Below are 55,104 nucleotides of genomic sequence, written 5' to 3'. Positions count from 1 at the left end.
GGCCGGTTCCTCGATGAGTGGCAGAAGCCGTCGTCCCAGCGCTCGGCGTTCGTCGGCCGCCCGGGCGAAAGATACGCCGGCGGTGTAGCCGGGGCACCGCATGCCGTCGTCCTCGAAGCGTAACTGCCGGTAGCGCGACGAAGAACTGGCCTGACACTCCTGTCCCGGCGGAGGTTCGGGATCAAGGTTCGCTCGGCCTTTCCTTCAGGCGAGGACCTTGACACCCAAGGATCGCCAATCCGGTCCTTCAAGAATAGGATAAGTAATCCTTAGGTCTTGGATTGCGGCTCCATCGCTTTCAGGCCGCCATCACCGTTCTATCGGATAGGCACGACTGCTCAGCGACGTATGTCGCTTGACGAACGATCATGAAAACTCGATGATGGTCTTTCGTGGCCGCGTCGGTTGGACGATGCGTGTCGCGCCGAAGGGGACGCGCGGCCCTGCAAGACCGCGCGCCCGTTTCGGAACGTCCCGCCGCCGGCGCAAAAGGTTCTTCGACAGACTGCGCTGGCGGCACCCTAACGAGCCTGGAGAGCCACGCCCGAATCCGGTCCGAATCACCCTTATGCCATGCTACCGCAGGCATAGCAAGTCCTTCTGTCGGATTTTCGCGTGGCTCCCTGTGAGGAGCCACCATGAACCAGCAATCCAGCGCCACCGGCACTCCTAACTTGGGCGAGGGCCCCGACCTCCGCCTTGTCGTCGGTATGGTGCACAAGACAGCGATCGCCGAGGAAGGGGTCGCCCTGCCCCTATGGATGGCGGTGGCGCTCGACGCCGACGACTGCCCGGCCGCACTCGGCCTGTACCGGGAAACGCCGACCGTGGGCGATCTCATGATGCTCCTCGGCGACGGCCCCGCCGACGCCGACGGGCTCGGGCCGCAGTGGACCTGCCGGGCGGCCGCCGCCGTCATCGTGGACCACGCCGTCCTCTGGCAGGCCCACGCGATGCGCGGGTGGCTCGCCGAGCGGGGAACCGCCGTCTATGCCCAGTCGCCTGCCGGGCCCGACAGGCAGCGGGTGCAGCAGAGCTTCTCGGCCATCGCGCGGTCGATCGGCGCCGCCATCAAGCGCGGTGCCGCCGGTCGCGACGCCAACGGCGCCGCGCTCGTCACCCCGGAGGACGCGGTCGCGGCCACGCGGGAGTGGCGTGCCGCAATCGATGCGGAAGTGGAAGCCTCGAAGCTCGGGCAGATGTCGCGGTAGCGAGCCTCCCTTGATCGCCCGGCCGCGCGGAAACGTGGGCCGGGCGGGTCGGCACGACGACCTCCGCGATGACCCAAGTTTTCGACATCCGCAGCCTTCCGACCGATGCGGTCTCCTGCCCGAAAATAGGCCACCAGCGATGAAGACCCGACCCCCCATCCGCGCCATGGAGAATTGCTTGCCGGGCGAGCGGCAACGCCTATTCCCGCCCCATGAGGTCAGCGCCCCCCCGCGCGGTGCCGAGCGGCTGATCGGCGAACCCGGCCCGACCTTAAAGGACGGGAACGCCGAGCCTTCCATGCTCGGACGGGACATCGCGGTAAGCGCACACACGGATGAGGCAGCGCTGCGCGCCTACTTCCAAATACTTGCGCACGCCGCACCGCCGCCGCCGCTGGCTCGGCGTCGCCCGGTGCCCAACGAAAGGTCTTGGCCATTGCCCGCGGTTCGGCCGCATGCCCCTGACGCCCGCGTGCTCTCGTGCCATCCGGCCTTCACGGCGCGGTTTCCGGATGTGCCGGTCCGGCGCATCGGTCGCTCGTCGCGCTCGGCCTCGCGCGGTCGCCAGACCCGTTTCCCGAGCCTCAAGGCGTGCCGGCACATGCGGCTTCGGTCGACGCTGGAGTACCGGCATGCCCTGCTGTGTGAGTTGGACGGCGACGTCACGTGGTTCTGCGAGGAGCCGGTCGTGATCCGCTACAGGCTGGGCGACCGGCTCGCCACGCATCGCGTCGACGCCTACGTCCAGGCAACGCAGTCAGGCGAGTTCGTCGAGCTCAAATACGAGGACGACGCGGCCAGCGCCGAGAACGAAGCCCGTTGGCCGTGGATCGCCCATGCGGTCAACTCGATGGGCCTCGGCTACAGGGTGCTCACGGAGCGCCACGTCATCGACTCGCTCCGGGCCGAGACCGCGCTCGCGGTGTTCGAGCAGCGGATGACGCGCCTCCCGGAGCCGACGGACATCCGGGCCATCGTGGACGCCGTCACCGAGCGGGGAATCGTGTCCGCCGGCGACCTAATCGCCGCCTTCGCGGATTGCCTCGACCTCAATACCGTCTTCGCGCTCGCGCGGCACGGCCACCTTGCCGTCGACCTAGGCGTCGCGGCCGGGCCGGAGATGGGGGTGCGGCGAGGGACGGGTCCGTTCCGAAGGATCGGGTTGGCAGCGGGAGGGGACCGGTCATGAGGAAGGTGGAACTCGGACCGGGAGCGGTCGTCCGGTTCGAGGACGGCACGTACGAGCTCGTCGTCGAGCACGATGTCGACGGCGTGTCGCACTGGCAGGCGAAGTCGCTCGCGACCGGCATCGTGATGCCGCGCCGCTCGGACGAGGTGCGCCGGGCCTACGACCAGGGCGAAGCGACCCTCGACAGCCGATTGGAGCCGGAGACCGAGGAGGAGAGGCGTCGGCGGCGACGCAACCATGGCGTGCCCCTGTCCGACATGCCGAAGCCGGCGCAGATGCGCATCCGCTACCGAAAGGGTGTCATCCGGGAGGTCCAAAGACGCATCGCACCGGGCTCCGCGCACGCGGTGGTCGCTTGGGTCGAGCGCAAGGGCAAGATGCGTCCGATCACCGCCCTCGACCGCATCTGCGCAGAGGTCGGTTCCGAGCAGGGGATCGAGGTGTATGGCACGCCAAAGCCATGCAGCGCGGCGTCGTATTACCGCTGGCTGTCTATCCTTGGGGAGCACGAAGACCAGCGCGATTTGCGTGGGGACTTCGATAAGCGGGGCAGGACGCCACAGGTCGATCCCCTGGTGACGGCGGCCATCAAGCGCGTTATGGCCCGCCTGCTCGAAGCCTCGAAATACCGGCGTCAGGTCGGCGGCAAGGCCGTCCTCACCATGCGCGAGATCATGGATGCCTCGCTGAAGGAGGTGAAGGTCGAGCGCCTGAGGCATCCGGAACGGCCGCTGAAGCTGCCTGATCGGTCGACGTTCTACGTCTATTACAACCAGTTCCCGGCACAGCTGCGCAACATCGCCAAATACGGTGCGACGCGAGCGCGCTCGATGCATCGCGGGCCAGGCGAGGGGGGCGCTCCCGAGGCGGCGCTTTCCCACCTGCAGTTCGACGAGACGAGACTGCCGCTCTTCGTCGTGCACGACACTCTCGGCATCCCGCTCGGACGTCCGTGGCTGGCGATCTTGGTGGACGTCTACTCGAACTGCATCGTCGGCTTCTACATCGGGTTCGAGCCGCCCGGGGACCTCGTCCTGTCCGCCACCATGCGGCACGGCTGCCTGATGAAGTCGTACGTCGCGGAAAAGTACCCCGACATCCGAAACCCGTATCTGGCGGGCGGCGTCGGTCGCTTCTACACGTTCGACAACAGCTTGCAGGCGCACGGCGACTCGATCCTGCAGATCACGTCCGACCTCGACGTGCCGTACGATTTCACGCCCCCGCGCTGCCCATGGGTCAAGGGCGAGGTCGAGGGCGCATTCGCCGTCGCCAACCAGACCTTCCTCCAGGAGATGCCGGGCTACGTGCTGTCGCGGGAACTCAAACTCGACAAGCACGACTACGACCCGACGGCCAACGCAGTGATCGGACTGAGGCACCTGCTCTGGCTATGGCACCATTGGCTGCTGGACGTCTATCACGCGAACGCGCCCCGCAACGGCATGAGGATGAGCCCCAATGAGCGGTGGCTCGAAGGGACGCGCCGGGTCAAGCCGGCCTTCATCGAACGCGGCATGGACTTGGACTTCCTCTTCGGCATCGTCCGCGAAGGGCGCCGGCTCGATAACCGCGGGGTCGTCTACGAGGGCCTGTACTACTACTCGGACGGCGTCGACATCCTGCGCCGCCGGCGGGGCGCGAAGCTTCTCGTCAAGGTCAAGGTCAATCCGCTGAACCTGTCCAAGGTCCACGTCTGGGATCCGGACGAGGAGATCTGGATTCCCGCCTACGCCCGGGACCTGGCCTATACGGAGGATCTCGACCTTCATCGCCACACACTGCAGCGCCGCCACTCCGACCGCCTTTCCGGACGCGACGACCTTGAGGGCTGGATCGAGAGTCAAGCGCACTTGCAGAGCCTGATCGCCTCTTCGGCCGGGGACGCGCTCGGCACCGGGATCCAGTCGAAGATCGCGCGCGCGATGGGCCTCGGGACGCCGCGCGTCTTCGCCACGCTCGACCACGATGGCCGGCTGCCTGTCCTCGTCGATCCGACAGGCCGCCCCGCGCTACCGCCCCCGGCGGCAGAACCGGGACGGCCGGCGTCACCCCCGGCCATTGGTGCCGGTCCGACCCGACGGCGTGAGATCCCCGTCTTCAGGTCGAATAAGTCGCTCGGCCAATCCTAGCGGGTCACGGGCGCCCCTTGGTCCGGGGCCCGGCAGCCAGCCTGTAGCGGCTCGCAGCCCGAAGTCGCATTCCCTCTGAAGGAGACCAGATGACCGCCAGCACGCCGCGCCGCCGCAACATCCACCGGGAGATGCACGCCGCTTTCGTGGAGCATCCCAATTACCAGGCTGTCGTCCAGGAGATCGAGGACGCCCTCGACCTCTACGAGGAGGATGGCGAGGTCGCGACGCTGCCCTGCATCCCCGTGGTCGGTCCTTCGGGAGTCGGCAAGACGACCGTGTTCAAGCAGATCAAGGCGGCCTATCCCCGCGTCAAGGACGACCGGCGCGTGCAGATGCCCGACGGCACGGTGATCATCGCGGACCGCGTCCCCTTGCTCTGCGTGACGCTTCCCGCGGCGAGGATCTCGGTCGAGCGATTGGGGCGGGAGATGCTCAAGGAGCTCGGCGACCCCCATGCTTCCCTCGGGAAGCCGGAGGGTCTGGACGAGCGCTTGGACCGATTGACACGAGGTTGCGGCGTCAAGGGCGTGCTGATCGACGAGGGGCAGCGCGTGGTCGACCGCGCGGGCGTGCTGACCGCCGAGAAGCTGATCGATTGGATCAAGGACCGGCATGCGAACAACAATGCATGCTTCTTCCTGTTCGGCCTCAACCGGATGAAACCCCTGTTTGAGCAGGACGGGCAGTTCGACCGGCGTTGGGACGTGGAATTGGAGATGACGCCGTACGTTTGGGGCGACGACGCGGACGAGGACCTTTCGAGCCGTGACGCCTTCATCGGGTTGCTGGCGGGCCTCCGGGCCGAGTCGCCCGTTCCGTTCGCGGAGGAGGTCGACGTGATGGACGACGAGACCGCGAAACGCTTCTTCTACGCGTCCAGGGGCCTGACAGGGGGCCTCAAGAAGCTCTTGACGCGGGCGATGCGCATCATCCTCGCGCGGAGCCGCGAGGCCGGGCGAGCCAAGCCGCCGCCGGAGCCGGTCATCGATCTCGCGCTCCTGCGGGAGGCGTTCGACAAGGCCTTCCGGACGCAGAAGGCGAACGAGAGGCTGATCAACCCGTTCGGTCCGCAATGGGACGGCCGGCTTCCGCCCGCCATCGCCGAGGAGAACTACGTAACGGCCACGGCGAAGGACAAGCGGCGCAAGGATAAGCTTCGCAGGGCGCGGAACACCCGCGACAAATCGACGAAAGCCGAGCGCAAGAACGCATTGGCGGAGGCGCTCACCAAATGAAGGCGATCCGCGACAGGCTGGCGGCCCGCGCTCTTCCGGCGCACGGCCAGACGCTGCATGCATTCGTGCTCCGTCTCGTCGAGGCGAACGCGCATCCCGGCTCGGCCTGGATCCGGCGGCTTGCCGGCCTGCCGCATACCTTCGCCACCCGACCTTGCGACCTGGCCGGGCTGGAGGCGGCTCTCGGCGGCGCGGTGCCGGCGCCGGAGCTTGCCGCCCTCGCCAGCTGGCCCGGGCCGGACGGCCGGATAGGGGTCGAGGGGACACGCATGTCGCCGAGTTTGTTGGACCTCGTCCGGGCCCGGGTCTGCCCGTCCTGCCTGGCGGAGGGCCATCGCCTTCGGCCGGCCTGGGACTGCCGCCTGCTCACGGCGTGCACGCGGCACGGGCTCCGTCTCGTCGACCGATGCCCGGACTGCGTCGGGCCGCTGAGCTGGGACCGGCGCTCGGCAAGCCGGTGCCGCTGCCGTGCGGATCTTGCGGTTGCGCCGGCCGCGACCGCAGCCGCGGGAGCGCTGCCCTTGCTCGTCACGTTGGAGGGGCTGCTCCGCGGCGATCGGCAGGGAAGTCGGCCGCAGGGATTCGCTCCTGTCCCGACGTTCGATGCCGCGGCCCGGCTGGCCTGGTTCACCGGCACCGCGTCGGACGCCGGTCAGGATTGGCGCAGCCGTTTCATTTCGAGACCCGAGACCGCGGAGACGGAGGCCGTCATGGGGAAGGCCGCGGCTGCGCTCCTCAACTGGCCTGCCGGCGTCGGGCCGTGGCTCGATGGCATCCAGGCCCACCACGGCGATGAGGGCCTTCGTCGCACCATGCTGCGCATGCGCGCCGCCCTGGACGACGCGGTGTTTCGCGGCTTCGTGGACGAGGTGCGCCAACAGCTCTCTAAATTTCCGGGACGGCCGGCGAAGGGCTGGGCCGCCGTTCGCGGCGAGGAGCTGGAACCGACTTGGCTCGACGCCACGGCGACGGCCACGCGCCTCGGCACCACCGCTGCCAAGGTGGCAACGATGTTGGAGGCAGGCCAGCTCGTCGGCCGCTTTCGCCGCGTGGGCGGGCGCCGGGAATTCCGGATCTGTGCGGCATCCGTGGCGCGAACCGGCGAACGCCTCACCGCATCCTTGACGCCTGAGGCGGCGGCGGCTCGGCTTGGTATCTCCCGGCATGCGCTGGAGGACCTGCGCCATGCGGGCCTGTTGGCTTTCGTGCGGCCATCGTGCGGGAACGGTATCGGCAGCGCCTATAGTCCGGAAGATACGGATGGATTGGTCGCCGGGATCGCGGCGTTCGCGACGCCGGGCGGTCCCTTGGGCGTCACCTCGCTCTGTCGGGTGAACCGCTCGAAGCATCGCAAGCTGTCCGAGGTGATTCAGGGTATCCTGCAAGGAGTCTACCCCGTCCATCGATTGCCTGGCTTCGATGGCCCATTCTCGCTCGCGGGATTTGGTGTGGCGCTCGACGCCGTATGGGGCACGCGTCTGCACGAGGACGGCAGCCGGTCCCTCGACGTCCGGCGCGCGGCCAAGGCTTTGGGGCTGGCGACGCGGATGGTGCCGATTTTGGTACGCGCCGGATGCCTCCGGGCGGCGGGCGGCGGGCATCACGGGCGCCTCGCCAGGAACGGCGTGGATGAGCGTTCGGTCCGGAATTTTCGAAGGGATTACGTGATGGCGAGCGCGTTGGCACGACGGCACGCCACCAGCACGCAAGCGGTCGTCCGCATGCTAGACGACGCCGGCGTCGCCCCGGTCGTACGCTCGGATGCGGCGCGCGGCGTTTCCGCAGTCTGGCGCGCGATCGACGTGGCTGGTGGCCTGCTTCCCGACGCGGCGCAACGAGGCACAGGCGCTGCTGCGCCTGGAAGGCGTCGACGACCCAGGGATGTGTATCCTACCTCGAAGCCGGCATCAGCGCGGATGCCTCGCCGCCGAACAGGCTGAGTCGGAGCGCTAAGTGCGATCAACGCGGCGTGCGTCAGCGAGCCGCTATCGACCGTCAGGCGCGACCACATGCGGGTTGTTCGAGGCCAACGCCCTGGTCGTCGCGCTGACGGAATGGTCGACCAGCACGTCCCCGGTCGCCGAAAGCTCGCGGCAGGGCGCGACCACGTCGTCGGCATAGCCGTCCGAGCATGGCTTACCTCTCGACGTCGTAGGCGGACAGGTCCGATCCGCCGGCGCCGATGTGGTCGAACGGCACCGTGCGGTATCGGTCCTCGAAGGCAGGGGCCACGAAGCGCCACAGGTTATGGTCGATGCCGGAATCTTGGGCGAAGACAATTGCGGTCCCATCGGTGCCGGCCTGCCTCACGTTGTGTCGTCGAATGACCGACGAGCCTGCCCACGCGGAACTGCGCCGCACGCTTGACGAGCTGGACTAGCTCGTCGACTGCGGGAGAATGGCCCGAACGGCACCGCATGGGCCGAGGGGGCTGCCTGCATGGGCGATGAGGCGGCCTGCTGGGCCTCCTCCTCATCGAGGATGGCGTGGTACTGCTCCACCGCCTTGGCGGAGCGTCTCTTCAGGCCTTGGATCATCGCGGCCTCCGAGCGCGAGGCAGCCGGGCGCGTCCATCGGCGCCGGGTCAGCCCTCGCGGGGGTCGAGGTCGGGGCGGCGCTCGACGCGCCGGTGAAGACGTGCGGCCGGGGTGAGCCCCGCCGCGGGCACGGCAGCGTGTTTTCGGAGGGAATGGGGTCTGGTCATCGGGAGGCTTCCGTCAAACGGGCTCCCGGTACGCGCGACGATGCGCGCGGCTAGCCGCGGGAGGAATCGGCGCCGGTCGGCACGGGGATCCCCGTCCGGTTCGCCGGATGCTTATCGTACGCGAACATGTTTGCCTAAATGCAGGTGAACGGCGTGGTTCGCAAGTAGTCCCGAAAAGGATTGCGGGGACAAACGCCGCGCATGCTTAATTCGGCCCGCCGCGAACGGGTGCCGCATACTTCGGGGACGCGGGAAGGAAGCGGGAAGCGCTTCCCGCTTCCTTCCCTTCGTTGGTGCCTCTTTAACGGCGGACCCCACATCATTCCGCAAGAGCAGGGATGCGAGCATGCCGACAAGGGAGCAGGTCTGGGCCTCCGCGGACCACGTCCAAACGACGGGCGAGCGCGTCACGCAGAAACGCGTGCTCGATCACCTGCGAGCGGCGGAGATCGGCTGCACCGAAAGAACCATCGACGCCCACCTGATCGCATGGAAGGCTACGCGGAGTTACAACCCGCGGCTGGCGGTGCTGGACCTTCCAGGGCCGCTCTCGACGCGCCTGGCCGGTTTCATGGAAGGCCTGTGGGACGCCGCCATGGCCGAGGCGAACGCCCGCCTGGAGGAGCGCCGGGCCTACCTGGAGCGGGAGCGAGAAGCCGCCGGCCAACTCCTCAACGAGACGCAGATCAGGGCCGAGGAGACGGCACGGGAAAACGAGGCCCTCCGGGCACGCCAGGTCGTCAAGGACACGACGACCGCCGCCCTCCGCGCGGAGGTCGTCGCGCTCCGCAAGGAGGTCGCCCACCTCCGCAGGTCGGAATTCTGGGACCACGTCATCCGCGAGATCGCGGAGATCCTGCCGGAGAAGGATTGGATGTCCATTGAGGAGATCGTGCGCCGGCTGCCGCCCAGTCTGGCCAAGGAGGCGCTCGTCCTGGACAAGGCGCTGACGCCCGGCCGCGTCAACCGCCAGATGTTCTTGCGAGATCACCACTCCCGCTTTTTCGAGAAGAAAAAGAAGGAAGCGCTCTACAGGAAGCGTCCGGGCTGGACGAGCATCACGTCGCCGACGGGAAAGAGACGCAATGCGTCCGCGTCGGCCGAGGCGACCGCGGGCGTCGACAATGCGTAGGGCCGGACCGGCGAGGCGGGCGGGACACGTCGGTATGGCGAGACGGAAAGCACACGCTATATTAGGATCAGCTAAATAAGCTGGGATCATCGATTCAGGAACGACACCGATGGACGCCGTCACACCGAGCGAACCGATGCGGCTCCAGGACAAGGCCGGCGACGCGGCGCGCCTGCTCCGTCTTCTCGCCAACGAGAAGCGCCTGCTCATCCTGTGTCTGCTCATGGCCCGTGGCGAGATGGACGTGACGAGCCTCGCCGAGGCGGTCGAGCTCAGCCAGTCGGCCCTGTCGCAGCATCTCGCCAAGCTCCGCGAGGACGGGCTGGTCGCGTACCGCCGCGAGAGCCAGACGCTCCACTACAGGCTTGAGGATCCCCGCGCCGCCCGGGTGCTGGCGACGCTCAAGGATATCTTCTGCCCGGAACTCTGCTGACCGCATCAGGCGCGGAGGATCTCCGCCTCAAGCCCCGGGCGATCCGGCCGGTTGCGCAGCCGCAGGGACAGGCCGCTCCGGCGGGACGCCATCTCGGCGATGGCGAGGCCGAGCCCGCTCCCCGTCGCGCTCTTGTGGCGCCCGCGGAAGAAGCGCGTCGTCACGTGGGGCAGTTCCTCGGCGGGAATCCCGGGGCCCTCGTCGCGCACGAGGACGCCCTCCCCGCCGGGTCGCGCCAGCCATTCCACCGTGCCGGCTTTCATGTGCTGTACGGCGTTCTCGTGCAGGTTGCGGACCGCCAGGCGCAGGCTCTCGGGATCGGCCCGTAGGGAATAGCCGCGCAGGCTCGGGTCGATGAGGGTGCGGACCCCCGGCGGCAACCGCATGCCGTCGACGGTCTCGGCCACCAGCGCACCCACGTCGACCTCGGCCAGGGCCGTCGTCTCCCCGGCAGCGTCGAGCCGGGCCGCGTCGAGCAATTGCCGGACGAGGCGGGTTGTGCGGTCCACGGCCGCCAGGATCTGGCGCAGCGCCGCCTTGGCCACGTCCGGGTCGGTGGTGGCCATGGCGACCTGGGCCTGGGTCTTCAGCCCGGCCAGCGGCGTGCGCAACTCGTGCGCGGCGAAGGCCGTCACCTCCCGCTCGTGCCGGCGCGCCGCTTCGACCTTGAGGAACAGGCCGTTCAAGGCATCGGCCAACGGCCGCACCTCGGCGGGGGCCCGGCCGGCATCGATGGCGCTCATGTCGTCGGCGTCGCGGCCTGCGAGGTCGCGGGCCATCCGGCGCAAGGGGCGAAGGCCCCGCCCGAGGCTCGCCCAGATCAGCATCCCGAGGAACGGCACGACCAGAAGCGCGGGGGTGACGAGGCCCATGATGAGATCGGTGACGAGGCGCTCACGCAGGCCCAGGCGGTCGCCGACCATGACGCGCACGCCCTTCTCGGCGTCCTCCACCGTGAACACCCGCCAGGTCTCGCCGTCGACCTCGCGCTCGGAAAAGCCGGCCGGCGCGTCTGACAGGCGCCGCTCCGGGGCCCCGCTCGACCGCGCGACCATGCGCCCGTCGAGGGACCAGATCTGGCAGGAGAGCTGCCGCTCGTAGGCGGTCGGCGCCGGGAATGTAGGCAGCGTCCCGTCGGGGGCCGTACCGCCGACGGCGCCCACCAAGGAGCCGACCATGCGCGCGGCTTCCTGCAGGCGGGTGTCGAGGACCTGTTCCACCTCGCGCTTCGAGCCAAGGTAGATCCAGGCGACCGCGCTGAGCCAGATCAGGCCGGTCGCGAGGAGCAGGGTGGCGAACAGCCTGACGCGCAGGGATGTCATGCCGGCGCCCTCATCCGGTAGCCGAGGCCGCGCACCGTCTCGATGGCGTGCTTGCCGATCTTGGCCCGCAGGTTGTGCACGTGGACCTCCACGGCGTTGCTCTCGACCTCCTCCTGCCAGCCGTAGAGGCGCTCCTCCAACTCGGCCTTGGAACGGAGGACCTCCGGGCGTTCCATGAGGGCTGCCAGCACCATGACCTCGCGCCGGGACAGGCCGACCGGCACGCCGTCCACCGTGACGGCGAGGCTCCCGGGGTCGAGCCGGATGCCGCCGTGCTCCAGGAGCGCGGCGGCCCGCCCCGAGGCCCGCCGGACCACTGCGCGGATGCGGGCCGAGAGCTCGTCGAGGTCGAAGGGCTTGCCGAGGTAGTCGTCGGCGCCGCCGTCGAGCCCGGCGATCCGGTCAGCCACCGCGTCGCGCGCCGTGAGCAGGACGACGGGCGTCCGGTCCTTCCGGCGGCGCAGGCCACGCAGCACGTCGAGACCGGAGCCGTCGGGGAGCATCAGGTCGAGGACGATGGCCGAGAACGCGCTCGTGGCGATGGCCGCCTCGGCGTCGGCGCAGGTCGCGACGCAGTCAACGGTCGCCCCGCCGAGGCCGAGCCCCGCCCTGAGAGTCTGTCCGGCATCATGATGTTTTCTGACAGAGCTTTCGGGTCATGAGGCGGATGGAGGCCAAGAGGACGAACGCTCGTGCTTTCCGGCTTTTGCATTCCCAATCCTTTGCGAGACGGCGGCAGCGGTTGAGCCAGCCGATCGTTCGCTCGACGATCCAACGCTTGGGCAGCACAGCGAAGCCTTTGGCCTGATCGGAGCGCCTGACGATCTCGACCGTGAGGGTGCGGCAGACCTTGCGAAGGCCATCTTGGAAGGCCGGTCCCTGGTAGCCGCCGTCGGCGAAGAGCTTGAGCAGGAACGGGTAGAGGCCAAACAGCGTGGCCATCACCAGCACGCCGCCATCCCGATCCTGAATGTCGGCGGGATGGACGAGCGCGTGCATCAGCAGGCCCTGCGTGTCGACCAGGATGTGGCGCTTCTTGCCCCTGATCTTCTTGCCCGCATCGTAGCCGGGCGGGTCGATCGAGCGCCCCCCTTTTCCGCGCCCTTCACGCTCTGGCTGTCGATGATGGCCACCGTCGGGCTGGCCTCCCGATCCATCCGTTCCCGGCAGGCGACGTAGAGCGTGTGATGGATCCGCTCCAGCGTGCCGTCATAGTCCCAGAGGTCAAAGTAATCGTGAACCGTCGAGCGCGCCGCCAGATCCTTTGGGATCGCCCGCCATTGGCAGCCGGTGCTCAGCACGTACATCAGGCCGTTCACCACCGCCCGCATGTCGACACTGCGCTTGCCGCCGCCACGCTTGGCTGGAGGGATCAGGGGCTCAATCAGCGCCCACTCGTCATCCGTCAGATCGCTCGGATACCGAAGCTCGCTTCGATCGTAGCGGGCCCGGTTCTCGGTCGTCCACATCAGCAGCCTCCACACAGGCCGCCTTGAATCACAAACCCCTTACATCACTCAATATGTCGCCGGACAGACACTGAGCCCGTCCGAGAGGATGGGATCGTCCTCGACGACGAGGATGCGCATGCGTGTCTCCCCTGACCGTCCCTCATCCTCCGGGCCTGGCTTAAGCCTGGCTTAAGCTGCGTTTCTGACCTGCGGCGGGCCGATCCGGACCCCGCCCATGCCGAACGTGTTCGCCCACCTCATCCTGGCCGCCCTGGTCTGGGCCGGCGCCGCGCCGTGGTCGCCGGGATGGTCCCAGGACGCCACCGTGCGGCAGACGCCCTTCACCCTCGTCGCGACCCGCGACGCAAACCTCGCCTTGCACCTGCGCTGGACCATCGCGCCCGGCACCTACCTCTACCGGGACAGGATCCGCGCCGAGGCCGGCACCGGCACGGAGCTTCCCATCAGCACGCCGCCCGCGCAGACCAAGGACGACCCGAACTTCGGGCCGACCGAGGTCTATCACGACTCCGTGGAGGCCATCGTTCCCGGCGCGGCGCTGGCCAGCCTGCGGGAGGTCCGGGTCACCTATCAGGGCTGCGCCGAGAGGGGCATCTGCTACCCGCCGGTCACGAAGCGGCTGGACCTCGCCTCCCTGGCAAGCGCTGGCGCGTCCCCAGCCGACGAGGCCACCACCGCCGCTGGGCCCGCGGGCGGGACGGTCGCCGCGCCCACCCGCCAGGATGTCTTCCCCGCCGGACCGGCTCTCTTTCTTGTCGGCGACCTCGCCGGTGTCCTGGCGGGCATGTTCGGGCTCGGCCTCCTGCTGGCGTTCACCCCCTGCATCCTGCCGATGGTGCCGATCCTGTCGGGCATGATCGCCCGCTCGGGCCAGGAGCTCACGCCCGGACGAGGCCTCGCGCTGTCCGGAAGCTACGTCCTCGCCATGGCTGCGGCCTATGCCAGCCTCGGCGTCGCGGCGGCTTGGCTCGGCCGCAACCTGCAGGTCGCGCTCCAGACCCCGCTCGCCCTCGGCCTGATGGCCACCGCGTTCGTCGCGCTCGCCCTGTCGATGTTCGGCCTGTTCGACCTGCAGGCGCCGCGCTGGTGGCGGGACCGCTTCGGCGCCCCGGCGGCCCACGGTGGATCGGTCGCGGGAGCCGCGTTCCTCGGGTTCAGCTCGGCCCTCGTCGTCGGGCCCTGCGTGACGCCACCCCTTGCCGCCGCCCTTCTCTACGTCGCCCAGACGGGGAACGTCCTGCGCGGGGCGCTGGCCCTCTTCGCCCTCGGCCTCGGGATGGGCGCGCCGCTGGTGCTCGTCGGCGCGTTCGGCGCCGGCATCCTGCCGCGGTCCGGCCCGTGGCTGGAGCGGGCGAAGCAGGCTTTCGGCTTCGTGTTCCTCGCTCTCGCGGCCTCGCTCGTGACACGCCTGCTGCCGGACGGGTTGTCCCTCCTGCTTTGGGCGGCGCTCGCCATCGGCACCGGGCTGGCGCTCGCGGCGGTGACCACGAACGGCCGCCCGTCACGCGCCGGTCGCGCGGCGGGCTTGCTGGCCTTCGCCCATGGGGGGCTCCTCCTCCTCGGGGCTGCCACGGGCGCGGACGACCCGCTACGGCCCCTTGCCGGCCTCGGCCCGTCTCGACCGGACCACATCGCCGGGGCCCGTACGGTCTCCTCCGTCCCGGATTTCGAGGCCGCCCTCCTTGCAGCCCGAGCCGAGGGTAAGCCGGTGCTCGTCGAGTTCGCCGCCGACTGGTGCACCGTCTGCAGGACGAACGAGCGGACGGTCCTGGCGAACGCCGACATCCGGAAGCGGCTCAAGGCCGTCTCGGTCATCCGGGCCGACGTCACCCGCGACGACGACGCCACCCGCGCCCTGATGCGCCGCTTCGAGGTGGTCGGCCCGCCGACCCTCGTCCTGATGCGACCCGACGGCGGCGAGGTCTGGGAGGCCCGCACCGAGGGCGAGCTCACGGTCGAGGACCTTAAGCGCCGCCTCGCCCTTGTCGGAGCCTGAGCTCCCCCCTCTCGAACTACCCATACCCACGGAGACCGTCATGGACCGCAGGACCCTGCTCGCCCTACTGCCCGCCGTCGCGCTTGCGCCCGCCCTGGTGTCGCTGGTGTCCCACGCCGGGGAGGCCTTCGCCCAGGGCATCGACCCGAACGCAATCCTCAATGATCCGGAGGCGCCGATCTCGGGCAACCCGAAGGGCGACCTGACCATCGTCGCCTTCCTCGATTACAACTGCCCCTTCTGCAAGAAGGCCGAGCCCGACCTGCTCCGGCTGGTGAAGTCGGACAATCGCATCCGCCTTGTTCACAAGGACTGGCCGATCCTCGGCGAGGCTTCCGTCTACGGCGCCCAGCTCGCCCTCGCGGCGAAGTACCAGGGCCGCTACGACGACGTGCATCGCGCGCTGATGGGCATCCCCGGCCGCAAGATCCCGAAGGAGCGGATGCTGGAGGCGGTCTCCGCCTCCGGCGTCGACATGGCCCGCCTGGAGGCGGACCGCACGTCCCACCAGGGCGAGATCTCGGCCCTACTCCAGCGTAACCTCGACCAGGCGGACGCCCTCGGCCTGCAGGGCACGCCGGTCTTCCTCATCGGCCCGCTGAAGGTCGCGGCCGCCCTTGACTACGACGGCTTCAAGCAGGCGGTCGCACAGGCGCGCGCCAAGGGTCGCTCGTGATGCGGCCGGTTGTGCGCCTCCCGGCGCTTCTCGCACTCGCCGCGGCGCTCGGGGCCTGTTCGGCATCGATGGGCGCCCCTGGCCCGGTCACGGAGGCGGGGCCGCACCTTCCTGCCGATGCCGTCCGTCGCTACGCGGCCATCACCGACGAGCCGTTCCCGGTCGATGCGGTCGAGCCGCGCGACCTGAAGGCCCGCAACGTCCGCCAGGTCGTCGACTATCCGATTAGGCAGCCACCAGGCACGCTGGTGGTCGATCCCTACGGACGCTTCCTCTACCTCGTCATGGAGGGCGGCAAGGCGATGCGCTACGGGGTCGGGGTGGGCAAGGCCGGCTTCGAGTTCACCGGGGAGGCGACGGTCGCCCGCAAGGCGTCCTGGCCGCGTTGGACGCCGACACCCGACATGCTCCGCCGGGACCCGGAACGGAACGGGCGCTGGGCCGGCGGCATGCCCGGTGGGGCGCGCAATCCTCTCGGGGCCCGGGCGCTCTACCTGTTCAAGGACGGCAAGGACACGCTCTACCGCATCCACGGCACCACAGAGCCGTGGAGCATTGGCGAGGCGGTATCCTCAGGGTGCATCCGCATGCTGAATCAGGACGTCATCGACCTGCATCGACGCGTGCCGACCGGCACGAAGGTCGTCGTGCTCGGGTCTCACGGCACCGCCCAGGCCGCGCGGCCGGCGGCGCCGGAGACGATCGGCAGCCTCGACCGTGTGCGCCTCGACGACGTTTCCCGCGGCGCCTCGGAGGCGCCCGAACCCCTGACGGACGACGGAGTGGCGGATGACGACGGTCTTTAGGAACCTGATGCTCGCGCTCGCCCTCGCGATCATGGGCATCGGTACGGTTCACGCCGGCTCGGAGGCGCCAGCCGGGCACTACGCCGACCAAAAGGTGGTCTACCACAACGGCGGAGGCGGCCCGGACGGAGCGGCCTACTTCAAGCGCCTGCTGGCCAACCTGCGCAATCACGTCGATGCCGTGGGCAGGACGCGTGTTGAGATCCGCGTGGTGAGCCTCGGCGACGGGGTCGGCCTCTTCCAGGCGGCCGCGAACGACAAGGAACTCGCCGGCCGCATCGACGCCCTCAAGGGAATGGGCGTCCGGTTCCTGGTCTGCGCCAACACCCTGCGCGAGCGGAAAATCGACCGCACCACCCTGTACGGCGTCGGCGAGGACGACCTCGTGCCGAGCGGCGTCGCCGAACTGACGCGCCTGCAGGGCATGGGCTTCGCCTACATCCATCCCTAGTGGTCATGATCTGAAGCTTGGTACCAGTTCGCAGGGTCCGCGAGGGGTAATTTTCAGCCGGTCCGCTTTTGATCGGAGAAGCATCGAAGGGGACATACTCTCCGCGTCCGCTCGCGATTGTCCTCGAATCTTCAAAGGGGGTGCCCCCTCACATCGGAGCATCGAGCATGTCGAGAACTGGGCAGGCAGGCGTTGGCGCGCCGCTGCACTGGTCGACCGTGGCGCTCAGGATGCGCTCAAGCCGCGTAAGATGGGCAAGTTTGGTGCGAACCTCGGACAGGTGCGCACTGGCAATGTCCCGGACCTCGGCACAAGATCGGTGACCGGGCGCGGCCAACGTCAGCAAGGCCCGGATGTCCTCGATCCCGAAGCCCAACGCACGGGCGTGGCGGATAAACGCTATGCGTCGGACGTGAGCCGGCTCGTACGCCCGGTGTCCGCCTTCGGTGCGGGCAGGCGGCGGCATGAGCCCGATGCGCTCGTAGTAGCGGACCGTCTCTAAATTGACCCCGGTTGCCGCCGCGAGCTGCCCAATGGTGAAACCACGCGGACCCATGACCATTTTTCGCTTGATCCTGTAGTGGCTACGGGATGCAGAGTGGCACGGACATGACAGACACACCATCCATAGCAACCCCTGTGAGGTCCGCTCCGCGTCCGCGGGACAGCCTACCAGCTCCCTCAGGAGGCTGGTTCGCCGGGCTGGGTACGGTCGCCGGGTTGGGGGCTCTAGCGGCATCGTCCTGCTGCGCCCTGCCGGTGGCGCTCGCCAGTCTCGGTGCTACAGGAGCGGCGTTCGGCGGGTTGGCGATGCTGGCGAGCATCCGACCACTTCTGCTCAGCGGGGCTGCACTGGCCCTCCTTGTGGGCTGGTGGCTGTTCTTTCGTCGGCGGGCAGTGGTCTGCAACACGGCCGGCCCATGTGCCAGCCCCGGACCATCACGGCGCACAGCCGCCCTTCTCGCGGTCGGGACGGCGCTGGTTGCCCTGGCGCTTGTCTGGGAACCCTACCTTGAGCCCATGGTGCTCAGGGCCATGCGGTAAGGCGGATGCAGCTTCAGTCCACTCTCACATGCCCGCACTGCGGCCAGCAGGCGACGGAAACGATGCCGACTGACGCCTGTCAGTTCTTCTATGAGTGCACCGGCTGCGGCACGCTCCTGCGTCCGAATTTAGGCGACTGCTGCGTATTCTGTTCCTTCGGTGACGTACCCTGTCCGCCAATCCAAGAGGCCCGCGAGAGCGGCCAGCTTGCACCCTGCTGCTCGGGATCATAGCAACCAGCCCAGCAGAACATGGGTAATTTCTGCCCTAACCGAAGTTGCGGGACAGCCGACGAACGACCGCTTTCGAGAAACGCCGAGTGCGTTGCGAGCGGCTGGCATGGGTCGGAAGCGAGAGGGCCGCTCAGGGTGGATTTGCGACAGTCCGCTCTGCGGCGGATTTCCGGAGGATATGGACATCACTCAATGGATCGTAGGGATGACCAATAGCAGATGCCTCCAGATTTGGCAGCAAGACATACGAGCGTATCGTCTCGGTCTTTGACAGATACATTCTCACCCATCGCCCACATACGACAGACACCGACGCGTCGTCTCCGACCCAACTCGCGCTGGTATTTATCGAAATTGCTGCTCTTAAGAATATTCTCAAGGTTCTCTGCATCAGCTTGGGACTGACACCCATGTGTCGGCATCTGTATCTGCGCTGCCGACGCAGTATGAAAACTGATTGCCGACACGAAAATCAGCGCAGATAATTGCAGCAACCTCTTCACAAACAATGCCGCCTTTGAGCCTTTTGATAGGCTACAAAAGCGGTTTAGATGATTTTGTTGAAGCATTGCACGCTGATGACACCAATAATTTTCTTATATTTATCTTCCGAAAAATTAGAATTTTTGTTATTGAGATTCGGCGACGATGACCCCAGGTTGAGAAACTATTGCCCAGCATTTGGGGCTTGTAACTCGTTTGAGCCGATCTTTATCTAGGAGCGGCCACGAATTTCGTTGCGAGCCCGCCACTCAATCTCATTACGGATCTTCTCCTCAGTCTTTTGGAGAAGCGAGCCACAAGCCAGCTTTCGATGCAGGCTTTCTGTCGAATGGCCAGCGAAGGGGCGCTCACCCAATCGCTGCGCTCGGATTTGGCCGTAGGGAGAGCCAACCAACGTCATCGTCTCATTAGGCGCTTGGTATATACTATGCCCTCGCACTTACCCGAAGCAGGTCTGCTTGGGGAGGGCCGCCAACGAGTAGGCGCATGACCGAGTTGGGTTGCAAGCAGACCCTCACAACCGGTACCAAGCCGAAGGTCTTATCACTAGTTCGGGGAGTGTGGCTGCCTCCCCAACGCCGTCCGTCAGAGCCTGGCCGCCATGAGCGCGTGGCCAGGCCGGCTGTCATGATCGCCCGGTCCGGGTCCGATGGGCCCGAAATCGCCACGGAGCGCCTTCAGGGCGTTACGCTCGACCTCGATCTCCCGGGCCGTGCGAAAGCCGAGCCGTCTGAGCACCGGCAACGGCGGGCACCAGCCCTGGACGGCGTGCTGGAGCAGGAAGGCGGTCACCGCCGCAGGGCGAGCCACCGCCGGTCCGTGGTCATGCCCAGGACCGTCCCCGTGAGCGCCAGCGTCGCGGCGTTGGCTTCCAGCGTCCGCTCGACGTCCCATTTCGCGTCGAGCTCGCGCAGCCGACGGCCGATGACCTGCGGGTGCTCGGCGTGCCAGCGCACGCTCGCATCGAGCTCGGCGGCGATGCGTCGGTTGTCCCGCGCACCCGTTTGAAGCGAAACCCGCTGCGCAGTTCTAGGCACCATCGGACGTCTCCCTCTTGACATTACATTAGATAATACTAAATTAGCATAATCGAAATTAAGGCGTTTGGAAGCGACGCGTCCGGTGTCAGGTCAACCTCGCAGGCGCCTTGGGGATCAAGCGCCGCCTGCGGGTTTTCTTCAGCCGCATCTCCGAAGGGATCTCCATGAACGGCTTCACGCCTGTCAGCGCCCTCGCCGGCGGTGCCATGATCGGCGCGTCCGCGGCCCTGTTCCTGCTCCTCAACGGACGCATCGCCGGCATCAGCGGCATCCTCGGCGGACTGCTCGCCCCACCCTCGCGCGAGACTGGATGGCGCGCGGCCTTCGTGGCGGGCCTCGTCCTGGCGCCGTTCGCCTATGCCGGCCTGAGTGGCCGCCTGCCACCGGTGACGGTCGGAGCATCGTTCCCGCTTCTGATCCTCGCGGGCCTGCTGGTCGGCTTCGGCGCGCGCCTCGGTGCCGGGTGCACCAGCGGCCACGGGGTCTGCGGCCTCGGCCGTGGCTCGCCCCGCTCCCTGGCCGCGACCGGCACATTCATGGCCATCGCCGTCCTGACCGTCCTCGTCGCGCGCCATCTCGTCGGAGCCTGAGCCATGGCCAAGACCGCCTCCGCCTTCGCCGTCGGCCTCCTGTTCGGCCTCGGCCTTCTCGTCTCCGGCATGGCCGACCCGGCCAAGGTCCTCGGCTTCCTGGACGTGACTGGCCGCTGGGACCCCAACCTCGCCCTCGTCATGGCGGGCGCCGTCGCGGTCTCGGCCGCCGGCTACCGCCTGGCGCGGCGGCGCGGACGGCCTGTGCTCGCGCCCAGGCTCGACGTCCCGGCCCGGCGCGACCTCGACGGACGCCTGATCGCCGGTGCCGCGATCTTCGGCCTCGGCTGGGGCCTGGCCGGTCTCTGCCCCGGCCCCGCCCTCACCATCCTGACGGTGGCCCCGGCCGAGGCCATGACGTTCGTGGCGGCGATGGTCGCCGGCATGCTGCTGTTCCGCCTGGTTCCGGCGGCCCGCCTGAAGCCGACGGCCGTGCTGGGAGCCGACGCATGATGCCCGGTCCCCTCACATCCGGCCTCGCCGCCGGGTCGGGCGGGGTCGTGGGCGTGATCCTCGGCCTCGTCGGCGGGGGCGGCTCGATCCTCGCGGTCCCGCTCCTGACCTACGTGGTCGGCGTGTCCTCGCCCCACGTGGCCATCGGGACGAGCGCCCTGGCGGTCTCGGTCAGCGCGGCGGGCAACCTCGTCCCGCAATGGCGGGCCGGGAACGTGAAGTGGCGCTGCGCGGCGGCGTTCTCGCTGGCCGGGGTCCTCGGTGCGCTTGTCGGCTCGGCAGCCGCCAAGGCGGTCGACGGGAAGAGCCTGCTCGCCCTGTTCGGGGTCGTCATGCTCGTGGTCGGGGGCCTGATGCTGCGCAAGCGGCAGGGCGACGGCGATCCGGACGTGCGCCTGACCAAGGCCAGCGCCCCGGTGCTCCTGCCCTGGCTCCTCGGCATCGGCCTCGCGGTCGGCCTGTTCTCCGGCTTCTTCGGCATCGGCGGGGGATTCCTGATCGTGCCGGGCCTGATGCTGGCGACGTCGATGCCGCTGCCCATGGCCATCGGCACCTCCCTTGTCGCGGTCAGCGCCTTCGGGGCGGCGACCGCGGCGAGCTACGCCGCGTCCGGCCTGATCGACTGGCCGCTCGCCGGCCTGTTCATCTTAGGCGGCGTGCTCGGCGGCCTCGTCGGATCGAGGCTCGGCCAGCGCCTCGCCGGGCGCAAGCGCGCCCTGACCGTCACCTTCGCCGGCCTCGTCATCCTGGTCGGCCTGTACGTCGTCGCCCGCGGGGCCCTGCCGCTCCTCGGCCTGAGCGCCTGATACCGGAAAGGAGGAGATCCATGTCGAACCAGACCGCCGGAGCCCTGCGCGGGCATCCCGTCGTGACCGGCTTCCACGACGAGCCGACCGGCAGCATCCAGTACGTCGTCGCGGACCCCGGCACGAAGCGCTGCGCGATCATCGACCCGGTCCTCGACTTCGACCCGAAGTCCGGCGCGACCGCGACCCGGTCCGCCGACGCCCTGCTCGCCCATATCGAGCGGGAGGGCTACGAGTTGGAGTGGATCCTCGACACGCACCCGCACGCCGACCACTTCTCGGCGGCCGGCTACCTGCACGACAAGACCGGCGTCCCGACCGCCATCGGCGAGAAGGTCGTCGACGTGCAGCGGCTTTGGAAGGGTCTGTACAACCTGCCCGACGCGTTCCGGACGGACGGTTCGCAGTGGTCCCGGCTCTTCGCCGACGGCGAGCGCTTCCGGATCGGCGACCCTCGACGTCGAGGTCATGTTTACGCCGGGTCACACCATGGCCTCCATCGCCTATCGGATCGGCGACGCCGCCTACATCCACGACACCCTGTTCATGCCCGACAGCGGCTCGGCGCGGGCGGACTTCCCGGGCGGCAACGCGCACGCCTTGTGGCGCAGCATCCAGCGCATCCTGGCCCTGCCGGACGACACGCGGCTGTTCACCGGGCACGACTACCGCCCGGGCGGCCGGGCGGCGGCCTGGGAAAGTACGGTCGCCCGGCAGCGGGCGGAGAACCCGCACCTCGTCGTGACCCCGACCGAAAAGGCGTTCGTGGCGATGCGCGAGGCCCGCGACCGCGAACTGCCGATGCCGAAGCTCATCCTGCACTCCCTGCAGGTAAACATCCGCGGCGGGCGCCTGCCCGAGCCCGAGGCGAACGGCCGCCGCTACCTGAAGATCCCGCTCGACGCCTTCGACGGCGCGGCGTGGGGCGAATGACGGAGACGACCATGACCACGATCAGCGCCAAGGACTTGGTGGCGCAGGCCAACCGGGAGGTGGAGACCCTGTCGGCCGAAGAGGCGCTGGCGCGCTTGGGCCAGCCGAACACGGTGCTCGTCGATGTGCGCGAGGGCGAGGAGTTGGCCAAGACCGGCAGGATCGCCGGGGCCGTCCACGTGCCCCGGGGGTTCGTGGAGTTCCAGGCCGACCCCGCGAGCCCGACCCACCGGGCCGAGCTCGGCGGGGGCAAGCGCCTGGTGCTCTACTGCGGCTCCGGCAACCGCTCGGCCCTGGCCGCCAAGACCCTGAATGACATGGGCCTCGGCCCGGTCGCTCATGTCGCCGGTGGCTTCCCGGCCCTGGCGAAGGCCGGGGCGACCGTCGAGCCAGCCTGAACGCGTAAGGCTGCGCCCGTCGCCGGGGGTGGCGCGCCGTCCATTGGAGACCATGATCCGTGACCGAGACATCGCCCGTCGCCGAGCCGAAGGCCGCGCCGGTTGACGGCTGCCGCAAGGCGGCCATCGTTTCCCACCTCACGGGGCCGCTGCGGGACTATTTCGCCCTCGCCGAACAGGTTCCGGTCCCGGCGAGGCTGTCGGTCCTCATCGGGCGGTTCGAGGCCGCCCTTGCGGAATCGGGCCAAAGGCTCGCCGACAGCTTCCGCGCCGACCTCATCCGGGGGGCCTGCCGATGCTGCGGACCTTCGCCGTGTCGCTGTGCGGAAACGAGGCAAGGGCGGACGACCTCGTCCAGGAGACGCTGATCCGGGCCTGGGCGAACCGGACGCGGTTCACGCCCGGCAGCAACTTCACAGCCTGGACCTTCACCATCCTGCGCAACCAGTTTTACAGCGAGATCCGCAAGGCCAAGCGGGAGGTCGAGGACGGCGACGGGGCGTACGCGGCCACCCTGCTGGCCGCCCCGGACCAGGAGCACGCGGTCACCCTCGGCTCGGTGATGAACGTGATCGGGACCTTGCCGGCGGCCCAGCGCCAGGCCCTCCTCCTCGTAGGGGCGGAGGGCTTCACGTACGAGGAGGCGGCGGTCCGCCTGGGCTGCCAGGTCGGCACCGTGAAAAGCCGGGCAAGCCGGGCGCGTAACTTCCTCGTCGAGACCCTGGCGTGCGATGCGACGGCTCTCGGCATCGCGGGACCGTAGAGCGAAACCAGGGCGGCTCGGCCGCACAGTCGAGAAGCGCGATCCGCATCGGCCTCCGTGCTGGCGCCACTCGCCGTTGTCACTTACGACCGGTGGCTTCCAGGCCGGCGCGGTCGACGATCTCGACCGCGCCACGCCGGACCTCGATGAGGCCCGCCTCGGCCCATTGCCCCAGTATGCGGCTCACCACTTCCCGCACGCTGCCGATGTCGTCCGCGAGCTTCTGATGGGTCACCGCGGCCACGCCCCGTGGGTCCGCCTCGGCCAGGAGCCGATGGGCGAGGCGCTGCTTGAGGGGCGCGAAAGCGACCTCGTCGATCAGCGTGAACAAGCCGGACATCAGCCGTGTGTAGTCGTCCATGACGAAGCTGCGGAAGGCGGCGCTCTCGCCCATCAAGTGTTGAAACGTGCTCACCGGCAGGGCCGCGAGTTCGGTTCGCTCCTCGGCGATGCTCTGCGCCGGGAAGTTGCCGCCGGACAAGAGGCACTGGGTCGTCAGGGCGCAGGTACCTCCGGGGCCGACCTTGTAGATCAGGACCTCGCGCCCGCCCTCCGACATTCGGAAGATGCGCGTGCGCCCTTCCAGGCACATCAGGTAGTTGGCGCATTCGCCATCGAGTTCGTAGGCGACGGCGCCCGCATCTAGAACCGGGAAGTGGACGGTTCCCCGGGCGATCTGTAGGTGCGCCGGGCTGAGAGCTTGGAGCAGCGGGAAACGGTCGATCCAACGTTCGACTTTCTGGGCGTCCGTCATGGTTGGCGTCGTCCCCCCCGGCCGTGACGACGGGTGATCGTCCGGCTCGCGTTGCGTTTTTCTCCCGCCGCGCCGGACTTGTGTGACCTGGGTCACCGACCGGGTGCGGAGGCTCCGCATAGCATCGCGACACAACGAACACGATAAGGGCGCCCGCCCTGCGCGGTGCCCACCGGGAGTGTACCGATGCGCCGCCTCGCCCTCAGCTTCATGCTGGCCGCCCTCGCCGCCGGCCCCGCCTCGGCCGAACAGGACCTGCTGCTGGGGGCGGACATGTCCTCGCCCGCGATGACCAAGGCGGAGATGAGCCGCGCCGACGTCGAAGCACTGATCAAGGCCGCGGACGGCAAGCCGGTCGACCTGCACGACAAGTCCCTATCCGGGCTCGACCTCTCCGGTCTGAACCTCCGGGGCGTCAACTTGCGGACCGCCCGCCTGAACAAGGCCAACCTCCGTGGCGCCGACCTCAGCGGCGCGAACCTCGAACAGGCGTGGTTCCTGAAGGCCGACCTGTCCGGCGCCAAGCTCGCGGACGCGAAGATGTTCGGCATCACCGCCCGCGACGCGAACTTCAGCGGGGCCGACCTCAGCCGGTCCATGCCCATCGGCGACTTCAAGGGCGCCAACATGAGCGGTGCCACGCTGGTCGATCTCAAGGGGGGCGCCGACATCAAGAATCAGTCCATGGGCCTGATGCGGGCCGTCTTTGTGTCGGTGAACCTCTCCGGCGCCAACCTGAAGGGTGCCAACCTAGGCCGGTCGCGGCTCGAATACGCCAACTTGAAGGATGCCGACCTCACCGACGTGGTGTTGATCGGCTCGGACCTGTCCGGGGCCAACTTGACCGGCGCCACGGTCACGGGCGCAGACTTCAAGAACGTCGACGTCAGCGGTGCCCGGCTAATCGATCTCAAGGGGCAGCAGGAAGCCAAGGATTGGGCCGAGCGCGTGAACATCGACCGCGCCGTCACCCAGGCAACCAACTGAGCCACCCGTTCGCCTCGATCCATCACCAAGGAGACAGACACCCCCATGACCACCCGACGCTTCCTGCTCGGCGCCCTGGCCGCCGCTCCCCTGCTGTTCGGCACAGGCGCCCAAGCCGCCGAGGCGGTGTTCACACCCAATGCCTTCGAGGCGGCACAGAAGGCGGGCAAGCCGATCCTCGTCCACGTCACCGCGCCGTGGTGCACCGTCTGCGCGGCGCAGAAGCCGATCCTGGCCAAGCTGGAGGCCCAGCCCCGGTTCAAGGACCTGCAAGTGTTCGACGTCGACTTCGACAGCCGCAAGGACGTGTTGAAGCGGTTCGGCGTGACGAGGAAGAGCACCCTGATCACCTTCAAGGGCGAGAAGGAGACGGGCCGCTCGGTCGGCGACACCCAGCCGGAATGGATCGAGGGCGCCGTCGAGAAGGCGTTGTAGGTCTGTCATGGCCACGACGTTCGGCCTCGCGTTCCTCGCCGGGATCCTCTCGGTGCTGTCCCCCTGCGTGCTGCCCCTGCTGCCGCTGGTTCTGGGCGCGGCGGCCTCGGAGCATAGGCTCGGCCCCGCCGCTCTGGCCGCTGGTCTCGCGCTGTCCTTCGTGGCCATCGGACTATTCGTGGCGACCGTGGGGTTCGCCATCGGCCTCGACGTCGATGTCTTCCGCACCGTCGCGGCCATCATGCTGGTCCTGATGGGGCTCGTCCTGATGGTTCCTGCCGCCCAGACCCGTCTCGCCGTAGCCGCCGGCCCGGTGAGTAACTGGACCGAGAGCCGGTTCGGTGGCTTCTCGACCACTGGGCTTCTGGGCCAGTTCGGTGTCGGGCTGCTGCTCGGGGCGGTCTGGAGCCCCTGCGTCGGGCCGACCCTCGGGGCCGCGTCCCTCCTCGCCTCGCAGGGGCGAGACCTGGGCACGGTAGCTGCGACGATGCTTCTGTTCGGCGTCGGCGCCACGCTGCCGCTCCTGCTCCTCGGCACGCTGTCCCGCGAGGTGTTGGTGCGCTGGCGCAACCGGATGATGGGGCTCGGCAAGGGGCTGAAGGTTGCCTTGGGCGCCATCCTCGTGGCCACCGGCCTGATGATCGCCACGGGCTACGACAAGGCCGCGGAGACCGTCCTGGTCAATGCCTTGCCTGCTTGGCTCACCAATCTGACGACCCGCCTGTGACCACGATGGTATTTGCCTCCAGAGCCCGCCCCACGCGACCCTACCTTCTCCGGGCCTGCCTGCTCTACGCTGCCATCCTCCTCGGGATGGCAGGTCCGGCGCATGCTTGGGAAATGGTCGGCACGAAGCAGCTTGAGCTCCGCACCCGCGACGGTATGTACATCCCAATCGGCACCGTGACGTTCACCCCGGGGGCGGACGCCACGCGGTTCGTCGTCACCCTCGACCGGGCGAAGTTCAAGGACTTCTTCCTGTCGATGCGCGAGTTTAAATGCGTCGAGGGGCCCGAGGTGCAGTGCCATGTCCCCTATCCCTACGCGAACCCGGGAACGGTCCGCCCGGGCGATTATGTGTGGTTGGAGCACGCACTTCTCTTCCTCTACAAAGCGCCGGCCGAATACGGAGCCAAGCTGAGCAACGGACTCTACTACGCCCTCCAGGCGACGAACGACGGGCTCGTCGGGAGGCCGATGGCGGTGGACCTCAACGACATCGCCGCACCTCCGCAGGATCCCTCCGACCCGCCGTTCGACCAAACAACCCGTACAGACATCATTCCGGGCACCCGCTGGATCGACGTCTTGATCATCCGTTGACGGGCGTCGTGACGGCGCCCACTACGACTGAAGTTGGACCGGCTAGGGCAGCCGCTTAACGAGCAATTCTGCCGAAAGCGGTCGGTTCGAAACGCATTCGTCTTGGACGCCTGGAGGTCCAGCGGCACCAGCCGAAACTAGCCAAAAGCGGCTAGTCCACTTCAGATCAGGGTTTGCTGAAATGTGGACGCACCGTCTTCAGCCCAACCTCGCCATAGCAGTTTGCCCACGCAGCGCCCGAGTGCGTTGATCCGTCCTCCTATCGCATTAGCAAAGGCAACCAATCAGGATACCTTGGAGATCGTGATAACATCGTGCAGCTCAAGAGTGCGCCGCGTGGAAGCGACCCATCGACCGAAACGTACCTGAGGCATGGTACGCTCGCGGCTCCCTCCAAGCCAGCGAGCCCGTCGATGACCCTCGATCAGTTGCGCATCTTCGTGGCGGTCGCCGAACGTCAGCACGTCACCCGCGCGGCCGAGGCGCTCAACATCGTCCAGTCGGCGGTCAGCGCCGCGGTGTCGGGACTAGAGGGGCGGCACGCCGTCAAGCTGTTTCACCGGGTAGGCCGCGGAATCGAGCTAACCGACTCCGGGCGCATCTTCCTCGGCGAGGCGCGCGCTGTCCTCGCCAGAGCGGAGGCAGCCGAATTGGTGCTGGCCGATCTCAGTGGCCTCCGCCGCGGGGTCCTGCGCGTCCATGCGAGCCAGACCATCGCCAGCCACTGGCTGCCTCGCCACCTCGTCGCATTTCGGGCTACTTACCCGGAGATCACGGTTCGTCTCGCGGTGGGCAATACCGCCGACGTGGCACAGGCCGTCAACGAGGGCGCGTCCGAGCTTGGTTTCGTCGAAGGTGAGATCGATGATCCGGCTCTGGCGAGCACGGCGGTCGCGGAGGATCGTCTTGTCCTCGTCGTGCCGCCGAGCCACCCGTTCGCCGCCACCGACGCGCTGAAGGCGGCCGATCTTGCTGCCCTCCCTTGGGTGCTTCGCGAGGAGGGATCGGGCACCCGCTCTGTCTTTGAGGCAGCGCTCGCTGCACAGGGCATTCTGCCTCGGGACCTTACGGTCGCGCTGGAACTCCCCTCGAACGAGGCCGTCCTCGCCGCAGTCGAGGCCGGAGCTGGGGCGAGCGTTCTGTCGGAGGTCGTCGTGGCGGGCAAGCTCGCCAATGGTGCGCTGGTCGCGGTGCCGTTCCCGCTGCCGACCCGGACCTTCCGAATGCTGCGCCACAAGGAACGCTACCGAAGCCGAGCTGCCGATGCCCTGCTCGACGTAATCCACAAAAGTCAATCGTGAGCGGCGTCGCCCCCGACGATCCGCGCGTACGGCTCGCCGAGGACCGGACCGTGCTCGCCGCCGAGCGCACCTACGCGTCGTGGTTGCGTACCGGGCTGGCGTTCCTGAGCGTGGGCTTGGCCGCTCAGCGCTTCCTCGCCGAGGCGCTACCGGGCTGGCCCCTCCGGGTCATGGCCCTGGCCCTGGTCGTCTGCGCACTGGGGTGCTTCTGCGCGGCAGCGTGGCGCGATCATACCCTCCGGCGACGCCTAGCCTCGGCACAGGTGGGCCTGATGCCCCGCGCCTTGACGTTGGGCATCGCGCTGCTGCTCTGCGCCGTTGCAAGCCTTGCGGCCGTCACCCTCTGGCGCGTTTGAACGCGCTCAATCCACGGTCACGCGCACACGGTGCCATGACGCGCTGAGATAGCCCTTGTAGTTCCACGTGTCGTCAGGGGCGGCCGGCTGGGTCTGACCGGCCTCATCCCAGGCGCGCACCGCCAGCTCGTGCTCGCCTGAGGGCAGTTCGAGGTCAATCATCCAGAACGTCCAGGCGAACGGTGCACCCGCATCGTGCTCCAACGCGGCTTGCGCCCACGTTCTGCCGCCGTCGCCCGAGACGTCGACCCGGACCACCGCGCGATCACCGGACACGGCGTAGCCGGTGATGCGACTTGCCCCGGCTTGCAGGCTCGCGCCCCGCGCCGGTTCGCAGATCACCGCGTTGAGGGGCATGATGTTGATGGTGTGCCCCGTGGCCGGGTCCGCCGTCTCCGCGGTCACATCGGCCGGGTACAGCTTGTAGTCGCCGGCCTGGATCGGATTGTCCGACGGGCGATCCTGCACGGTGATGCGCTTGAGCCATTTCGGGCTGCGCACCCCGGCAAATCCTGGCACGACGGCGCGCAGCGGAAAGCCGTGCTCGGGCAGAAGCGGCGCGCCGTTCATTGCGAAGGCCAGCAGGGTCTCAGGGGAGAGTGCCTTGGCGAGTGGAATCGAGGCGCCGTAGGGATGACCCTCGACCGTATCGTGGCTCTCGAAGGCGACATGGAGATTGGCGCCCTCGGTAATTCCGGCCTCCCGCAGCACGTCGCCCAAACGGACCCCGGTCCAGTCGGCTGTGCCTATCGCGCCCCCATCCCAGGGGTCGCCCGAGACCGGCGCCACCGCCCGCATATCGGCCCGGCGGTTGCCCGCGCACTGCATCGTTGCGGTCACAGTGACCTGTGGAAAGCGCTTCTGCAATCCATGTAGCGACAACTCCAGCGCGGTCGGGAGTGCGCCGTCGAGCGTGAGTCGGTAGCCGTCCGCGTCGATCTCGGGCAGATCGCCGTGCGAGCGCACGTAGAAGTCGTCCGCCGCCGTGCGGTAGGCCGAACGCAGCCGTTCGAGCGGCGGCTCAGCGTTGTACGGCGCATCCCCGTGAACGATCAGGCGCGCCTTGCGCTCGGCCAAGCTCGACATGTGTATCTCCATGTTCGTGTACCGGGGTACAACGTGCCGGGGTCGATCCGATCCCGGCACGTTTCGCTCACGGCTTCATGGTCGCGGTGATGGCGTTGCTCGCGCGGTCGATCACCGCGACGCTGAGGTCGCGGTTGAGGGCGTAGGCCTTGGTGTTGTCGGCCGAGAATACGATTGCCTGCCGGGGCTCATTCAGACCGGTCACGGTGGCCACGACCTTGCGGGTGGCGGTGTCGATCACCGACAGCGTGTTGTCCTTAAGGTTGCCCGAGTAGACGAACTTGCCGTCCGGCGTCAGCGCCGCGCCGTAGGGATCTTGGCCCACCGGCACCTCGGTGACCACCTTCTTCTCGGCCAGGTCGACCACGCCGACGGTGTTGCGCCCGCTATTGGCGGCGAACAGGGTTTTGCCGTCCTTCGTGATCGAGATTGCCCGAAGCTTGTCGAAGCCAGTAATCTCGCCGGCGATCTTATTGCTCGCCGTATCGACGAGGGTAATCTTGTCGCCGAGGAAATTGGTCACGAACAGCGTCTTGCCATCGGGCGCGAGCCGCACCCCCTGACGCGGCTGGCTGAAGCCCGGCACCACCGCCAACGCGAGCCCGGACTTGGTATCGAACACGCTCACCGTGCTCGCTGCCTCGTTGTTGACGTAGAGCTTGGCCCCGTCGCCGGACAGCACCGTCCCGAACGCCCCGGGTCCGGCCGCGATCATCGCGACCTCCTGGCCTGTCGCGGTGTCGTAGGCGGTGATCCGACCGGTACCGCTGTCGGAGACGTAGAAGCGGGAGCCGTCGGGGGCGAACACGATGTTGCGCGGGGTAACGAAACCGTCGAGCGTGCGCGCGAGCTTGCCGGAGGTGACGTCGTAGACAAGTACCCGGCTCTCCTCGCTGTTCGAGACGGCGGCGGTGCGCCCGTCGGGGCTCAGAGCGAGCGAGTTGTTCCTGATCGCTCCGTCGAAACCGGCCGCGATCCCTGGGGCGGTCGCGGCGAGAAGCAGGGCGGAGCCGGCCATGAGTATGCGCAGGCCGGAGCGGATCGATTTCATGGTAAGGTCTCTCGGGTCAGGAGCCGCGCTCGCAGGTCCGCGGCGCGTGGGTTGGATATGTTGGCCCGGCGGATCGACGAGCGGCCAGCGGGAACGGGATCGGCAAGGCGCGACGGTCTCAGGGCTTCGGCTTCATCGCGGCGAGGTAGTCGACGATGGCCTGGACGTCGGCCGGATCGACCGGCGCCTTGTAGATGTGGACCATCTTGTTGACGGTCTCAGTCCACTGCGCCTTCGACAGTTTGGGCTGGGTCAGCACCATCCCGGCCGAGTGGCAGGCGAGGCAGTTGTTATTGACCGCCTCCGCCCCGGGTCCGTCCGGGAACACCCGGTCGGAACTCGGCAACTCGACCTGCTGTGAGGTGAAGTGCATCGGCTCGGGCGCCGGAGCGGCAAGCGCCGAGGCGGGGGTGAGAACGAGCCCGGCGAGCAGGAATATGGTGCGGGGTTTGAACATGACTCTCTCCCTCAGGCGACTTGGAGCGACACGGTCTCGACGCCGTTCTGCATGAACCCAGCCCCGTTCCAGACCTGGTCCATCGGCTGCGCGAGACCGTTCGTGTTGGTGCAGCGGACCATGATCGCGTGGCTGCCGGCTGCGAGTGCCGGAAGGCTGCCCTCGAAGCGGCGGAAGCTGTAGGGGCCCTCGTCAGCCCCGAGTTGTGCCGGCTTCCATGTCGTGCCGCCGTCTCCGGAGATCTCGACTGTCCTCACCCCGCAATCGCCCCCGAAAGCGATCCCACGCACGGCCACCGGTGCGCCGGCGGCGACCTTGGCGCCGTCCTGCAGGTTGGTCACGAACGAGCGCGGGACCATCCGGTTGATCGGCACCGTCTTGAAGCCGGTCTGGCCGGGCTTGATGTTCGCCCCCGGCACGTCCGGGATGCGGTAGGCGGTCTTCATCCAGTACTGATCGTCGGGCTTGTCCAGCACCTCAATGTCGGACAACATCTTGACCCAGTAGGTCGAGTACCAGCCCGGAACCACGAGGCGCAGCGGGAAGCCGTTGAGCAGTGGCAACTGCGTGCCATTCATCGCGTAGGCGAGCATGACCTCGCCGTCCCGGGCATGGTCGAGGTCGAGTGACTTCTTGAAGTCGGGCGCGTCGTCCACGACCGGCTCATCGAGGCCGCTGAAGCGCACCTGCACGGCCCCCGCCTTCACGCCGACACGGTCGAGCACGTCCTTCAGGCGCACACCGGTCCAGCGGGCGTTGCCCATCGAACCGTTGGCCCACTGCGCCCCGGGCACCCGCGGCTCGAACAGGCCGCGGGAGTTGCCCGAGCACTGGTTGACCGCGGCGATCTCGAACCGCGGCAACTGGGCGATTTCGTCAAGCGACAGCGACAGTTCCTGCTCGACGTGCCCGCGCACCTTCAGCCGGAAGGCTTTCGCGTCCACTTCGGTGGGGATCGAGGCCCAATGCCAGCGCACGTAGAAGCGGTCGTTGGGGGTGAACAAACCCTGGTCGAACACCTCGAACGGCGTCTCCAACAACGGCGGGCGGGTGCGCTGCAGGATCATCGACCCCTTGCCTGGGAAAGCGGTCGTGAGGTCGCGCGCGTCGGGACCACCGCGCAGCGGCAGCTTGACCGAGCCTGCGGCCCAGGCCGGTGCCGCGGCCGCGAGACCGCCGAGGCCGAGACCGGCGAGCACGGCACGGCGAGGGATGGCATAATTGTTCACGTGCATTCCTCCGCGTATGGGTAGGGCGTCCCATGCCCACCTCTCAATGGGAGAGATATCTTTCCTTCACCGCGCGGTCCAATAGAATGATATGCTCGTTCCGTTCAATTGATTAGATCAATCATCTCCTAGTGCGAAAAGCGTCTGCCGCTCGTTGAAGCCGCGAAGCGTGACCGTGTCGATCGGTGTCAGCGCTGGTGACAGGCCATCAGCGAACGCGCCGGTGGCTAGAAGAGGCTGGCCGTAGACCTTGCACAGGGCCTCGACCCGGGCGAGCACGTTCACGTCCCGACCGATCGCGGTGAAATCGAGCCGATCGCCCGCACCGATATTGCCGTACGCGACCGTGCCGACGTGCAGCGCGATGCCGATCGCCGGTAGGTCGCCCGCCTCGGCCACCGCAGTGAGTGCGATCCGCGCCGACCGCAATGCGGCGTGGCGCGCCCGCGCTTCGTCACCGGCGGTGTCAAACACCGCGAGCACGCCGTCGCCGATGTACTTCAGTACCTCGCCGCCCGCGTCCTCGATCGCCGGGACGACGGCGTCGAACACGCGGTTGAGCACGGCGACGACGCGCTCGGGCGTCGTCGCGTCGGACAGGGCGCCGAAGCCGCGCATGTCGGCGAGCAGCATCGCCGCGCGCATTCGGCGCGTGTCGCCGCGCCGGACTCCGCCGGCGAGGATGCGCCGGGCCGGATCACGGCCGACATAAGCGGCGAGCACATCGGCGAGCATGCCCTCCTGCGCCTTCAACTCGAACACCAGGGAGAGTGGACCGGCGAGCGGAGTCAGGGCAGCGATCTCCGACGCCGTGAAGCCCGTGGGTCGCGCGGTAGCCCAGGATGCAGCCCCCGTCCGACCCGACCCCGCCGGCAGCGGCACGATTAGGTAGTCGGTCAGGCCCGTGTCCCGGAGCTCGTCGAGTACGGGGAAATCCAGTGATCCGCCTTCGTCGAGGCGCATCCGATAAGGACGACCGGTGGCGACGACGTGCTCGACGGTGTTGCCGTGGAAGGTCGGTGTCCCCTCGATGCCGTGCGGTCGGAGCAGCGTTCGGGTCTCGACGCCGGGCAGCCATACTCGCATCACCCACCGGTGGGAGGGATGCAGGGTCGGCGCGTGGAAGGTGGCGCGATCCAGCGGCAGACCGAGTTCGATCAGGGCTGCTGACAGCCCTTCGAGCAGCGCCCCGGCATCCCTTGCAAATCGCCCTTCACCCGAAAGCCAGGCGGTCGCATACGCTAGAAGTTCGGTCCGATCATCCAAGATTGGTGCTCCGTAGGCACATCGGCAGAGGTCGCGGTCGTGGCGTCGCCGCCGCCCGAGGCTGACGGCGATGGCTGAGGCCCGGCGTTACGCGATGCCGAGGATCCGGATTAAGCCGAGGCTGACGGCGGTGAGAGCGGCCAAGGAGGCGATCACGGCTAGCGTCACCCGCGGACCCGCGCCGACGACGCTGCGCACGTCGACCCCGAGCCCGAGCGCGGCCATGGAGACGATTGTGAGCAGATTGGCGGTGGCGGCCGTCGATGGCAGAGCAACCTGCGGGATCAACCCGCCGGAGCGCAGGCCCGCCATCGCCAGGAATGCCAGGATGAACCACGGAACCAGGCGGTGAACCGCGATGCGGCCGGGCTTCGGACGCACGCCGGCTGTGACGTGCGGCGCGGCCTCGTCCGCCTCCTCGCGCAAGTGGCTGGCACCGAGCGACAGGGCCAGCACGACCGGACCCAGCATCAACACGCGGACGAGTTTGACCAGCGTGCCAACCTGAACGCTGAGGGCGGCCACCGGCGCGGTCGCGGCCAGGACCTGCGGCACGGCATAGACGGTCAGGCCCGCCAGTACCCCGTACTGCATCGGTGACAGATCGAGCAGCGGCACGAGGAGCGGCAGGCCGAGAACCACGAGGACGCCGAGCACGGCGGTGAACGCGATGGAGGACGCGACGTCCTCACCGTCGGCGCCGATCACCGGCGCGGTCGCGGCGATTGCCGAGTTGCCGCAGATCGAGTTCCCGCAAGCGACTAGGATGGCCAACCGCGGGTGCAGGCCCAAGGCGCGACCGATGCCGTAGCTCACGGCGATGGCCAGCAGCACGACGCCGGCGATGCCGATGAGGAGACCGGGGCCGGCGGCAAGCAGGGTCCCGACGCTGAGTGAGGCTCCGAGCAAGACCACGGCGACTTCGAGCACGGTCTTGGCGCCAAAGGCGATACCGGGGAAGAACCGCGGACCAGGGTTCCAGGCCGTACGGAGCGCCGTGCCGAGCACGATGGCGAGTACCAGCGCTTCTAGCCACGCGCGGCCGAACACACGCTCCTCGATGGTCTCCAGGCCGATCGCGACAGCCGTGACCGCGAGGCAAAGGCCAAACCCCGGCAAGATCCGCCTGGTGAACTGAGCGATGGAAGGGGCGGTGGCGTCACGCGGCATGGCAGTCAGCTCCAGGGCAACGACCCATCATTGTTACCGGGAAGCTTTCATTCCAACAGAACTATCAGATCTTTTTGATCTGCGAACGAGATCGCTCGAACCGCTGGCAGATCATATTTGTTGGATCTGACGTGAAAGTGTAGGTCAACGCAGACGCTGAGGTTTTCACGTTCCCGACAGCGGCCAAGCTGGTGCTGTCCACGATCTCGGCCGCACCGCAGTGTGGCGAGGACAGCGATTTCAATTTGCGGTTACCCTCAAATAAACCGGCAGAGATCCACCTCCAAGCCGCCATTCCGCTGGCGACCCAGGCTGTGTCAAAACTTGAATGCTGTCAGCCGTTGTGGAAAAATGTTCTTTCGAAGGAGAGTGACATCGGCCTGACGGGCTTCCTGTGACCATCGGTCAGTCGCTTTGGAGATCCCTCGCGGTTGCTGCGGCGACGTTTGTTCTCTGACTTCGCAGCACATCCGCGTTTTGACACAGCCTCTACCCGATCCAATCATTCTTCCGACCACGCCCAAATTCAAAAAACGGACGCACCAGGCTCCATTCGGCTTGTCGCTCGGAGGCAGCACACTGGCTAGTTCCTGCCACGATCGCACTGGGTTGCGCACTTGATTTGGACGGACTGGCTGTTACGTACAGTTTCGGGAATGGGGTCTCCCGTACAACCGCCCTCAGGGCTGATGACTCCTATCGTTGCCAACGCGCGATAGGAGTGTGCCTTGTCCCCAGCCCGTCCCCCCGGATCATTTATTGAGTTCTGCCGTCCCGCCTCCGCCGGGAGCGCACGGTCATGAACCTCGCCGCCATCAGCCCGGGTACGGCACCGTTCGACGAGATTAACGTCGTCATCGAGGTGCCCATCGGCGGCCCGCCGATCAAGTACGAGATGGACAAGGCGTCCGGCGCCCTGGTCGTCGACCGCTTCCTCTACACCCCCATGCACTACCCCGGGAATTACGGGTTCATCCCCAACACCCTGTCGGAGGACGGGGACCCTTGCGACGTGCTGGTGGCCAACACCCGGGCGATCCAGCCCGGCGCCATGATCGCCGTGCGGCCGGTCGGGGTTCTCCTGATGGAGGACGAGCACGGCCCCGACGAGAAGATTATCGGCGTGCCGGCCGCGCGGCTGACGCGGCGTTACGACGGCGTCCGGGCGCACACCGACCTACCCGAGATCACCCGCCAGCAGATCCAGCACTTCTTCGAGCACTACAAGGACCTGGAACCCGGCAAGTGGGTGCGCATCACCGGCTGGGCGGATGCGGACCGGGCCCGCGAGCTGGTCGCCGCCGCCGAACAGCGGCATCGGGAGAAGGTAACCTTCCTGTGAACCCCGGCTGGCCTGCGGGCACGCCGAACCTGGTCCTCGTGCGGCACGGCGAGAGCGAGGCGAACCGAGACAATCGGTTCACCGGGTGGCTCGACCCGCCGCTGACGGCACGGGGTATCGCGGAGGCCCGTGCGGCAGGCGCCACGCTCGCCGCACAGGGACTGTCCGTCCGAACCGCCTTCGCGTCGCCCTTGCTGCGGGCAGTGGCTAGTTGCGCCCTCGTACTGGAGGCACTGGGTCAAGCGGAGGTGCGCCCGCGTCTCTGCGAGGCCCTGGTCGAACGCGACTACGGGGAGTTGAGCGGCATGGACAGGGACGGGGCATGCGAACGCTGGCCGCCGGGCCAAGTCGAGCGATGGCGGCGCTCCTACGCGGAAGCGCCGCCTGGGGGCGAAAGCCTGCGCGACACGGCGGCGCGCGTCATGCTCGGCTACGTGCGGGAGATCCTGCCGGCGGCCATGCGCGGCACGACTCTGGTCGTCGCCCACCGGAACTCGTTGCGGGCCCTGGTCATGGCCTTGGACGGCCTCTCCCCGGACGAGGTCGAGGACCTTGAGCTGCCCACCTGCGCGATGCGCCTCTACACGCTGGCTCCTGACACTGCCGTCCTGTCGCAGACGTCCCTGGAACCAAACCTGCACGCCGTCGAAGGAGGAAGCTGATGGCCAAGTCGCCCCAGGACGATCCCGATCCCGAGATGAGGGACATAGACGAGATGGGACGCCTGGAACGGCGCCGTGCGGAGGGCAAGGCGCCATTTCCGCGTGCCGTCGTGACCGGCATCGCCATCGTTGTCATCGCGGTCGCAACCATCTGGCTGCTGTCCCGCTGAGCGTCAGGCCACCAATCCGGCGGGTCGAGTTCAGACCCGCCGGACCGCGCCCTTGGCCGCGCTGGTCGTGAGCATTGCGTAGGCGCGGAGCGCCCCGCTGACCTTGCGCTTGCGCGGAGCCGCCGGTTGCCAACCCGCGGTCTCCTGGGCAACACGCCGCCGGTCGAGCTCCGCCGCGTCCACGTCGAGGTGGATGCGTCGGTTCGGGATGTCGATGGCGATCCGGTCCCCGTCGCGCACGAGACCGATCAGCCCGCCCTCGGCCGCTTCCGGGGAGACGTGGCCGATCGAGAGACCGGAGGATCCGCCGGAGAACCGCCCGTCGGTGACCAGGGCGCAGGCCTTACCCAGCCCCTTCGATTTCAGGTAGCTCGTCGGGTACAGCATCTCCTGCATGCCGGGACCGCCGCGGGGTCCCTCGTAGCGGATCAGCACCACCTCGCCGGCCGTCACTTTGCCGTTGAGAATGCCGTCCACCGCCGCGTCCTGGCTCTCGAAGACCCGGGCTGTGCCGTCGAAGACCAGGTTCGAAGCGTCGACGCCTGCGGTCTTCACGATGCAGCCGTCCTCGGCCAAGTTGCCGAACAGGACCGCCAAGCCGCCGTCCCGGGAGTAGGCATGCGCGGCATCGCGAATGACGCCGCCCTCCCGGTCGACGTCGAGCTCGTCGAAGCGGGATTCCTGGCTGAACGCCACCTGGGTCGGCACGCCGCCGGGGGCGGCGCGGTAGAAGGTCTGGACCGAGGCGGCCGGTTCGCCGCGCACGTCCCAGCGGGCGAGCGCGCCGCCGAGCGTACCGGCAGAAACGTTGCCGACCGTGGTGTCGATCAGCCCGGCCCGGTCGAGCTCGGCCAGGATGCCCATGATGCCGCCGGCTCGATGGACATCCTCCATGTGGACGTTGGCGACCGCCGGGGCGACCTTGCACAGCACCGGCACCCGCCGGGAGAGGCGGTCGATGTCGGTCATGGTGAAGGGCACCTCACCCTCGTGCGCGGCGGCCAGCAGGTGCAGCACCGTGTTGGTCGAGCCGCCCATGGCGATGTCGAGGGTCATGGCGTTCTCGAAGGCCGTGAAGCTCGCCACCGCGCGCGGCAGAACGCTCGCGTCGTCCTGCTCGTAGTGGCGGCGCGCCAGATCGACGATCAGGTGGCCGGCCTCCACGAACAGGCGCTTGCGGTCGGCGTGGGTGGCGAGCACCGAGCCGTTGCCCGGAAGCGCCAGCCCCAGCGCCTCGGTGAGGCAGTTCATCGAGTTCGCCGTGAACATGCCCGAGCACGAGCCGCAGGTCGGGCAGGCCGAGCGCTCGATGACGGCGACGTCCTCGTCGGAGATACGGTCGTCGGCCGCCGCGATCATCGCGTCGACGAGGTCGACCTTCCTGGCGATGCCCGGCAGCTGGACCTTGCCGGCCTCCATCGGGCCGCCGGAGACGAACACGGTCGGGATGTTGAGGCGCAAAGTGGCCATCAGCATCCCAGGGGTGATCTTGTCGCAATTCGAGATGCACACCATCGCGTCGGCGCAGTGCGCGTTGACCATGTACTCGACGGAATCGGCGATCAGCTCCCGGGACGGCAGCGAGTACAGCATCCCGTCATGGCCCATCGCGATGCCGTCATCGACCGCGATGGTGTTGAACTCCTTGGCGACGCCGCCGGCGGCCTCGATTTCCCGGGCGACCAGCTGGCCGAGATCCTTGAGATGGACATGGCCCGGCACGAACTGCGTGAACGAGTTCACCACCGCGATGATCGGCTTGCCGAAGTCGGCATCCTTCATGCCGGTGGCGCGCCAGAGGCCGCGGGCGCCGGCCATGTTGCGGCCATGGGTGGTCGTGCGTGAGCGATAGGCGGGCATGAGCGTCTCGTCAGTATCTTGCGCGTTCTGCCGGATAGGCCTCGACGAACAAGCGGGTTTGGCTCGGTGCTGTCATGCACCTTGGCCATTGTCGTATCGCCGGCGTTCGCGTCGGAGACCGTCTGGTGGCCGTGGGGCGGGCGACGCCATCGCTCCCGCCTCGGGGCATCAGGTGCGGCGGTAGCGTGCGAAGGGGTTTTCGAACCGGGCACGGGCACCGAGTTCGGCTTCGATGGCCAGCAGGCGATTGTACTTGGCCAGCCGCTCGCCCCGGCAGGGCGCCCCCGCCTTGATCTGCCCGCTGCCCATGGCGACCGCGAAGTCGGCGATGAACGTGTCCGTGGTCTCCCCGGAGCGATGGGAGACCATCGTCGCCCACCCGGCCTGCCGGCACAGGGTGATGGCCTCGACCGTTTCGGACACGGTGCCGATCTGGTTCAGCTTGATCAGGGCAGCGGTGCAAGCCCGTTCGCCGATGGCCTTCGTGATGAAGCGGGGATTGGTGACCAGCAGATCGTCGCCGACGACCTGTATCCGCTCGCCCTGCGCGGCCGTCTGGGCGACGAAGCCGGCCCAGTCCTCCTCCCCGAACCCGTCCTCGATAGAGACGATGGGCCAGCGCTCGACCCAACGGCCGTAGAGCTCCAAAAGCTGCGCGCGGTTCAAGACGCCGGTCCGCGAACGGGAGAGGTCGTAACCGTCCGCCGCCGCGAAAGAAGAGGCCGCGGGGTCCAGGGCGATGGCGACGTCGAACCCCGGCCTGTAGCCGACCCTCTCCGTGGCCTCCACGATCAGCGCCAGGGCCGCCTCGTTATCCGGCAGGTTGGGTGCGAAGCCACCTTCGTCCCCTACGGCCGTGGCCAGCCCCCGTTCGTGAAGGATCTCCCGGATGGCCGCGTAGGTCTCGGCCGCAACGCGCATTGCCTCGGCCAGGCTCGAAGCGCCGACGGGCACGAGCATGAACTCTTGGACATCGAGCGAGCTGTCGGCATGCTGGCCGCCGTTGAGGACGTTGAGGCACGGCATCGGTAGGAGGGTGGCGGCCTCGCCTCCGAGATGCGCGTAGAGGGGACGGCCCGTCGCGCGCGCGGCCGCACGCGTCGCCGCCATGGAGACGCCGAGCAGCGCATTCGCACCGAGCCTGGACTTGTTCGGCGATCCGTCGAGCTCGACGAGCGCCCGGTCGAGGCCCTGCTGATCGGCTGCGTCCCACCCCCGGAGCGCCCCGGCGATCTCGCCACGCACGGCCTCTGCGGCCATCAGCACACCCTTGCCCCCGTAACGAGCCGGGTCATTGTCGCGCCTCTCGACCGCCTCGTTGACGCCCGTCGAGGCGCCAGAGGGACGCCGGCGGTGGCGCTAACGCCGCCTTCCAGCGTGATGCGGACCTCCAGGGTCGGGCGGCCACGGGAGTCGAGGATTTCCAGGGCTTCGAGGGCGCGGATCTTCGTGTCCGGACGCATCGGGGATTCCCTCGGTTGATGAGTATCCTCGGCGGTGGCCGAGCAAGGAGAAGGGTGCCGGCGCGGACCCCGCGCCGGCACCCTCGTGTCGTCAGCGACGTGCCGCTGCTTAGTTCGGCAGGGCGAAGTCGGTCAGCGTGCCACCGAGGTTGGTGTACTGCGACAGAGCCGCGTAGCCACCCACCGCGCCGAGGCCGGCGTTCGGGTCGGTCAGGCCGGCCGCGAGGCCGATGCCCGCCCAGCCGCCGACGCCCGAAAGCACGGCGATGTGCTGCTTGCCCTTGATCGCGTAAGTCATCACGTTGCCAATGATGCCCGACGGGGTCTTGAACTTCCAAAGCTCCTTACCGGTCTTGTCGTCGACCGCCTTGATGTAGCCTTCCAGCGTTCCGTAAAAGACCAGGTCGCCGGCGGTGGCGAGCGCACCCGACCATACCGAGAACTGCTCCGGGTCGGACCAGACGATCTTACCCTTCACGCCGTCCCACGCGATGAAGTTGCCCATGCCGCCGTGCGAGTTCGGGGCCGGGTACATCGAGAGGGTCGCACCGACGTAGGGCTGGCCCGGGGTGTAGGTCACCCGGAACGGCTCGTAGTCCATGCAGACGTGGTTGGTGGGCACGTAGAACAGGTTGGTCTTCGGCGAGAAGGCCGCAGGCTGCTCGTCCTTCGACCCGAGGGCCGCCGGGCAGATGCCCTTGGAGTTGGTGTCCTCACCGTTCTGCTCGGTCGAGTACTTCGACTGAACGAGCGGGCGGCCGTAGGTCTTGGACGACTTGTCCATGTCGACCTTGGACGCCCAGTTCACGGCCGGATCGAACTTCTCGGCGACCAGCAGCTCGCCCGTCTCGCGGTTCAGCGTGTAGCCGAAGCCGTTGCGGTCGAAGTGGGTCAGGAGCGGCTGCTCCTTGCCGTCGATCTTCTGATCCGTGAGGATCATCTCGTTGATGCCGTCATAATCCCACTCGTCGTGGGGGGTCATCTGGTAGACCCACTTGGCCATGCCGGTATCCGGGTTACGCGCCCAAATGGTCATCGACCACTTGTTGTCGCCCGGACGCTGCTTGGGGTTCCAGGTCGAGGGGTTGCCTGAGCCGTAGTAGACCAAGTTCAGCTTGGGGTCGTAGGAGTACCAGCCCCAGGTACAGCCGCCGCCGGTCTTCCACTGATCGCCTTCCCAGGTCTTCAGCGAGGAGTCCTTGCCGATGGGCTTGCCGAGCGAGGTGGTCTTCTCCGGGTCGACCAGCAACTCGTCGTCCGGACCTTCCGAGTAGCCGCGCCAGATCCGCTTGCCGTCCTTCAGGCTGTAGGCGGTGATCGAGCACTGCACGCCGAACTCGCCGCCCGAGATGCCGACGAGGACCTTGTCCTTCACCGGCATGACCGTGGCAGTGTTGGTCGCGCCCTTAGACGGATCGCCGTTCTTCACCGACCAGTTGACCTTGCCGGTCTTGGCGTCGAGCGACACGAGGGTGGTGTCGGCCTGGTGCAGGAGGATGGCGCCGTCGGCGTAGGCGAGGCCGCGGTTGACCGTGTCGCAGCACATGACCGGGATCACGGACGGATCCTGCTTCGGCTCGTACTTCCAGAGGATCTTCTGCTCGTGCTCAAGATCCAGCGCGTACACGATGTTCGGGAACGGCGTGTGCACGTACATGACGTTGCCGATCACGAGCGGCGCGCCCTCGTGGCCGCGCAGCACGCCGGTCGAGAACGTCCAGGCGACCTGCAGGTCCTTGACGTTCTTCGTGTTGATCTGGTCGAGCTTCGAGAAGCGGGTGTTGGAATAGTTCAGCCCAGGGAACGCCCAGTCGTTGGGGTTCTCCATCATCTTCATGAGGTTTTCGTTGGCCGAGGCCGGCAACAGGGTTGCGGCGTAGGCGACCGATGCCACGAGGGCGATCTTTTTCATGCGCGTTCCTCCGTACTGACGCCCCTGACCCGATCTTGGCGTGGCCATGCGTCATTTCACGCGTGCTTGTCTCGCAAGAGATCGTTGTTCGATGGCAACAACTTCAAGCGAGCTCCGTAAGTCTATCGAATGCGCGCCGGATTACAATAAGATTCTTCTAAGTGCGACAGTTTTTCAGAGGTTAAACTCTATCAACTTATGATTTGACATGACTAAACCTCCCGAAAAACCGCGTAGGTTTCAGGATACCAATAATGCCGCTTCTTAAAAGATCAAAGTCCCTTCTTGTTGACTCAAAATCTCGGTTTTAGCCTTGACTCCGGGTCGCTCAGGGTTACATTGACCCTGCAAGGTTACTCTAATCTTGTTTGCGACAGACTTAGTTCTGGCGAACGTCTTAAGTTACCGCTCGGGAAGTTCGCTGGAGACGGCGGGGTCTAAGGACCTCGCCGTTTTTTCTTGTGCGAGCACGCAAAGAAGCGCGCGCGATGTTGCGCACGCCTGAGCGGGCTTAGAGCGGCAGTGGGGGGGATCGCATCGGCACACAGCTCACGCAGGATCCCGGTGAAGGGATCAGGTTACGGGAGGTGCACGGCCGGAGGTGGGAACAGGCACAGCCCTACCCGCGCCCGGAAGCGCACGGTAGGAGCTATCGTCCGAGCGTAGGGCCCGGCAGTTGTCGGGGAGCTCCATCCCCATCCCACGTCAGGGAAGGTGGCTTAATCCATCGGCCCCGTCAATTCCCCGCCCGGCTTGTCGGCAGGCGTCAGTGGCTGACGCCTCGGGTCAACCACGCGGCCATGAGCGACCCATTGCGTGCCCAGGGCGGTATCGATCGTTCCTCCTGACACGGTGCCTTGAGCCGGATCGTCGAAAAGTCGACTCGGCCCGATACCTCGGCTTCATGCCTTGCGTGGGCGAGGTCGCCCCTTGGAGCGGCGTGACGCGTGGGTCTGCAATGCCTTCCCTTCGCCGACGGCTGTAGGCGCGAAGCCTTGCGGTCGGATGCCGAACCGTTCGGAAGGCATCGCCCGTGGTTAGCCCGCCCGGCTCACGGGATGGTGTCCGGCGCGCTGCGGGAGCAGCAGGACGCTGACGACCATCAGCGCGGCGAGAACGGCCGAGATGGTGATGTCGTTGATCCCCAGCCCGCCCTGGGCGGCCGGCTTGTCGAGCGAGTTCGCGATCGTCGCGCCGAGCGGGCGCGTCAGGATGAAGGCAGCCCAGAACAGCGCAGTCCGGGAAACCTTCGTGAAGAAGTAGAGACCCGCCGTGACGGCCAGAGCGGTTCCGAACAACAGAGCGCTGCCGTTGTAGCCGAGGGGCGTGTCGTCGGCCATCCAGTCGCCGAGGGCGGTGCCGAGCGTCTGCGAGAACATGATGGTCAGCCAGTAGAAGCCGTCCACCCGCGGCGTCGTCACGTTCTCGATGGCCACCGTCCCCTCGGACCGGTACCAGAGGCCGAGCGAGGCCAGCACGAGCGCGAACAGCGTCAGCGAACCGCCGAGGTAACCGATGCCCAGCGACCGGTCGAACAAGTCGGCCATCGTCGTGCCGGCCAGCGTCGTCGCCGTAATGACCGCCCAATACAGGGACGGGTGGAAACGCTTTGCCCGGATCTGCGCCGCCACCGCCGCGACGAGGAAGGCGGCGAAGATCAAGGTTCGACGAGGTAGCCCAGCCCCAAGGTCAACGCCACGGCGTTGCCGCCGACCTCTCCCAAAGTCGTGGCGACGATCTTGATCGCCCAGAACGCCAGCGTGACTTCGGGCACCTTGCTGGTTTCGTCGTCCATCCGGTCCTCGGCCATGGGGCGGCCTCCTCTCGTTCGGGTTGATGATGGCACTCGCCGGCGGTCGAACCTGCCTTTCAGGGTCCGATGAGCTTCCGCAGCCGGTCGAGATCGGCCAGTTGCTGCAGGGCGTTGTCGCCGTCGGACGCGGCGAGGCCGAGGATGACCGCCTCCAGCGCGATCAGCGTCGTGGCGTGGAGGGCGACTTGGTTGGCGCGTCCGCGTCTGGCGAGCAGCACGACCGTGGCCTGCCGGGCCAGGTCGCTGTCCTCGGTGTCGGTCACGAGCACGACCGGAAGACCGAGGCGGCGCGCCTCGGCCATGACGGCCTGCACCTCCCGATAGGGCTGGCCATAGGCGAGCAGCAGGACCGCGTCGTCCGCACGCAATCCGAGCAACTGGTCGGCAAGGCCCCATCCGGTCGAGTCGAGGAGGAAGCTCCGACGGCCCGAACGGTTGAGTTGGAAAGCTAGGTAACAGGCGAGGTGAGCCGATGGGCCGATTCCGAACACACCGATCCGCGACGCTTGGTGCAGGGCGCTGATGGCCGCGAGGATCGCCGCTTGGCCGGCCTCCGTCCGTAGGGCTTCCATGCCCTCCGCATGAGCATCGAGCACGGCTTGGACGGCCTCGTTCGCGTTCTCCCCTACCTCGGAGAGCGTACGGCGCATGTTGGTCGCCGGGGACATACGCTCGCCGAGCCCGGCCGCGAGCGCCTGCTTGAGGTCTGGTAGCCCGTCGAACCCCAGCGCCTGGACCGCCCGGATGACCGTGGCGTCCGACATCCCGAGCTGCGTGGCGATCTGGGCGGCCGAGCTCGCCAAGGCCTGGGGCCGGTTCTGGTCGAGATAGCTCGCGACCCGGGCCGCCGCCGGCGACAGCGTCGCAGTCAAGCGCCTCACCCGGTCGCCGAATTTGTCCGCCACCCCGTCAGCCTCCATGCCCGTCCACGCCCTTGCGATGTAGCATATCCATCTTTGCGCTTGACTAATGTAGCATATGCCACAATTGACGGGGACTGCAACCGTTCCGGCGGTTGGGACCGAACTGCGAGGTCGGGGTATGGTGATCCAGTGGACGCAGGCTTGGCCGACGGCGCTGGCGGGATTCCTGGCCTCGCTCGTGGAGTTCGTCGAGGCGCTGACTGTGATCCTCGCCGTCGGCGCGGTGCGGGGCTGGCGTGGGGCGCTCACCGGCACCGCAGCGGCGCTCGCGGTCTTGCTAGCGATTGTCGTCATGTTCGGACCGCTGCTGACGCGTATCCCATTGGAGGACGTCCAACTCGTCGTCGGCGGGCTCCTCCTGCTGTTCGGCCTCCGTTGGCTCCGAAAGGCGATCCTGAGGGCCGCCGGCGTCATACCCCTCCACGACGAGGTGGCCGCCTACGACAAGGAGACCAGCAACCTGCGGGGTGCCGGCCCCCGGAATGGCCATTGGGACACGGTCGCCGTCGCCGCCGCCTTCAAGATCACCATGCTCGAAGGCCTTGAGGTGGTGTTCATCGTCATCGCCGTCGGCGCGGGGGGGACCGGTCTCCTCGTGTCTGCCGCCGCAGGCGCCGTCGCGGCGCTCCTCCTGGTCTGCGCCCTCGGCATCGTCCTGCACCGGCCCCTCGCGATGGTACCCGAGAACCACCTAAAGTTCGTGGTCGGCGTCCTGCTCGCCGCATTTGGGACCTTCTGGGTCGGCGAGGGCATCGGCCTGACTTGGCCGGGGAGCGACTGGTCGATCCTCGGCCTTGCGCTCGGCTTCCTGGCACTTGCCGGGCTCTTCGTCCCGCTTAGCCGCCGCCGGGCCGAGGTCCTGGCGTCGCCGGTTCTCCGAAAGGTGCCATGATGGATTTTCTGAAAACCGTCTTCCGTGAACTGTTCGGGCTGGTCGTCGACGATGTCGGCTTCGCGGGCGCGACCGTCGGCTGGATCGGGCTGGTGTGGGTGCTCGCCACCTTCATGCCCCTGCCGACGCCGTGGCTCGCCGCCCTGCTCTTCGGTGGCCTCTGCCTGATCCTGGCGGAAAGCGTGCTCCGGCGGTCAGGAGAGGTTCGATGACGTCTTCCTCACGACGGGCCATCGCTTCGCGTGGAACCTCGGCGGCGGAGGATACCTCGCGCTGGGCGAGGCTCGGCCGCCTGGATTTCGGTCTGATCGGCGCGTTGTTCTTGGTGTTCGTCCTGGCGGCCGGGTTCGGGCTGCTGGCCGAGGAGGTCATGGAAGGAGACACGGCCCGCTTCGATCTCGCGACCATAACCGCGATGCGAACGCCGGGCGACCTTGCGGACCCGCTCGGGCCGCCCTGGGTCGAGGAGATGGGTCGCGACGTCACCGCCCTGGGCAGCTACTCGTTCCTCGGTTTCGTGCTCGTCGCGGCCGTGATCTATCTGGTGTTGATCCGCAAGCGTGGCTTGGCGTGGCTGATGGCGGCCTGCGTCCTGGGCGGCATGGCGCTCAGCACGCTGCTGAAGTACGGCATCGACCGGCCGCGTCCGGATTTCCCCCATACGGCACGCGTGTTCACCCCCGGTTTCCCAAGCGGTCACGCGACCTTGTCGACCATCGTGTTCCTGACCCTTGGGGCATTGCTCGCCCGCGCGGAGCCCGACCCCCGGATCAAGACGTTCCTCGTGGGTGTGGCGGTGTTCCTGACGGTGATGGTCGGGTTGAGCCGGATGTACCTCGGGGTGCACTATCCCAGCGACGTGATCGCCGGCTGGTGTATCGGCAGTGCCTGGGCCCTGCTGTGCTGGACGGTCGCCCTGTGGCTGCAGCGGCGGGGTCAGGTCGAGGGCAGGGTCGAGAACCCGCCTCCGTGACGGACCCGGGGCGTGCCGGGCCCGGGAAGCCGATACGCCCGAACCCCGGCGTCGGCTCTGGGCCGTCCGGCGGTTTCCGCTCCGGCTCAGCCCTCCCCGAGATGGGCCAGGCGCAGGAAATAGCTGTTCCACGACCCTCGCTTCGAACGGGATCTCGCTCGGGCGGCCGCGGAAATCGCGGTTCAGGGAAGCGCCTCCCGCTGTTGATATGAAGCCTCAGCGGGGCTCGATCACGGATGCGGAGGCGCTTCGCCTGGTCGAAGTTCACCGGTCATCCAACGGCAGCGTGGGTCGTCATGCTGCCGGCGTAGAGCCCGTGCCCAGCGCCCGCTGCATCAGAACGGTATCGACCCAGCGGCCATGCTTAAAGCCCACCGCTCGCAGGATGCCAACCTCGGTGAACTCAGCCTTCCGGTGCAGGGCGATTGAGCCCTCGTTCGCGCTGTCGCCGATCACCGCCACCATCTGGCGCCATGGGCCGGCTTCGCATCGGGTGATCAGCGCGCCGAGCAACGCCGTTCCGACGCCGCTTCGATGCGCGGCACGGGTCACGTAGACCGAATTCTCGACCGAGTGGCGGTATGCCGGACGGGGTCGGTAGGCACTGGCATAAGCATATCCCACGACCTGCTCGTTCCGGATCGCGACCAAATACGGCAACCCGGCGGCGACGATGGCCTCGCGCCGCCTGCCCATCTGCTCGATGGTCGGCGGTTCCTCTTCGAACGTTGCCAGTCCGTAGAGGACATACGGCGTGTAGATCCGCAGCACCTCGGCTACGTCGGACGACGACACGTCACGGACGATGGGAGACGCTTGCTCGACGTTCTGCGTGCACGTCATCCGCGGACTATCTCACATGAGGGCAGGAGGATCGGCCCCGGCCGAATCACGATGGCGGGAAGGGCATTGCTGGAGATGGGCACGCCCTCATCTCCTGCGACAGGTGACCCATTGCGGCCCTCGCAGCGTATCGCCTCGCAACAACCCCGGAGACAGGCCGCTCGACATCCGAGCCCCACCGACAGGAGACCCGACCATGCACTACGGCACCAAGGAGAATGCGGCCGATGGGCATTTCATGGTCAAGGTCGCAGGTCGCCCCGTCACCGAGACCTGCGAGAAGCGGCAGGCCAAGCACCTGGTCCGCGCGATTCGCGGCTTGCGGCGGCTGAAGAAGGCAAAGAACTAGGCGGGAGCCGGGAACCGGTACTGAGGACCGGGGGTCCGGGCCGGGGTGCGGCCTCGCTCAGACGAGCCGCATCTTGCCCGGCTTGAGGCTGAGGCTCCGGGTGAGGTCCCGTGAGAGGGCGCTGACGAGCTCGGTCTCCATGCCATCCACGGTAAGTCCGTCCACCTGCGCAAGCGCGGCCTCGGCCGAGGTCGCGACCACGGCGTAGTCGCGGAGCGCCTCGCGCTCCCGGCGCACGAAGACCAGGTACGCTGTGCGCTTTTTCTTTCTTGCCGCCGCCGACCTCCGCGGAAGTGGATTGCCTTGGGTTTGCCCATCAGTCCTTGTCGGGATTTTCCTTGGTGATGGCACCCGTCTTGGGATCGACGTGGACCTCCATCTTCACGTCGTTCTTCATGCCCTCGCCCTCCCAGTGGCCGTCGTCGGCCTCCAGTTCGGTGATGCTGGAGTAGCCCGCATCCATCAGCTTCTGCTTGACCTGCTCGGCGGGCATCCAGTCCGCGCTGGGCTTGTCGCTCTTGGCGAAGGCTTGGCCGGCGAAGCCCAGGGCCACGGCCAGGGCGAGCGGTGCGAGGGGCCGAAATTTCATTAGCCGCCTCCGTTTTGCAAAATGGCTACAACGAACGGAGGCGACGACGGTTGCCCGCAGGTCGGCATCTAAGCCATGGCGGGAGGGTCCGTTGAGCCATGGGCCACTGCGAGCGCCACGACGCGTGCTCTGAAGGCTATAAAAAAGATTGAAAACGGCAGCGAGATCGTCCCCGTTCGAGGACGAACCCGCTAAGATCCGCCGACCGGACGACCTATTGCTGCTGGATCAGAACAGGACATTGATCGCAAAAGCAGATCATTGCGCCCGATATCATCTACAAGGTCCTTCCCAAGGGAACTTCGGCGAAAATTCGCCGGCATTTGAGATTGAGAGGCGCCCTCGCATTTCTGAGTCGATGGGGACGAGAATTTCTCAACTATGGCGCGACTGCCTTGCAATTTTTTTCAGACAAGTTTTTATAACCCTATGATTTCGTTCCATTTCATCTCGCAATTTTAGTCCGACAGACCACCTGTGTGATGGCGCGGTACAGCACGGTCCGGCCTCTGCCGGGCCGGGAGGCGCGCGCCATTCGGCGTGCGCACGGGATGGGCAGCGCCGGCGCATCCTGCCCGTCGCGTGCTGATCGGGGCCGAGTGAGTCCCCAGGGACGCGCATCGCGGAGCGCGCCGGGCCGGCAAGGCGCGGCTTCGCCAGCCCGGCGCGTAAGTGCGGGCGAGGGCGGCGCAGATCGTCAGCGGATGGGCGGCTCCGGAAGGCGCATCAGGGGCTCGCCGACGCGCAGACGCGACCCCACGGAGAGCGCCGGACAGAGCGTGAAGCCCGGCGGTGCCAGCACCACGATGGTGGAGCCATGCTCGAACCAGCCCATCTCCGCGCCCTTCGCCAGATGCGCGGCGCTGGGCAAGGTCCGCCCTCCGGTCTCGCGCAGGGCGAGCCCTTCGGGCAAGAAGCCGAGGCGCAAGCCCGCCACGAGGATGGCCGCCACGGGCACCAGGGTCACGGCATGACCGCCTTCCGCGAGGCGCAGGCGCAGGATCGCGCGCTCGTTCCGGCAGAACAGCGCCTCGACACGTTTCAACGCGATCGGATTCACGTTCCAGGTATCCCCCCAGATGTGCCGGACCGACTCGACGCGCAGATCGTGCGGCGCGTGAAACCGATGGTACATTCCGGCCGTCAGCCGCAGGGTGGCGTAACAGCCGCCTTCATGGGCGTGCGCCAGCGTGACGTCGCCGCCGAGCAGGTCGGCGAGCGGATAGGACAGGCCCTTGATCTGAAACAGGCGTCCCGCTTCGATGCGGCCATGGGCGCCCAGGATCGCGTCGCTGGGGCTCGTCAGCACAGCGGGATCGGGGGCAACCGGCCGGGCGCCGGGGCGTAGGGCGCGCACGAAGGCGGCGTGAAGGCTCGGAAAGCGCGTCTCCTCGGCGTCGCGGAGATCGACGTCGCAGAACAACCGCCACGTCGCGATCGAGAGGTCGCGCACCAGGGGCTGTTCGATCCGGCTGAACCGGCCCATGAACCGGGTGGCGAACCGGCGCGGAAGGCGGTTCGTCAAAAGGAAATTGAGATCCTCCTGCGCGCCGACCCGCGCCAGGACCGCCCGCAACCGGGATCGGGCAACCGTCATCATGCCGTGAACCGTCTCCGATAGGGCGCGGGGCGATGTCCGCGCTTCTCATCACCCTGTCCGCCACCGCCGCCGCCGCGGTTCTCGCCCTGCCGCGCGCGGCAGAGCGCCTGCAATTGTCGCGGGCCAAGCACCGTTCGCTCACCGGCCATGCCCGCATGGCCCGGCGCGTCGCCGGGCTGATCCCGCACTACGCCTATTCGGAGCGCGCCTTCTTCCGGTCGGACGAACCGGACGAAGCGGTGGCCCTGCGCCGCGAGGCGGGTTTCGCCGGGCTCTCCGACCGGTTCCGGACACGCTTCGCCCGGACGCGGGCCGAGACCGAGGCGGTGCGCGACGGTCTCTCGGATCTGCAATTCACCGGGCTGTACCGGGTGCCGTTCCAGTATGCCCGCCACGTGCGCGCGCATCTGGGGACCGGCGCCTTCGCGGCGTCCGCCGCGGGCGTGACCGTCACGGATCTCGACGGTAACGTGTTCTACGACCTCGCCGGCTCCTACGGCGTGAATCTGTTCGGCGTCGATTTCTACCGCGCCTGTCTGGAGGAGGGCGCCGCCCGCGTCGCGGCGCTCGGCCCCGTGCTCGGGCCGCTGCACCCGGTCGTCTCCGGCAACGTCGCGCGGCTGAAGGCGATCTCGGGACTCGATGAGGTCTCGTTCCACATGTCGGGCACCGAGGCGGTGATGCAGGCGGTCCGACTCGCCCGCTACCACACCGGCCGGCGCCGGATTGTGCGGCTCTGCGGCGCCTATCACGGCTGGTGGGGCGAGGTGCAGCCGGGCATCGGCAACCCGGTCCCGACCCGCGACACGCTCACCCTGGCCGACCTGTCGGAGCGGACGCTGCGGGTGCTCGCCACCCGCCGCGACGTCGCCTGCGTCCTGGTCAACCCGCTCCAGGCCCTGCATCCGAATGCCGGCGCGCCGGCCGATTCCGCGCTGGTGGACAGCGGTCGCAGGGCGTCCTTCGACCGCGCCGCCTACACCAAGTGGCTCCACGACTTGCGGGCGGTGTGCAGCGCCCGGGGGATCGTGCTGATCCTCGACGAGGTCTTCCTCGGCTTCCGTCTCGCCCGCGGCGGCGCGCAGGAGTATTTCGGCCTGCGTGCCGACATGGTCACCTACGGCAAGACGCTCGGTGGCGGGCTGCCCGTCGGCGTCCTGTGCGGGCGCGCCGACCTGATGCGCCGCTACCGGGACGATCGTCCCGTCGACATCTGCTTCGCCCGCGGGACCTTCAATGCCCATCCCTACGTGATGGGCGCCATGGGCGCGTTCCTCGAGCGGCTGGACACCCCAGCGGTCGCTGCCCTCTATGCCGACCTCGACGCGACCTGGGACGCGCGCGCACGGCGCCTCAACACCCTGCTGGCGGACGCCGACCTGCCGGTGCGGGTCGCCAACATGTCGACGGTGTGGACGGTCCTGTACACCAAGCCGTCGCGCTACAACTGGATGCTGCAATTCTACCTGCGCGCGGAGGGATTGGCCCTGTCGTGGGTCGGGACCGGCCGGTTGATCTTCAGCCTCGCCTACGACGACCCGGCCTTCGACGCCGTGGCGACGCGCTTCGTGGCGGCGGCGCAGGCGATGCGGTCGGATGGGTGGTGGGAGGTTGGCGCCCCCAGCGACAAGGCGATCCGCCGGTCGATCCTGCGGGAAGTCGCGGCGGTGCGCCTGGGCAGGCTCGGCACCCGGCTGGGCCTGCGCGCCCCGGATCACGACTGATCCGGGGCGCCGAGCCGCGCGCTCGGCGCGCGATCCAGCCTCAGGCCCCGCGCTCGTGCGGCTCCTGCTCCTCGACCAGTTCGCCGTGCAGCAGCGCGAGCGGCGCCTTATGGTAGAGCTTGATGTCGTGAAACGGGTCCGTAAGGATCTTGGCGACCCAGACGAGACCGGTCTGCACGTCGCGCTGGACGAAGAGTTGCACCATCCGGAACAGCAGCCCGGCCAGCGCCAGCCACATCCAGATCCAGCCCACGTTGCGGATCAGGTCCGCGGTGGTCTGGTGCGGTGAGATCAGTCCGAACAGGCTCGGGTCGAAATAGAGCGGCAGAGGCGACAGGGCCCAGATCGCCAGGAGGACGACCTTGCGTTGCAGGTTGTAGCCGACCTTGATCTCTTCCTTGTGCTCGTGCGTCGCGTCGTTGATGTGGTCGTAGCCCTTCGGCTCGAAGAAGAGGTGGCCGGCCTGCCGGGAGGTCATCGCCACGAGCCAACCGATCAACGCCGCCGTGGCCGGATCCTTGAACGCCAGGGCGTAGGCGACCAGAAAACTGATCGCACTCACGACGTGAAGGCTCTGGTTGATGCGGTTGTGGTGGTAGTATCGATGATCGTCCCAGCGCTGCACGCGCAGCGCGTCCAGAAAACTCGCCATGGTGTTCGTCCCCGCTCGGATTTGGGTGGGCTGGTCGGAGGTGAGGCGCCCTCAGGCGTCGCGCTTGCGCAGGCGGAGGAGGGAGAAGTGGCCGAGGGGCGGGAGCGCCCGGCGCTCGACGATTTCCACGGGTGCAGTCACGGCCCAGGCGGCATAGCGCTCCCAAGCGAACTCGGTCCGCCAGCCGAGGCGGCTGGTCACCGGCGCGAGGGCGTGCTCGACGACGCGCCGGAGGCCGGACTCGGCACCGATCCGGGTGGTGATCACGATCTCGCCGCCGGGGCGGAGCACCCGGGCGAACTCGTCCAGCGCCGCCTCGGGATTGGGCACCGCGGTGACGACATACTGCGCCACCACCACGTCGAAGGACGCGTCGGCGAAGTCGAGATGCTCGGCGTCCATCACGGCGAGACGCTCGACATTGCGCAGGCGCAGCCGCGCCACCCGTTGGCGTGCCTTCTCGAGCATGGGCGCCGAGATATCGATCCCGACGATGCTGCGGGCGTGCCGGTAGGCGGGCAGGGACAGACCCGTTCCGACCCCGACCTCCAGGATCCGGCCGCCGATCCGTTCCGCGGCCGCCGCCGCCAGGGTCCGGCCCTGTGCGAAGACGGGCCCGAAGACCAGATCGTAGACCGGCGCCCAACGGCCATAAGCCTTGGCGACTCCGTCGCGGTCGAGATCGGGACCGAGCGTCGCCGGACGCGAGGAACCGGTATCGTGCATTCCGATGGCCATGAGCATCCTGTCTTGATGTCGGCGAGGTCGGCGCAGGGGCAGTCTTGGTCGGACCGCCGGTGTTGCGGATTTCGGTCGTGCGTTCGGGATCGAATTCGTGTCAGCGCGGGTTCGGACCGGCTGCTCCGCAGGCGGAGGATGCGCGACCGCCTGCGCCCTGGCCCGATCGACCGCAGGCTTTGCGAGACAGCATCGGCCAATCAGGAGGAGCGCAAATGCGGGTGGCGGACTCTTGGTTCATGCCGAGCCACACCAACAATCATCGACCCCACGCCGCCCCTCCGCAGAAGTCTTTCCGCCGGCAAAGCTATGTCCGTCGTTTGACAGCGTTGTGACAGTATCATCAACGGCGCGAGCCAATCCTAATTTCGTTGGCAAAATAGCGATGATCCAGACGGAACATCTTCGACCGACGCCAGGAATGCGATCCGCCCAATGCCTGTTCTTTGAACCGTGGCTCGCGCCTCTCAAGCGGTGGCTACACCTGAAAACGCGGCATTCACGATGCCGCCAACCCGCAGCCACCGCGCTCTCGTCGGAGATCCGCGGATGCGCAATGATTTGAGGGCGAGAAAGGTGAAGGTCGCCCCTTCGACATCTTCTCGCCCTCTTATCGACCAGATGTGGCCCGGTATCGCCAGCAGGACAGGGCGCGAGGACGCGCCGAAGGAGTGTTTCGCGTGATCGAGAATTTGCGGCGTCAGACCATCGCGGTCGCGGCCTTTGCCGGGATCGCCCTCAGCGCCGGGCAGGTGCAGGCTGCGCAGTGCGGCAACACAGCAGCCGGGTTCGATGCGTGGAAGCGGCAGTTTGCCGAGGAGGCGCGCGGCCGGGCCAGCGCTGCCAGCCTCGCGGCATTGCAGAACACCACCTATTCCACCGCCACGATCTCGGCGGATCGCGGACAGCACAGCTTCAAGCTGTCGCTGGAGCAATTCCTCGCCAAGCGCGGCGGCCCGACCATCGTGTCCCGGGGACGCGCCCTGAAGCGGCAGAACGCTGCCCTCTTCGAGTCCATCGAGCAGCGTTACGGCGTCCCGCCGGGACCGCTCCTGGCGATCTGGGGCATGGAGACCGGCTTCGGCGCCGTGCGCGGCAACGTCAACACGCTCTCGGCGGTGGCGACGCTCGCCTATGATTGCCGCCGCTCCGAATACTTCACGGATCAGCTCTACGCCGCCTTGACCCTCGTCGATCGCGGCCTGCTCACCCCGAGCACCCGCGGCGCGGCGCATGGCGAGGTCGGCCACACGCAGTTCCTGCCGAAGAACGTGCTCACCTACGGCACCGGCGACCTCAACAATGTCGGGGCGGCCCTATCGTCGACCGCGAATTTCCTCAAGGCCCATGGCTGGCGGGCCGGCGCCGGCTACCAGCCCGGCGAGCCGAACTTCGCGGCGATCCAGGGCTGGAACGCGGCCCCGGTCTACGAGAAGGCGATCGCGCTGCTCGGGCGTCAAATCGACAACGACTAGCAGTCTATCGCGCATAGATCCGTGTCTTAGAGACACGAACACTGGTGGCGGTGCGCCCGAAAATGGTCTTGATCAATCCAAGATCGACCATCGCATCGCCGCAGAAAAGCCGGCCCGACCCCGCTGTCTCGCTTTGAGCGGGGCCGGTCCGCCCGCGGCGATTCCTCCCCCTGTGGTGGAGGG

At 67.7% G+C, this 55,104-nt stretch carries 56 protein-coding genes, 5 pseudogenes and 2 riboswitches (1 of these 63 cut by a window edge); of the genes and pseudogenes, 36 read left to right on the top strand and 25 right to left on the bottom strand.

Annotation, left to right across the window (positions count from 1 at the left end; translation table 11 throughout):
• The 6 genes from ABC766_RS08540 to ABC766_RS08515 form a co-directional block, all read left to right on the top strand.
• Positions 1-123: the 3' end of a 3'-5' exonuclease gene (locus ABC766_RS08540; protein ID WP_331302634.1), read on the top strand. It extends 759 nt beyond the left edge of the window; the window shows 123 of its 882 coding nt (coding positions 760-882); its start codon lies off the left edge, out of view; its stop codon occupies positions 121-123.
• Positions 124-638: 515 nt separating this feature from the next.
• On the top strand, positions 639-1,211 hold the full coding sequence (locus ABC766_RS08535) for a hypothetical protein (RefSeq protein WP_345821820.1): 573 nt from the start codon (positions 639-641) through the stop codon (positions 1,209-1,211).
• A 178-nt stretch (positions 1,212-1,389) separates the two neighbouring features.
• A complete protein-coding gene (locus ABC766_RS08530) occupies positions 1,390-2,400 on the top strand; it encodes a hypothetical protein (RefSeq protein WP_345821819.1) in 1,011 nt (336 codons plus the stop codon).
• 5 nt (positions 2,401-2,405) lie between these two features.
• Complete coding sequence (locus tag ABC766_RS08525; protein WP_345821818.1) at positions 2,406-4,532, top strand: hypothetical protein; 2,127 nt, start codon at positions 2,406-2,408, stop codon at positions 4,530-4,532.
• An 89-nt stretch (positions 4,533-4,621) separates the two neighbouring features.
• Complete coding sequence (locus ABC766_RS08520) at positions 4,622-5,770, top strand: AAA family ATPase (RefSeq protein WP_345821817.1); 1,149 nt, start codon at positions 4,622-4,624, stop codon at positions 5,768-5,770.
• Positions 5,767-7,710 (top strand): TniQ family protein, encoded by a 1,944-nt coding sequence (locus ABC766_RS08515; RefSeq protein WP_345821816.1) that lies wholly within the window; start codon positions 5,767-5,769, stop codon positions 7,708-7,710. The genes ABC766_RS08520 and ABC766_RS08515 overlap by 4 nt, the downstream gene beginning before the upstream one ends.
• 196 nt (positions 7,711-7,906) lie before the next feature.
• Here ABC766_RS08515 and ABC766_RS08510 read toward each other — a convergent pair whose 3' ends face one another.
• A complete protein-coding gene (locus ABC766_RS08510) occupies positions 7,907-8,080 on the bottom strand; it encodes a hypothetical protein (RefSeq protein ID WP_331302628.1) in 174 nt (57 codons plus the stop codon).
• Between the two features lie 740 nt (positions 8,081-8,820).
• Here ABC766_RS08510 and ABC766_RS08505 point away from each other — a divergent pair.
• On the top strand, positions 8,821-9,606 hold the full coding sequence (locus ABC766_RS08505; RefSeq protein WP_331302627.1) for a DNA-binding protein: 786 nt from the start codon (positions 8,821-8,823) through the stop codon (positions 9,604-9,606).
• 109 nt (positions 9,607-9,715) lie between these two features.
• On the top strand, positions 9,716-10,039 hold the full coding sequence (locus tag ABC766_RS08500; protein WP_345821815.1) for a metalloregulator ArsR/SmtB family transcription factor: 324 nt from the start codon (positions 9,716-9,718) through the stop codon (positions 10,037-10,039).
• Between the two features lie 5 nt (positions 10,040-10,044).
• Here the strand turns inward: ABC766_RS08500 and ABC766_RS08495 are convergent, their stop codons facing one another.
• The 3 genes and pseudogenes from ABC766_RS08495 to ABC766_RS08485 form a co-directional block, all read right to left on the bottom strand.
• Positions 10,045-11,361: an ATP-binding protein gene (locus ABC766_RS08495; RefSeq protein ID WP_331302625.1), complete on the bottom strand. Its 1,317-nt coding sequence runs from the start codon at positions 11,359-11,361 to the stop codon at positions 10,045-10,047.
• Positions 11,358-11,975: pseudogene (locus tag ABC766_RS08490) on the bottom strand (response regulator); the annotation flags it as partial. The gene ABC766_RS08495 and the pseudogene ABC766_RS08490, both read right to left, overlap by 4 nt.
• A gap of 13 nt (positions 11,976-11,988) precedes the next feature.
• A protein-coding gene (locus tag ABC766_RS08485; protein WP_091995207.1) for an IS5 family transposase occupies positions 11,989-12,830 on the bottom strand; the annotation gives its coding sequence in 2 pieces (ribosomal slippage) (positions 11,989-12,440 and positions 12,440-12,830; 843 coding nt in all).
• 217 nt (positions 12,831-13,047) lie between these two features.
• Between ABC766_RS08485 and dsbD the strand changes: the two genes are divergently transcribed.
• From dsbD to ABC766_RS08465, 4 genes are read left to right on the top strand one after another with little or no spacing between them, the layout of a single operon-like run.
• Positions 13,048-14,829, top strand: coding sequence for a protein-disulfide reductase DsbD (gene dsbD, locus ABC766_RS08480; RefSeq protein ID WP_345821814.1), 1,782 nt, complete (start codon positions 13,048-13,050; stop codon positions 14,827-14,829).
• A 40-nt stretch (positions 14,830-14,869) separates the two neighbouring features.
• Positions 14,870-15,505, top strand: coding sequence for a DsbA family protein (locus ABC766_RS08475; protein ID WP_331302622.1), 636 nt, complete (start codon positions 14,870-14,872; stop codon positions 15,503-15,505).
• On the top strand, positions 15,505-16,311 hold the full coding sequence (locus ABC766_RS08470) for a L,D-transpeptidase (RefSeq protein WP_331302621.1): 807 nt from the start codon (positions 15,505-15,507) through the stop codon (positions 16,309-16,311). The genes ABC766_RS08475 and ABC766_RS08470 overlap by 1 nt, the downstream gene beginning before the upstream one ends.
• Positions 16,295-16,762: a DsrE family protein gene (locus ABC766_RS08465; RefSeq protein WP_331302620.1), complete on the top strand. Its 468-nt coding sequence runs from the start codon at positions 16,295-16,297 to the stop codon at positions 16,760-16,762. Before ABC766_RS08470 ends, ABC766_RS08465 begins: the two co-directional genes overlap by 17 nt.
• Before the next feature lie 148 nt (positions 16,763-16,910).
• On the opposite strand, the gene ABC766_RS08460 is transcribed toward ABC766_RS08465, so the two are convergent.
• Positions 16,911-17,318, bottom strand: a complete 408-nt coding sequence (locus ABC766_RS08460; protein ID WP_427902322.1) for a MerR family transcriptional regulator — start codon at positions 17,316-17,318, stop codon at positions 16,911-16,913.
• 35 nt (positions 17,319-17,353) lie between these two features.
• Between ABC766_RS08460 and ABC766_RS33975 the strand changes: the two genes are divergently transcribed.
• A complete protein-coding gene (locus ABC766_RS33975) occupies positions 17,354-17,806 on the top strand; it encodes a mercuric transporter MerT family protein (RefSeq protein ID WP_427902301.1) in 453 nt (150 codons plus the stop codon).
• 5 nt (positions 17,807-17,811) lie between these two features.
• Positions 17,812-18,039, top strand: a complete 228-nt coding sequence (locus tag ABC766_RS08455) for a GDCCVxC domain-containing (seleno)protein (RefSeq protein WP_331302618.1) — start codon at positions 17,812-17,814, stop codon at positions 18,037-18,039.
• Between the two features lie 1,089 nt (positions 18,040-19,128).
• Here the strand turns inward: ABC766_RS08455 and ABC766_RS08450 are convergent.
• Positions 19,129-19,583 (bottom strand): annotated as a pseudogene (locus ABC766_RS08450) (hypothetical protein).
• 164 nt (positions 19,584-19,747) lie between these two features.
• On the opposite strand from ABC766_RS08450, the gene ABC766_RS08445 reads away from it, so the two are divergent.
• The 6 genes and pseudogenes from ABC766_RS08445 (at position 19,748) to ABC766_RS08420 (ending at position 23,526) form a co-directional block, all read left to right on the top strand.
• Entirely contained in the window at positions 19,748-20,173 is a 426-nt protein-coding gene (locus ABC766_RS08445) for a YeeE/YedE family protein (RefSeq protein WP_345821810.1), read from the top strand.
• Between the two features lie 3 nt (positions 20,174-20,176).
• A complete protein-coding gene (locus ABC766_RS08440) occupies positions 20,177-20,626 on the top strand; it encodes a DUF6691 family protein (RefSeq protein WP_345821808.1) in 450 nt (149 codons plus the stop codon).
• Positions 20,623-21,432, top strand: coding sequence for a sulfite exporter TauE/SafE family protein (locus tag ABC766_RS08435; RefSeq protein ID WP_342141139.1), 810 nt, complete (start codon positions 20,623-20,625; stop codon positions 21,430-21,432). Before ABC766_RS08440 ends, ABC766_RS08435 begins: the two co-directional genes overlap by 4 nt.
• A gap of 20 nt (positions 21,433-21,452) precedes the next feature.
• Positions 21,453-22,365, top strand: a pseudogene (locus ABC766_RS08430) (MBL fold metallo-hydrolase).
• Positions 22,366-22,376: 11 nt separating this feature from the next.
• A complete protein-coding gene (locus tag ABC766_RS08425; RefSeq protein ID WP_331302613.1) occupies positions 22,377-22,763 on the top strand; it encodes a rhodanese-like domain-containing protein in 387 nt (128 codons plus the stop codon).
• A gap of 59 nt (positions 22,764-22,822) precedes the next feature.
• Positions 22,823-23,526: pseudogene (locus ABC766_RS08420) on the top strand (sigma-70 family RNA polymerase sigma factor).
• Between the two features lie 79 nt (positions 23,527-23,605).
• Here ABC766_RS08420 and ABC766_RS08415 read toward each other — a convergent pair.
• Entirely contained in the window at positions 23,606-24,280 is a 675-nt protein-coding gene (locus ABC766_RS08415; protein ID WP_331302612.1) for a Crp/Fnr family transcriptional regulator, read from the bottom strand.
• Between the two features lie 186 nt (positions 24,281-24,466).
• Here ABC766_RS08415 and ABC766_RS08410 point away from each other — a divergent pair, with 186 nt between their 5' ends.
• From ABC766_RS08410 to ABC766_RS08385, 6 genes are all read left to right on the top strand, one after another.
• The gene (locus ABC766_RS08410; RefSeq protein WP_331302611.1) at positions 24,467-25,267 is read left to right on the top strand and encodes a pentapeptide repeat-containing protein; all 801 of its coding nucleotides are present in this window, start codon (positions 24,467-24,469) and stop codon (positions 25,265-25,267) included.
• Between the two features lie 45 nt (positions 25,268-25,312).
• The gene (locus ABC766_RS08405) at positions 25,313-25,702 is read left to right on the top strand and encodes a thioredoxin family protein (RefSeq protein WP_331302610.1); all 390 of its coding nucleotides are present in this window, start codon (positions 25,313-25,315) and stop codon (positions 25,700-25,702) included.
• Between the two features lie 7 nt (positions 25,703-25,709).
• Complete coding sequence (locus ABC766_RS08400; RefSeq protein WP_331302609.1) at positions 25,710-26,429, top strand: cytochrome c biogenesis CcdA family protein; 720 nt, start codon at positions 25,710-25,712, stop codon at positions 26,427-26,429.
• A gap of 5 nt (positions 26,430-26,434) precedes the next feature.
• A complete protein-coding gene (locus ABC766_RS08395) occupies positions 26,435-27,025 on the top strand; it encodes a hypothetical protein (protein WP_331302734.1) in 591 nt (196 codons plus the stop codon).
• 413 nt (positions 27,026-27,438) lie between these two features.
• Positions 27,439-28,326, top strand: a complete 888-nt coding sequence (locus ABC766_RS08390; RefSeq protein ID WP_331302608.1) for a LysR substrate-binding domain-containing protein — start codon at positions 27,439-27,441, stop codon at positions 28,324-28,326.
• Positions 28,323-28,682, top strand: a complete 360-nt coding sequence (locus ABC766_RS08385; protein ID WP_331302607.1) for a DUF202 domain-containing protein — start codon at positions 28,323-28,325, stop codon at positions 28,680-28,682. The genes ABC766_RS08390 and ABC766_RS08385 overlap by 4 nt, the downstream gene beginning before the upstream one ends.
• 6 nt (positions 28,683-28,688) lie before the next feature.
• On the opposite strand, the gene ABC766_RS08380 is transcribed toward ABC766_RS08385, so the two are convergent.
• From ABC766_RS08380 to ABC766_RS08355, 6 genes are all read right to left on the bottom strand, one after another.
• Complete coding sequence (locus ABC766_RS08380; protein ID WP_331302606.1) at positions 28,689-29,768, bottom strand: molybdopterin-dependent oxidoreductase; 1,080 nt, start codon at positions 29,766-29,768, stop codon at positions 28,689-28,691.
• 67 nt (positions 29,769-29,835) lie between these two features.
• Positions 29,836-30,819 (bottom strand): beta-propeller fold lactonase family protein, encoded by a 984-nt coding sequence (locus ABC766_RS08375; protein ID WP_345821806.1) that lies wholly within the window; start codon positions 30,817-30,819, stop codon positions 29,836-29,838.
• A 118-nt stretch (positions 30,820-30,937) separates the two neighbouring features.
• Positions 30,938-31,276, bottom strand: a complete 339-nt coding sequence (locus ABC766_RS08370) for a cytochrome c (protein WP_331302604.1) — start codon at positions 31,274-31,276, stop codon at positions 30,938-30,940.
• 11 nt (positions 31,277-31,287) lie between these two features.
• Positions 31,288-32,505, bottom strand: coding sequence for a molybdopterin-dependent oxidoreductase (locus ABC766_RS08365; RefSeq protein WP_427902300.1), 1,218 nt, complete (start codon positions 32,503-32,505; stop codon positions 31,288-31,290).
• Positions 32,506-32,622: 117 nt separating this feature from the next.
• Positions 32,623-33,771: an adenylate/guanylate cyclase domain-containing protein gene (locus ABC766_RS08360; RefSeq protein WP_331302602.1), complete on the bottom strand. Its 1,149-nt coding sequence runs from the start codon at positions 33,769-33,771 to the stop codon at positions 32,623-32,625.
• An 87-nt stretch (positions 33,772-33,858) separates the two neighbouring features.
• Positions 33,859-34,941 carry a YeiH family protein gene (locus tag ABC766_RS08355; protein WP_331302601.1) on the bottom strand — a complete coding sequence of 361 codons (1,083 nt, stop codon included), beginning with the start codon at positions 34,939-34,941 and terminating at the stop codon, positions 33,859-33,861.
• Between the two features lie 191 nt (positions 34,942-35,132).
• On the opposite strand from ABC766_RS08355, the gene ABC766_RS08350 reads away from it, so the two are divergent.
• The 4 genes from ABC766_RS08350 to ABC766_RS08335 all read left to right on the top strand — a co-directional run bounded on the left by ABC766_RS08350 (position 35,133) and on the right by ABC766_RS08335 (position 37,115).
• The gene (locus tag ABC766_RS08350; RefSeq protein ID WP_331302600.1) at positions 35,133-35,339 is read left to right on the top strand and encodes a hypothetical protein; all 207 of its coding nucleotides are present in this window, start codon (positions 35,133-35,135) and stop codon (positions 35,337-35,339) included.
• A gap of 245 nt (positions 35,340-35,584) precedes the next feature.
• A riboswitch (Fluoride riboswitch) is annotated at positions 35,585-35,647 on the top strand.
• Between the two features lie 93 nt (positions 35,648-35,740).
• Positions 35,741-36,283, top strand: a complete 543-nt coding sequence (gene ppa, locus ABC766_RS08345) for an inorganic diphosphatase (RefSeq protein ID WP_331302599.1) — start codon at positions 35,741-35,743, stop codon at positions 36,281-36,283.
• Positions 36,280-36,945 (top strand): 2,3-bisphosphoglycerate-dependent phosphoglycerate mutase, encoded by a 666-nt coding sequence (locus ABC766_RS08340; protein ID WP_345821802.1) that lies wholly within the window; start codon positions 36,280-36,282, stop codon positions 36,943-36,945. Before ppa ends, ABC766_RS08340 begins: the two co-directional genes overlap by 4 nt.
• Positions 36,945-37,115, top strand: coding sequence for a hypothetical protein (locus tag ABC766_RS08335; protein ID WP_345821801.1), 171 nt, complete (start codon positions 36,945-36,947; stop codon positions 37,113-37,115). Before ABC766_RS08340 ends, ABC766_RS08335 begins: the two co-directional genes overlap by 1 nt.
• Positions 37,116-37,145: 30 nt before the next feature.
• Here the strand turns inward: ABC766_RS08335 and ilvD are convergent, their stop codons facing one another.
• The 6 genes and pseudogenes from ilvD to ABC766_RS08310 all read right to left on the bottom strand — a co-directional run bounded on the left by ilvD (position 37,146) and on the right by ABC766_RS08310 (position 45,068).
• A complete protein-coding gene (ilvD, locus tag ABC766_RS08330) occupies positions 37,146-38,975 on the bottom strand; it encodes a dihydroxy-acid dehydratase (RefSeq protein ID WP_345821800.1) in 1,830 nt (609 codons plus the stop codon).
• A 168-nt stretch (positions 38,976-39,143) separates the two neighbouring features.
• Positions 39,144-40,438, bottom strand: a pseudogene (gene eno / locus ABC766_RS08325) (phosphopyruvate hydratase).
• A gap of 109 nt (positions 40,439-40,547) precedes the next feature.
• Positions 40,548-42,350 (bottom strand): lanthanide-dependent methanol dehydrogenase XoxF5, encoded by a 1,803-nt coding sequence (xoxF5, locus tag ABC766_RS08320; RefSeq protein ID WP_331302594.1) that lies wholly within the window; start codon positions 42,348-42,350, stop codon positions 40,548-40,550.
• A 636-nt stretch (positions 42,351-42,986) separates the two neighbouring features.
• Positions 42,987-43,056, bottom strand: a riboswitch (Fluoride riboswitch).
• 331 nt (positions 43,057-43,387) lie between these two features.
• Positions 43,388-44,011, bottom strand: coding sequence for a hypothetical protein (locus ABC766_RS08315; protein WP_427902299.1), 624 nt, complete (start codon positions 44,009-44,011; stop codon positions 43,388-43,390).
• A complete protein-coding gene (locus ABC766_RS33970) occupies positions 44,008-44,160 on the bottom strand; it encodes a hypothetical protein (protein ID WP_427902298.1) in 153 nt (50 codons plus the stop codon). The genes ABC766_RS08315 and ABC766_RS33970 overlap by 4 nt, the downstream gene beginning before the upstream one ends.
• A 59-nt stretch (positions 44,161-44,219) precedes the next feature.
• A complete protein-coding gene (locus tag ABC766_RS08310; RefSeq protein ID WP_345821797.1) occupies positions 44,220-45,068 on the bottom strand; it encodes a MurR/RpiR family transcriptional regulator in 849 nt (282 codons plus the stop codon).
• Between the two features lie 136 nt (positions 45,069-45,204).
• Between ABC766_RS08310 and ABC766_RS08305 the strand changes: the two genes are divergently transcribed.
• The 3 genes from ABC766_RS08305 to ABC766_RS08295 are packed head-to-tail and all read left to right on the top strand — an operon-like array spanning position 45,205 to position 46,951.
• Entirely contained in the window at positions 45,205-45,978 is a 774-nt protein-coding gene (locus tag ABC766_RS08305; RefSeq protein WP_331302592.1) for a hypothetical protein, read from the top strand.
• Positions 45,975-46,190, top strand: a complete 216-nt coding sequence (locus tag ABC766_RS08300) for a hypothetical protein (RefSeq protein ID WP_331302591.1) — start codon at positions 45,975-45,977, stop codon at positions 46,188-46,190. The genes ABC766_RS08305 and ABC766_RS08300 overlap by 4 nt, the downstream gene beginning before the upstream one ends.
• Positions 46,187-46,951: a phosphatase PAP2 family protein gene (locus ABC766_RS08295; protein WP_331302590.1), complete on the top strand. Its 765-nt coding sequence runs from the start codon at positions 46,187-46,189 to the stop codon at positions 46,949-46,951. Before ABC766_RS08300 ends, ABC766_RS08295 begins: the two co-directional genes overlap by 4 nt.
• A 294-nt stretch (positions 46,952-47,245) precedes the next feature.
• Here ABC766_RS08295 and ABC766_RS08290 read toward each other — a convergent pair whose 3' ends face one another.
• On the bottom strand, positions 47,246-47,794 hold the full coding sequence (locus ABC766_RS08290) for an N-acetyltransferase family protein (protein ID WP_331302589.1): 549 nt from the start codon (positions 47,792-47,794) through the stop codon (positions 47,246-47,248).
• A 196-nt stretch (positions 47,795-47,990) separates the two neighbouring features.
• Here ABC766_RS08290 and ABC766_RS08285 point away from each other — a divergent pair, with 196 nt between their 5' ends.
• Positions 47,991-48,143: a hypothetical protein gene (locus ABC766_RS08285; RefSeq protein ID WP_331302588.1), complete on the top strand. Its 153-nt coding sequence runs from the start codon at positions 47,991-47,993 to the stop codon at positions 48,141-48,143.
• 57 nt (positions 48,144-48,200) lie between these two features.
• On the opposite strand, the gene ABC766_RS08280 is transcribed toward ABC766_RS08285, so the two are convergent.
• From ABC766_RS08280 to asd, 3 genes are all read right to left on the bottom strand, one after another.
• Positions 48,201-48,380 carry a hypothetical protein gene (locus ABC766_RS08280; RefSeq protein ID WP_345821796.1) on the bottom strand — a complete coding sequence of 60 codons (180 nt, stop codon included), beginning with the start codon at positions 48,378-48,380 and terminating at the stop codon, positions 48,201-48,203.
• Positions 48,381-48,459: 79 nt separating this feature from the next.
• The gene (locus tag ABC766_RS08275) at positions 48,460-48,732 is read right to left on the bottom strand and encodes a PepSY domain-containing protein (RefSeq protein WP_331302586.1); all 273 of its coding nucleotides are present in this window, start codon (positions 48,730-48,732) and stop codon (positions 48,460-48,462) included.
• A gap of 697 nt (positions 48,733-49,429) precedes the next feature.
• A complete protein-coding gene (gene asd, locus ABC766_RS08270) occupies positions 49,430-50,332 on the bottom strand; it encodes an archaetidylserine decarboxylase (RefSeq protein WP_345821795.1) in 903 nt (300 codons plus the stop codon).
• A gap of 32 nt (positions 50,333-50,364) precedes the next feature.
• Between asd and ABC766_RS08265 the strand changes: the two genes are divergently transcribed.
• On the top strand, positions 50,365-52,056 hold the full coding sequence (locus tag ABC766_RS08265) for an aminotransferase class III-fold pyridoxal phosphate-dependent enzyme (RefSeq protein WP_345821794.1): 1,692 nt from the start codon (positions 50,365-50,367) through the stop codon (positions 52,054-52,056).
• A gap of 40 nt (positions 52,057-52,096) precedes the next feature.
• Here ABC766_RS08265 and ABC766_RS08260 read toward each other — a convergent pair whose 3' ends face one another.
• Both ABC766_RS08260 and ABC766_RS08255 read right to left on the bottom strand, forming a co-directional pair.
• Positions 52,097-52,708 (bottom strand): hypothetical protein, encoded by a 612-nt coding sequence (locus ABC766_RS08260; protein ID WP_345821793.1) that lies wholly within the window; start codon positions 52,706-52,708, stop codon positions 52,097-52,099.
• Positions 52,709-52,759: 51 nt separating this feature from the next.
• Entirely contained in the window at positions 52,760-53,446 is a 687-nt protein-coding gene (locus ABC766_RS08255; RefSeq protein ID WP_053610386.1) for a class I SAM-dependent methyltransferase, read from the bottom strand.
• Between the two features lie 680 nt (positions 53,447-54,126).
• On the opposite strand from ABC766_RS08255, the gene ABC766_RS08250 reads away from it, so the two are divergent.
• Complete coding sequence (locus ABC766_RS08250; protein ID WP_043380860.1) at positions 54,127-54,921, top strand: lytic murein transglycosylase; 795 nt, start codon at positions 54,127-54,129, stop codon at positions 54,919-54,921.
• The last annotated feature ends 183 nt before the right edge of the window (positions 54,922-55,104 follow it).

It is taken from the genome of Methylobacterium fujisawaense, from assembly GCF_039619325.1.
GTDB classification, from domain to species: domain Bacteria; phylum Pseudomonadota; class Alphaproteobacteria; order Rhizobiales; family Beijerinckiaceae; genus Methylobacterium; species Methylobacterium fujisawaense.
Note: the sequence above shows the minus strand (reverse complement) of the source record. Positions and strands in the feature narration are given on the sequence as shown.

Excerpts from the sequence above, each read along its gene's own strand:
- ABC766_RS08460 (WP_427902322.1), bottom strand. The coding sequence starts at position 17,318 with ATGGGTCCGCGTGGTTTCACCATTGGGCAGCTCGCGGCGGCAACCGGG.
- ABC766_RS08415 (WP_331302612.1), bottom strand. The coding sequence starts at position 24,280 with ATGACGGACGCCCAGAAAGTCGAACGTTGGATCGACCGTTTCCCGCTG.
- dsbD (WP_345821814.1), top strand. The coding sequence starts at position 13,048 with ATGCCGAACGTGTTCGCCCACCTCATCCTGGCCGCCCTGGTCTGGGCC.
- ABC766_RS08520 (WP_345821817.1), top strand. The coding sequence starts at position 4,622 with ATGACCGCCAGCACGCCGCGCCGCCGCAACATCCACCGGGAGATGCAC.
- ABC766_RS08435 (WP_342141139.1), top strand. The coding sequence starts at position 20,623 with ATGATGCCCGGTCCCCTCACATCCGGCCTCGCCGCCGGGTCGGGCGGG.
- ABC766_RS08455 (WP_331302618.1), top strand. The coding sequence starts at position 17,812 with ATGCAGCTTCAGTCCACTCTCACATGCCCGCACTGCGGCCAGCAGGCG.
- ABC766_RS08260 (WP_345821793.1), bottom strand. The coding sequence starts at position 52,708 with ATGGCGAGTTTTCTGGACGCGCTGCGCGTGCAGCGCTGGGACGATCAT.
- ilvD (WP_345821800.1), bottom strand. The coding sequence starts at position 38,975 with ATGCCCGCCTATCGCTCACGCACGACCACCCATGGCCGCAACATGGCC.
- ABC766_RS08425 (WP_331302613.1), top strand. The coding sequence starts at position 22,377 with ATGACCACGATCAGCGCCAAGGACTTGGTGGCGCAGGCCAACCGGGAG.
- ABC766_RS08475 (WP_331302622.1), top strand. The coding sequence starts at position 14,870 with ATGGACCGCAGGACCCTGCTCGCCCTACTGCCCGCCGTCGCGCTTGCG.
- ABC766_RS08355 (WP_331302601.1), bottom strand. The coding sequence starts at position 34,941 with ATGCCGCGTGACGCCACCGCCCCTTCCATCGCTCAGTTCACCAGGCGG.
- ABC766_RS08515 (WP_345821816.1), top strand. The coding sequence starts at position 5,767 with ATGAAGGCGATCCGCGACAGGCTGGCGGCCCGCGCTCTTCCGGCGCAC.
- ABC766_RS08290 (WP_331302589.1), bottom strand. The coding sequence starts at position 47,794 with ATGACGTGCACGCAGAACGTCGAGCAAGCGTCTCCCATCGTCCGTGAC.
- ABC766_RS08400 (WP_331302609.1), top strand. The coding sequence starts at position 25,710 with ATGGCCACGACGTTCGGCCTCGCGTTCCTCGCCGGGATCCTCTCGGTG.
- ppa (WP_331302599.1), top strand. The coding sequence starts at position 35,741 with ATGAACCTCGCCGCCATCAGCCCGGGTACGGCACCGTTCGACGAGATT.
- xoxF5 (WP_331302594.1), bottom strand. The coding sequence starts at position 42,350 with ATGAAAAAGATCGCCCTCGTGGCATCGGTCGCCTACGCCGCAACCCTG.
- asd (WP_345821795.1), bottom strand. The coding sequence starts at position 50,332 with ATGATGACGGTTGCCCGATCCCGGTTGCGGGCGGTCCTGGCGCGGGTC.
- ABC766_RS08275 (WP_331302586.1), bottom strand. The coding sequence starts at position 48,732 with ATGAAATTTCGGCCCCTCGCACCGCTCGCCCTGGCCGTGGCCCTGGGC.
- ABC766_RS08395 (WP_331302734.1), top strand. The coding sequence starts at position 26,435 with ATGGTATTTGCCTCCAGAGCCCGCCCCACGCGACCCTACCTTCTCCGG.
- ABC766_RS08470 (WP_331302621.1), top strand. The coding sequence starts at position 15,505 with ATGCGGCCGGTTGTGCGCCTCCCGGCGCTTCTCGCACTCGCCGCGGCG.
- ABC766_RS33970 (WP_427902298.1), bottom strand. The coding sequence starts at position 44,160 with ATGGCCGAGGACCGGATGGACGACGAAACCAGCAAGGTGCCCGAAGTC.
- ABC766_RS08380 (WP_331302606.1), bottom strand. The coding sequence starts at position 29,768 with ATGTCGAGCTTGGCCGAGCGCAAGGCGCGCCTGATCGTTCACGGGGAT.
- ABC766_RS33975 (WP_427902301.1), top strand. The coding sequence starts at position 17,354 with ATGCAGAGTGGCACGGACATGACAGACACACCATCCATAGCAACCCCT.
- ABC766_RS08335 (WP_345821801.1), top strand. The coding sequence starts at position 36,945 with ATGGCCAAGTCGCCCCAGGACGATCCCGATCCCGAGATGAGGGACATA.
- ABC766_RS08500 (WP_345821815.1), top strand. The coding sequence starts at position 9,716 with ATGGACGCCGTCACACCGAGCGAACCGATGCGGCTCCAGGACAAGGCC.
- ABC766_RS08495 (WP_331302625.1), bottom strand. The coding sequence starts at position 11,361 with ATGACATCCCTGCGCGTCAGGCTGTTCGCCACCCTGCTCCTCGCGACC.
- ABC766_RS08445 (WP_345821810.1), top strand. The coding sequence starts at position 19,748 with ATGAACGGCTTCACGCCTGTCAGCGCCCTCGCCGGCGGTGCCATGATC.
- ABC766_RS08390 (WP_331302608.1), top strand. The coding sequence starts at position 27,439 with ATGACCCTCGATCAGTTGCGCATCTTCGTGGCGGTCGCCGAACGTCAG.
- ABC766_RS08505 (WP_331302627.1), top strand. The coding sequence starts at position 8,821 with ATGCCGACAAGGGAGCAGGTCTGGGCCTCCGCGGACCACGTCCAAACG.
- ABC766_RS08285 (WP_331302588.1), top strand. The coding sequence starts at position 47,991 with ATGCACTACGGCACCAAGGAGAATGCGGCCGATGGGCATTTCATGGTC.
- ABC766_RS08375 (WP_345821806.1), bottom strand. The coding sequence starts at position 30,819 with ATGAAATCGATCCGCTCCGGCCTGCGCATACTCATGGCCGGCTCCGCC.
- ABC766_RS08465 (WP_331302620.1), top strand. The coding sequence starts at position 16,295 with ATGACGACGGTCTTTAGGAACCTGATGCTCGCGCTCGCCCTCGCGATC.
- ABC766_RS08405 (WP_331302610.1), top strand. The coding sequence starts at position 25,313 with ATGACCACCCGACGCTTCCTGCTCGGCGCCCTGGCCGCCGCTCCCCTG.
- ABC766_RS08305 (WP_331302592.1), top strand. The coding sequence starts at position 45,205 with ATGGTGATCCAGTGGACGCAGGCTTGGCCGACGGCGCTGGCGGGATTC.
- ABC766_RS08440 (WP_345821808.1), top strand. The coding sequence starts at position 20,177 with ATGGCCAAGACCGCCTCCGCCTTCGCCGTCGGCCTCCTGTTCGGCCTC.
- ABC766_RS08300 (WP_331302591.1), top strand. The coding sequence starts at position 45,975 with ATGATGGATTTTCTGAAAACCGTCTTCCGTGAACTGTTCGGGCTGGTC.
- ABC766_RS08255 (WP_053610386.1), bottom strand. The coding sequence starts at position 53,446 with ATGGCCATCGGAATGCACGATACCGGTTCCTCGCGTCCGGCGACGCTC.
- ABC766_RS08295 (WP_331302590.1), top strand. The coding sequence starts at position 46,187 with ATGACGTCTTCCTCACGACGGGCCATCGCTTCGCGTGGAACCTCGGCG.
- ABC766_RS08410 (WP_331302611.1), top strand. The coding sequence starts at position 24,467 with ATGCGCCGCCTCGCCCTCAGCTTCATGCTGGCCGCCCTCGCCGCCGGC.
- ABC766_RS08265 (WP_345821794.1), top strand. The coding sequence starts at position 50,365 with ATGTCCGCGCTTCTCATCACCCTGTCCGCCACCGCCGCCGCCGCGGTT.
- ABC766_RS08370 (WP_331302604.1), bottom strand. The coding sequence starts at position 31,276 with ATGTTCAAACCCCGCACCATATTCCTGCTCGCCGGGCTCGTTCTCACC.
- ABC766_RS08535 (WP_345821820.1), top strand. The coding sequence starts at position 639 with ATGAACCAGCAATCCAGCGCCACCGGCACTCCTAACTTGGGCGAGGGC.